Raw genomic sequence first — 57,671 nt, forward strand, 5'->3', positions numbered from 1 at the left:
ATCCTAGTGAATCATCACCCTCATTGCTGAGTTCGCGGATATGTCCACAACTAGCGCGCACAATCCAATCTGCACCGAGAATTTGACTCAGTTTTTTGACTTTACCAGGGGATTCGACGACTAGGAGGCGTTTGGGCATAGCACTTGTTTTCTAAATGCTCTATGTTGAGTGATTTGTAACAGTAAGCAATTCTATAGTACATTCTGCCTCCTTAATTTTATTTATTGCTTTAAAAATACAACTTTGTGATGACTGCACTCAGCATAATTTGAGTAAACAATGTCTACTGCACCAAACCCAACTTCCCAACAAATTAATGCTTCTGTTCCCCAAGAAACTAAGTAATCAGACAAAATTAATTACATAATTTTCTCCAAATTCTCTAAGAATTTTTTCAACAGATGTAACGAAAGTTTTCCAATCTTTGTAGGCATCTATAGGAATCCATTCATACTTAATAAACCGCCATAAAATTTCAATTAAGTTTAAGTGAGGAGAATAAGTTGGCAGTTCAAAAATGGTAATATTACGTTCTCGCCATTCCTCAAGTTTTTCAAAAATGGCATCACTAGTATGAATAGAAGCCTGATCTGCGACAATTACTGTTGGCTTATCTACTTGAGGAAAAAAAGCATCAATACAAGCAATAACTACATCCGAATTAATACTTTGCGAGGAAATATAAGTTTCAAGATGATTACGTTTATTCATAATTCCTAACACATTCAAACGCTGACTTCGACGACTAGAAATAGGTACGTATTCTCCGATATCTTGCCAAGCATATGGCACGGAAGGAATCAAACAAAATCCGGTTTCGTCTAAATAATATAAATCAATTTCTCCCTGTTCATCTAATCGTTGAAATTCTTCCAGTTGTGCCTTTTTTTCTTGATATATATGAGTTGGTGGTTCTCCTCCTATCCCTCGACGCATCCTATGCCAACTCATTTTTAGTGTTTTCAGTATTCTCTGAATTGTTTTTTTGCTTGATATAATTCCCCATTCTTCTTTCACTTTTTGTACTACCTGTTTCAGCTGCCTTGGTTCTTGTTTTACAAAGTCTTTAATTTTTTCTTCTTGCTCAGGATTAAATTTTGATTTACATCCTTTACCTGGTTTGTCATACAATCCAATCATACTATCTAGTTCCCATCTGTCGAACCAGTTATAAATTGTTTTATAACTTACTTGAAAAATTTTCATAAGTTCTTTGATTTTTAGTCCTTGATTTGCTAGTATTAGGCAATGCGCCCTTTGACGTACTTGATGATTTCGGCTTTGGCGATGAATTCGCTCTAGCAATTTGACTGAAAGAGGATTGATTTCTCGAATAAATATCATTTTAATTACAATTAAGATAATGACTCTTATACCTTAATATATTATGTTATTTATTTGTGTAATTAATTCTGTCCAGGTACTTATTACTGGAGTGGTAGAACGGCTCACTTTTCACAGCAAAACGGATTGTTGCCCACTTTGGAACAGAAACTCTGGAAATCATTGAAAACCAAATTGACCGTTTAATTGAAATTAACGGCATAGCCAAAAAACGCCTGGGAAACTCAAAAGACCATTAAAGAAGTGATGGTGTTTTTACAAGGACATGGCGTTTCTACTATCTATGCAGTCAAGATTTACAAACAGTATGGGGATAAAGCGATGCCTGCGGCGGGCGCTTTGCGCCATCGCCTACCAGGTATTCTTATCTTTGAATAATCCCATTAATTTACGTTTGCGACCATGCTCTGCTTCTAATTGTGAATGATAAGCAGACCATTCAGCTTGTTTTCCCATTTGATAATAAGCAGCTCTCGTTTTCTTTAACCAACGCACCGCAGATTCATAACGGTCAGCTTTTCCTTCATTCATAATTGGTTCTGCGCGTTTGCGGGAATTATTAATTACCCAATCAGGACGATGAGGAATTGCTGCATCCATAACTTTGTGAACTAATTCTGAATCATAGTAACTATCTCTTTCTACTGTTTTAATTGCATCATCAATTAATCCTTCATGGAGAAAAATATCAACTTTAGCTTCTTGTATTCCCCAATTTGGTTCTTTGCGGAGTGTTGCCAATAAATCTTGTTTAACTGTCGGCCAATTCTCTCCTGCTAAGTCTCGTATTTTTTGATAATGTCTAAATGATGCTCTGATTTTAAAGGCGATAATACTAGCATTTAAAGCTGTAGTATATTCTTCTAATCCTTGAGCTAAATCGCTTGTCCAATTTGCAAATTCATACAAACAATTGCCTGGTAATTTTATCCCTGCTTCCGATATTTCTAATGCTTCTACTAAATACCCATCTTCCCGTAAGATTTTGGCTAAAGCAAAAGCTGCTTCTACTGTATCCATAAGAACTTTAGCCGCAGATATGGCTTCTTTTATTCGACCCAAAGCTGCTAATTGAGTTAGATATTGCTGGATCATTCCTTCTGCTAAAGCTAAATTCAAATACTCTTGATAACGATTTTGAATTTCTAAAATTTCTAACCGAACAGCCGCTAAATGATTTGCAAAATCTGGTCTTTCATCTTCCCAAAGCTGTGCAGTATCATCTCCTTGTAAGATTCGTTGCAGTGGTTCATAATCCCAACTTTGACGCAATGCTTCTAAACTCATGGCAAAATCTGCATTAATTTCATCCTGCCATGATGACAACAACATTTGTAAATCTACCTTTTCTGGTTGTGATAATTCTGAACATAAAATTGCTTCTGTCCATGCGATATCAAGATTTTCTGCTATGGAAAAACAGTCTCCACCATAATCACATAACTCATTCCATTCTTCGGCGTAAGCTGTGGTGATAGCTTCTAGAATTAAAATGGCATTATTACCATCTCCATTTTTAGCAAATTCTTGTGCTTCCTCAACTACAGCTAGTAATTCATCTGTAAATGGATCATCTTCTGAACCATATTCTAATTCTTGTAATCCATCTCGTAAAATCCGCTTGACCTGAGAGCGAAATGGTTTGACATCAATGTTCCGTTGTTGGGTAGACAGTTGTTCTTTAGCTGGTTTTGGTAAATCTATTAAACTGACAAAGTTATCAATTTCATCAATTAGTTCTGGTCTATTTTCTACTAATTCTTGCAATAATCGCTGGGTTTGGACAATATCAAGACGATTTAATAACTGTTCTAATGTGGGACGTTCTGTAATTGTTTCTGATTTATGTAAACAATATAATAAAGTAGCGACAATATGTTTACACCACCCATCGTAATCGTAAGCACAGTTACAATAAGCTGAGGTAATTCCGGCTGCATCAAAATTGATACTGACTTGATAGGGTCTGATTTCGCTTCCTTCTACTGCTGCTTGAATTAGATTACCTCGTTTTTTCAGGTCTGCAACTGCATCTCTACGATAATAATCTTCACCACGACTGTAAGATGAGGAATTAGAGTTATGGCGAATTATTGCTTCAGAAATTGGTAGAATTTTCATAAGACTTAAGTTAATTATTTTCAGCCTGATACTTAAATAAAGTACATTATTTTACGTTTTAATAACCAGTTTACAGCAGGCGGTAGGAGTAAAACCGCTCATCCACAGGGGTCAAAAAGTGTTGAATTGCATTTTGTGATCCATGGGTCACATTTTCTGATCTAGAAACATTTGGAAATACTCATCTGATGTACTATTATCACCGTTCAGCTGACAAGTAGCCTTGACGATAGTTCTTTTTTTTCAAAAAAGCTGCCTGTTTCATTGACCATTGCTTGACAGGAGTTAGTGGGGCAATATCTGCGAACTGATAAATCCCACATTCCGCACCCACAACTGTCACACCCCAAAAAAACGGATATATTTAGTACAGAAGAACTAATAATTGGGAGAATTGACTAGAATTTATTGCAGAAAAAATACCCCTGGTAGCCAATTATTTAAATCTAGTTTAGCTCCAAAACTCTCCAGTAACCCAGTAGAAGGGAAAACAGAAGGAGCGAAAACCCATAAACTTGGTAAATTACCCTCTGGTAAAGAAGTATTTTCCCGTTTGGCTACTAACGCCTTGAGAATAATTAAATTTTTGGAACTATATTACAATAGTTATTATGTATAGCCAACTTAATCAAAATTTACTATGAGCATTAGTCTCACACCTAAGCAAGAACGCTTTATTGAAACAAAGCTGCAAACTGGGAAATACAATTCTGTAGAAGAAGTTCTAGAAATCGCTCTCAAGTTGCTAGATGAGTATGATCGTTCTGAGACAGAATGGGTTGAGGAAGTGCGTGAAAAAATTGATGCTGCTATTGCAATTTCAGAACACACAGCACCTATTGACGGTGAAACATTTGTCAATCAAATTTTAGATCGTTTTCAGCAACAGCGACAGGTACAAAAATGAATTGTTACGTTATTAATATTCTCGCTAGTCGTGATCTGAGCGAAATTGCTGAATACTTTTCACAAAATAACCTAGAAGCAGGTGAAAAATTTTTCCAGGAATTTAACCGTAAATGTCAACAATTAATTTCTTTTCCAAATAGTGGTAAAAGCTACTCAGAAATACATGCTGATTTGCGAGGATTACTCCTTGAAGACTATATAATTTTTTATAGAGTCTTGGATGTGGATGATGGAATTGAAATTTTGCGGGTAGTAAGTGGTCGTCGTAATCTTCCCTCTGTTTTTGATGATTCTCAATAGAATAAATAGGATAAATTTTACCAGACCGTGAGCTACACTAACACATTTCTGATGTAGAGTGCATAATTCAGCAACGCTAAATTTATTATATCAATTGATAGATGTTGTCATAAATTTTATACCAATGTTTTAGAAATAAGTGTTGAAAAAAAGAAGACAGAATCTTATATCTGCAATTACGAAATTTGATAGCTGACTCAGAGAAGCAGGATAGTAGAGAATGATGCTTATTCGTAAGTATTTATAAAGATTGAGACATGAGAATACACAATAGTCCTGATTGCAGTAATTACCAAATTCCCAAGCAACAGGCAATTGAGGTTTATCCAATAGTATCCCAGCGTCGCCCAGTTGATAAAAAAAGTTCAATTTTCTTATTGGTAGCAGCAGCAACAGCATTAGTGCTGGCAAATACATCCATTAATCACCTGCTGATGTCCGTTTTAATCTTGCTAACTGCCATCATCGCAGCATTTCCCAAATTAGCAAATAAATTGCTGACCAAATTTGAAAAATTGCAACGCCGTTGGGGAATCAACTTTTATGCCATTTTAGTTGGTATTATCTGTATAATTTTCACCTTTGATATTACCACAACATCAGCTAATGCCCAATTTTTTAATGGCGCACAAACATGGATGACAGGAGCTTTTGCAGGAATGCCTGCTGATGCTGTTGCACTATTTTTTAATGTCCTCAGAGCATTGTTTCTGCTGTATCTTGGTATTTCCTTAGTGAGAATTGTCAATGCTGCCAGAAATGATGAAGATTGGCAGAATTTAGCGAGAACTCCGCTGATCATCAGCGTTACGATTGTAGTTGGTGATATTCTCACAGGTTTGATTACTGGTAATGCAGTGTAAGTAATTCAAAAAAAGAGGCGTTTAACTCTCTTCTGAAAAAGCAGAGTGGTTTCTGGAGATTCATAACGAGCGCTCGTTTCTCAACGACTTCTATCACCCTTGGATGAATTCAGTATTTTTCGACAATACAACGAACAAAATTTCAGCTTTTCTCTCAGTCTGATAATAGCAGTTTAGGTTAAATTTACACCTTCAAAAACCTCAGATGATGAAACGCAAAGAATTTAGAACAGTCAATCGAATTTTGGGGGAACAGCCGAGAATTGGACCATTTCCAGCAGATCAAGTTTTTCCTTGGACAGCTATTGCATTGATTACATACTTAATCTGCAAGCTAACTTTTCAAGCTTCTTGGTTAGTGACTGGGTTAGTTATTGCTTGGGGGTGGGGAACTTGGTGGACTCTTACCAGTAATAAAACCTGGTTATCAAAGTTTCTCACAGTACCCAGAGTTACCAGAGGATACAAACGCTTTTATTCCCTGATTCAAGAACCAGAAATACTAACATCAACCGCAAAAAAGATGTCCGTGCCAAATTCAAAATAGTGCTGACCATAGGTTAGGTAAAAAAATCAAAACTCTTTGTATAAATGCGGGATAAATTAGAATATCAGACCATCTAAAGTTGGGTCAAAATTACACAAAATTATCGCATGATATAGCTAATACAAATTTTGTTTAATAGGTTGTTCAGCGTAGCCATAGAGCCATAGTTGATAGATGCCCTAAAAAATAATCTCATTTTCTTTTGGTTCAAACCTTACTTTATTTGAAGAATTTATTCAGCGCAGCCTGATAAATAAATGGTATAACGCCAAGCTGCGCTAACAGCAACACCATTGAAAATTTACATTCACCCCATAAATAAATTTCGAGGCTTGCATCCTTTTTTATTGGTCAAAGTCAGAAAAAATTACATCATTTGAGCAACGAAATTATGACAACGAATTCTTCAACGAAAGGGAAAATATCTAAAGATAAGGTAGGAAATAAAAATATCTCTGCCCAAGAGATTTCTGTAGCCAAACGCCTGACTCCTTTTGAGGATTTAACCCATATTGCAGCGATCGCTAATATCTCCATAGCCGGCAAAAAAGATGTTGGTGCAATTATCCTCAAGCGTAAAGACGATATCCAAATTAAATTCTGCTTTGACTGCCAAGGTATCCATTCTTCTCTCCCAGAAAGCCAAATTTTACCAATTTTTGCAGGCATAGAAGCCGGACTTAAAGAAATACCCTATGGTGAATCTTTAACCTTTCATCTGGGTTCATTTACCGATGACCATAACCGTCAACAGGAACTAAAAGCATTAGAAGAAAATTGTCGTAGTAATGAACTGATGCTGTTAATTCGGTCAGAACGGTTGCGAATTAGAGATTTAACAAATCAAGGCGATCGCAAAAACAAATTCTTGAGAATTTACTGTACCTATACTGTTGCTGAGAATAGTGAAACAGCGGACTTTGTAGAGAAATTTATTTTCCAAGCTAAAGAAAGTTGGCACAAGTTTACTGGACAAATTCACGAAATTAGACATCAACGGATTGAATCAATTCTCAAAAATAGCTTTACATCTGGCTTTCAGCTATGGGAACAAACCCTAAATAATAAAATGGGGTTGAACATCAAACCATTGGGTTCTCAGGAACTGTGGGGAGTAATTTGGGGACAATTTAATACCAGCAACCCTCCAAATATTCCGCACTTGCTGACTTTGGATAATGATGGATTGAGGGAACAACAAAACAGCGATTTCCACATCCGTCACTTAATTTTAGAACGAGAAGCATCAGTTCCTTTTTTGGATAGAGCTTGGGTAAATTTACAAGACCATTATATCGGGGCATTAACATTCACAGAAAAACCAATTGGCTGGGTGGATGAATATGCACAATTACGGTATTTGTGGGAACTAATTGCTAGAGATAAGGTTTCTGATACAGAAATCATTTGTCAACTGACGAGAGCTAACGAGGGATTAGCTAAAACCGCACTGCAACGTCTGACTAAACAATCTATCGTTTCCTCTGCCATGTCTGCTGATAAAAATAGCGTGGATGTAAAAGCTAATTTGAACATGGAAGAAGCGATCGCTGCACAAGAAACCATTTATAAAGGTGCAGTGCCAATTAATACCGCAGTAGTCTTTCTGGTACACCGTCCCTCACGTCAAAAACTAGACGAAGCTTGTCGTTATGTTTCTAGCTGCTTTCTCCGTCCGGCTGTTGTGGTACGAGAAATGGAATATGCCTGGAAAGTATGGTTACAATGTTTACCAATTGTTTGGCAAAACTTGCTGACTAAACCATTTAATCGCAGGTTGCCTTATTTTAGCAGTGAAGTCCCCGGACTAATGCCAGTAATTAAAACTGCAACTGGAGATAAAACCGGGTTTGAATTAATTGCTGATGAAGGTGGTACTCCTATTCATTTAGATTTATACAACCACCACAAGAATTTAGCAGTATTTGGGACAACTCGTGCTGGTAAATCGGTATTGGTGGCTGGTTTACTTACCCCGGCTTTAGCTCAAGATATTCCCGTCGTTGCTCTTGATTATCCTAAGCCAGATGGTAGTAGCACTTTTACTGATTATACTAATTTTATGGGGGAAGAAGATGGGGCATATTTTGATATTAGTCGTGAAACAAATAACCTGTTTGAATTACCAGATTTAAGAGGTTTAGAAGCAGAGTTAAGAAAAGAGCGATTAACAGATTTTAAGGATTTCCTTAAATCTACAATCATCACAATGGTGATAGGCACTAATCCTGTTGGTGTTGATGCTACAATGGTGAGTAATATTGAAAGTATCATCACCTTAGCAATTGAAACTTTTTTTGCAGATGATGACATCAAATTACGCTATAAACTAGCATTAGAAAAAGGTTTGGGGACAGAAGAATGGAATGATACTCCTACACTCAATGACTTCTATAACTATTGCTCTCCTGGTTATATTAAACTAGATTCAATTGCCAGTAATAGCGAGGAGCAATTAAAAGCACTAGACCAAATTAGGTTGCGATTAAAATTTTGGCTTAATAGTAGAGTTGGTCAATCTATTAGCAAACCTTCCAGTTTTCGTACTGATGCTAAATTATTAGTATTTGCATTGCGTTCTCTTTCTTCTGAGGCAGATGCAGCTATTTTATCATTAAGTGCTTATGCTGCCGCTTTGCGTCGCGCTCTGAGTTCTAAGGCTTCAATTTTCTTTTTAGATGAAGCACCAATATTGTTTCAATTTGAAGCAATTGCCGAATTAATTGGTAGATTATGTGCTAATGGTGCTAAAGCTGGAATTCGTGTAATTTTATCAGCACAAGAGCCAGATACTATCTATCAAAGTAAATCATCTGCCAAAATCTTTGCTAACCTGACAACTCGGCTGATTGGTCGGATTCAAAGTAGTGCGATAGAGTCATTTATCAAATATTTTCAATATCCAACAGAGATTATTTCTCGTAATAGTACAGAGTCATTCTTTCCCAAAAAGGAAGGTATTTATTCACAATGGTTATTAGATGATAATGGTAAATTTACATTCTGCCGTTATTATCCTGCTTATTGTCTTTTAGCTGCTGTTGCTAATAATCCCCAAGAACAGGAACTCAGAACATTGTATCTCAGGAAATATAAAGATGATCCTATTACGGGAATAGTCAGATTTTCTGAAGTGTACATCAAATTGATTAGGGGTGAAGAACTTAGTGAGGAGGCTAATGAAATTTTAGAAGAGGTGAAATTGAAATCAAAACAAATTCATGTTTCAGAAACTAAGTCTGATAAACCATTGAGAATAGTAGCATAAAGGAAATACAAATAAAAAAAATCCCATCTTTTTTAGTGCAGGGGAGCAGGGAGCAGGGGGAGAAAAAGTTGTTTTGATAGGAGTGAAATTAGACCATCTTTTTTGTGGAGTTTTCTAAATAAAACAGGCTCTATAAATCTGGAATCGAATAATAAAACTTCCTGTGGGACTGTATTTTTTTTCATAAACCAGATACCCAATAACGAAAGACTCACCTATCAAACTTATTTGTTGTTATCTAATGTTCTAAATTTACCTAGTCTTGAATTATTAAATAGGAAATATCTCATGAACAATAACAAGAAAAAGCTAGTTTCAACTGCTATTGCATCAGGTTTTATATTAGCAGCTATAAGTGTACCAAGTAATGCCTTTGCAATTGACTTGGGAGGACAAATTGACAACTTCTTCAATCAAACATTTGGATACATAAACGGCTATTTTAACGAAGTAGCGAATCAGCTAAAGGAAGAAGTAGATAAAAGTTGGGGAAATCTCCAAAAAGATGCTCAAGCAGCAATTGAAGAATCTAAGGGGAATATGGGAATACCAGACCCTACAGCAGCTAGTCAAAAATTAGCTGATAAATTGCAAGAAAAAGGAGGGATAGCAGCAGAAAGTAGCACCATTATTGGTGCGGTGGAAGCTGGGAAACAACTAGAAAGAGATAGTACCCGCGCTACAGTAGCTAGTGTTTTAGGGAAAGAAGGACAGCAGCGGACTCAATCGGAAATTGATGCTACCAACAAAACTGTTGGAGAAGCACAGCAGTTAGCTGAAGATGCTCAAAATATGGATGCTTCACAAGATGTCCTCAAAGCGATCGCTGCTCAAAATGCTCAAATTGTCTCCATGTTAGGACAGGTACGTACTGATGGCTTACAAGCACGACATGATGCCCAACAAACTAACCTCATGCTCAATCAAATTGCTGAAAGTCAATCAGAACAAAATCGAGCGAGAAGAGTTTTATCTACTGGTATGACTAGTCAATATTTAGAGTTAACTGGTTGGAGTAGATTAGACCCTGCTTATGTCAATAAGTAGCCATCATGAACTGCGTACACCAGGAGGGATGAAAATCTATTTTCAAATCAGGTTGAAATTGACACTCTCAGGTCTAAAGACACTTTGATTAACTCTCAATACGGTGCGGTTAACCAAAAATCCCAATTTTTGAAATCCTGAAAGATTGATTATTACATTCCTTTGTTGAGAACAATGTCAATTATTAACCTTATACAAACCGTATTGGATTAACTCTTTTTCACTTCTATTCTACCAGGAATAACATTATGCTTGGTCAAACAATACTAGCAGCAAATAACTTCGGTGCAGGAGATTTAATCGAAAATGCGTCTGCTGGTGCCAGCTTGGTAGCAGAAGGTTTTAATGATCTATGGCAACAAACTCTTACAGGTGGACTATATGCTTCACTGTGTAAAGTTGGAGTATTATTTGCAGTTGCTACCCTCGCATTATTCATGGTGCAATGGGGTAAGCAAATGATTAATGACGAAGAACAAAGAGCATTTAGTGAATTAATCTGGCCTTTAATTGTCACTGTTCTTCTTGCTAATAATGGTTCTCTACTAGCGAATAGCACTTTGGCATTGAGGGAATATATTAACAGTGTCAATAACTATATATTAGAGTACACCGCAGCCGATGCTGATTTGAGAGCCGCTTACCAACAAGCACTAGGACAAGCAGCATTAGAAACAGCCGTAGGTAATGCTATTCAAGAATGTCGTTCTTCTCAATTATCAAATGAAGAAGGAATACAATGTCTCAAACAAGCAAGAGCCGATTTAGAAGCCAAATTTCCTGACACTTTTAAAGATGCAGAAGGTGGTAGCTATTTGGGAGCAGCAGGTAGTTGGGTAACTCAAGGTTTGGACAAAATTAATCAAGCAGCTTCTGAAGCAGAAGGTGATGGTTTAGTGGGAAGTATTACCAGCAAATTGTCTGCGGCTTCTAGTGCTGCAATTGGTGCAGTTGTTACGACTTTTATTACCAGTTTATTATTAGCACTAAATAATGCTTACCAATGGGGGTTGGAACTAGCATTACTTCTAACTGCATTAATAGCTCCTTTAGCAGTTGGAGGTTCTTTAATGCCAATTGGTAATAAAGCAATTTTTGGTTGGTTAACAGGGTTTTTTACTGTTGGTCTTGCTAAACTTTCTTTCAACATTATTTTAGGTTTAGCTGGACAGTTAGTTGCTACAGCCAAAGCTAGTCAACCGATGATTTTTTTGGCATTTATTGGTTTAGTTGCCCCATTTTTAGCCACAGGAATTGCTGCTGGAGGTGGTCTAGCAGTGCTAACTCAGCTTAATAATGGCGCTCAATGGTTAGCTAGTGGTGCTATCTCAGCAGGTAATATTGCTCTTTCTGCCAGTGTGTCCCGAATAACAACCATGATTCGCAAATAAAAAGTTTATCAATCAGAACTTTATCAATTTTGAGAAATTATGCTAAATCACACTAAATCCAAAGTTCCTAAAAGGGAAGCATTACAGTTTCTAAGTTCTGGGCAATCGGTATCTAATCCCATTGCTATTGTTGCTATCATCTCGCTAATTTTTAGTTCTTTATCCTTCTTATTACAAATGCTCAATTATGGTGCAACTTCAACTTTAGCTCGTAAGGAACCACCATCTTTAGTCCAGATTGCTGATGGAAATACAATCAATGTGAAAGCACTCGAACCTGATGACCGTTCAGCAGAAGTGATTAAAAAATTTGTGGTTGATACGTTGGTAAAAATGTTCAATTGGGATGGATTAATCAAATCAACTAAAAATGGAGAAATTATTACTCAACAAGATAATGGCACTGCTATAAAAGTTACAAAAGGGACTGCAAGAGTTATGACAAAAGCTTGGGAAGCTGCTTTTGCATTAAGTGAAGAACAAGACTTTCGAGCCAGTTTTCTCAAAAGATTAGCAGAACTCACACCACCAAGTGTCTTTCAAGGTGGTTTACAAAGTTCTCTAGTACCAAGATATGTTAGTGAACCACGCAAGATAGGTAAAGGAAAATGGCAAGTAGATGTGATTGCTACTTTGGTGACTTTTAGTAAGGAGGATAATGCTGGTAATGGAATAGCTTTTAATAAAACTGTGACAGTTCAAGTAATACAAACTCCTCAAAAACCTCCAGAAACTACAGAGATTGCTCAGAAAATTTATTCAGTTCGCAAGTCAGGTTTAGAAATTATTGAAATCACAGATTTGAATTTAGGAAAGAACTGAGAGAATACAGTTCAATCAAGGTAAATTATCTGTTTAGATAAGTACAGGGAGAGACAAAGCTGTAAGTTCGTTTTATAAAATCCAAATATGTTGGATTTGGTAAAATGGCTAAAACTCAACAACAATAACGCATTGAATCAACTTTACATACCGTTAAATGATTGGAATTTTTCCAGCCAACTTACTTATTGAGAACTGAGAAATTAATCTCATACAACAGATATGTTTCTTTCGGATATTTTATAGTGGTTGAAAATTGATTATCACAAAAGCCTTACGGGGAAAGGATTATAAACAATTATGTCCATATTTTCAATGAAATGCCGACACAATAAGGTGTTTAATGATTTTGAACCGGGTTTTCCATAAAAAGAACTGAAGAACCACAAATATTTACTTTATTGATACATAAAAATTGAAAATTCTGGTTACTTACTGTACATACAATAGGGATATTTATGAAAACAAATTTAGAAAACCAAACTGAATCTAATAGAATAGATGATTTACTCAGTTTCGCAGAAGATAACTCTGAAAATAATTTTGCTGGTACTGAGAATCAAAATATTATTACTGAATCAGATGTAGAATTAGCAGATGAATTGGAATTAGTAGAAACACAACATTCACTTGTAAATTCTCCCTGGTCACGCACAATAGTAGTTGGGGGAGGATTTGGATTAGGATTTCTGCTAATTTTTATGTTCCTCAATCCCATGATGAATGGGAAGGTGACGAAGAAAGAACAAACACCAGAAGTTGCTACTACCTCTCCTCCTGAAGAAGAAGTTCCCAAAAAAGATGGTGATATTTATGCCAAGTTAGCATTACAAAAACAAGCAGAAGAACTGGAAGCGTTTAAAGAACAAAATAGAATTAAACAGGAATCACCAGTTGAAAAACAGGATAAGCAGACAGTTGAAAACCTGCCCAGAACTAAAACTATTCCTAATAAATCTGTCAGCAGGGAAACATCATCAACAGCCACTAGGGAACAACAACCTAGAAGATATATAAGAACGGAAAGACCTGTCAAAGAAGCGCCAATAGCACGCTCTTCACCCCCAGTACAAACTGTTGCAACTTCAACGATTTTACCCAAACAACAAACCATCTTTAAAGCTCTTACAAAACCTTCAGATCCATTAGCAGAATTAGCAAATTTACGTTCTCTTGGTTCTGGTGGTCAAATTTATTATGCAGCAGCAATCACAAACGAAAAACAGGAGGTAGCAAGCACTCAAACTCGAAATATTAGCACATCTGATTATACTCCCAGGCGTAGGTCGAGTTATAGCCGCAATTCTCAAATAGAACCACTAGAAACAGTTACTACTAATAATTCATCATCAGATTTAGATAGAACTGTTGATAATAATAATGGGGGAATTGAAGAACTAAAAGCCAAGTGGACTCCGGTAATTAATGCGAAAAGTTTAGCTAAAAGTGATAAGGTAACTAATTTCAGTGACAGCAAGAATTATTACCCAGAAGAAGCAGCTATTATTGAGGGCAGAGAAGAGCAGTATTTAAGAGTAGGAGAATATACTACTGGCATATTAGAAACACCCGTCGTTTGGTCGGCAAATGTTAATTCTAATAATTCTCACCTTCAAACTAAGTTTGTTGTGAAACTCACCCAACCTTTACTAAGCAATATTGGGGAAGAAGCGATTCCTGCTAATACACTTTTGAGTGCAGAAATTCAAGGAGTTGATTCATCTGGCAGAGTTACTGCTGTAGTTACTGCCATTCTCAAAGATGGCACTGAATATACATTACGACCAGGAACAATTGTCATACAGGGGAAAGGGGGAGAACCTTTAATTGCTAATCAGTATCGGGACAAAGGCAAAGAGATTTTAAGCCTGGATGCAGGATTAGGTTTGATGTCAGGACTGGCCAAGGTGGGGGAGGTAGTTAATCAACCTGATATTCAAAGTAGCATTTCTCAATCCAATGGTGGGTTTAGCAGTATCCAAACCAGTCGCAATGGAAATCGCTCATTACTGGGTGCATTTGCTCAAGGAGCGTTTGGTACAGTTTCCAAGCAGGTAGAGGAACGCAATCAAAAAGCGATCGCAGAAATTATCAAACGACCCAACATTTGGTTTATCCGCCAAAATACCCAAATCACTGTTCAAGTAAATCGCTCTTTGCGGCTTTAAACTACCGAGTACAAATTGGGTGAAGGTCTCCTGGAGGATGAAAATGGACAAGTTTTTCTGGTTATTTCTAGCTGTTACAACGTCTTGCTTGGTCAATATTCCATCTCAGGCACTACCGACACCAAGAACACAATCAACTAATACCAAAAGTTCTGTACGTATTATTCCCAGAAGCAAGTCCACCGGCACTCAAGCACAGCTGCAAACTGTAGAGGTATGGCCGGGACATGGTGTGTCTATCTCGTTTTATGAGACTGGTGAGGTTATTCAACGAGTGTGGTTAGATGATCCTTCCCGCATCCTCATGGATGTAGATGGTTGCTTGCAAGGCTTGTCTGATAGGTCGAATTGTAAAGACTCAGGAGCCGGTTTAATTCACCTTAGACAAATTAACCCGGTCAATATTCGCGGAATACCCCTTGCTACAAATGGCGCACACTTGACGGTAATTACGCAATCTTCAGCAGGAACGCGCCAAGTTTACAACTTTCGGGTGCTAACAGGCAAAGGCACTCCACGCTACAGTACCATCTCTATCACTCCTGATGTCACTCGGAAAGAAACACCACCCACAGATTCTATAATTGTTAAAACTATTACTAAGGGATTACAGGTAGCAGCAGAAAAACGCTGGATAACTCCCAGTAATCCTTTATGGCAGAAACTGCAAAATTTAATTCAAGAGTTACAGTCAGGTAAAAATTTGACCAATGCTGCTCAAAGTGTCAAAGTTTCTCCTCAGCTAATTGAGCGTTTATTGCAATTAGGGTCTGAATCAACTGCTCCTAATCAAGTTCCTAATCAAAAAGTCAAACCTACAATTCAGAGAAATCAATAATTTTCAGACGATTCTTCTAGTAATTAATTAGGATGTAAATATGTTGCTAAATCGTCATCATCAAAATAATCAACAACCCGTTAACAACAGGATAAGGAATAAATTTAATTCCAATTTTAAGCTTAAATGTTGGATGTTTTTGGGGTTATTTACCAGTTTGGTAGTGCATGGATTGATTATTTTTCGTCATCACGATTTACTCAGTTATATTTTGGGAGTTCAGCCAGCAACAGCGGCTTCAATACCAAAAGCAAACACTATCCCTAGTAAATATATAAATAATGCACCAGTTCCTGATTGGGAGAGTATTACATTTAAATCTTTTGTTTTCTCTAGTCCTGGTAGTGTTGAACTTCCCAATGTTGAATTTCCTGGATATAAATCAATCAGAAGTTGGCAAGCGGGACAAAGTTTAGATGAAGTGATGGAATTGGGAGATTTTGAAAATGTATTTAATTTAGAAAATTTCAGTTTACAATCAATTGGGCAACTAAGTGGTATTTCTCTGGTAAATACTAAATTATCAGATTTTGATACAATTAAATGGCAAACTGTGCCTGAATTAACTAAAGCGATTCCCAGTTTAGTTAATGAATATATAGAAAATGTACCACCTATTCGAGATTTAATCAAAAAGATATTGGGTGTTGCGAATATTAATGGACAAACAATAGGAGAAATTATCAATGATTACCCAAAGCTCAAAGATATAGAGTTAGGAGAAATTGATTTATCTCAATATAAACTAACTTCCATTCCTGGGATAGAAAAAACTGCTTTAAAACAATTTAGTAATTGGCAGAATACAAGCATATCAAAAATACCTGGACTAAATCAGGTAACATTCACTAATTTTCCCAATGCACCTGTACCCCAAGGAAGTATTGTTGGTAAATTAGATTTGCCATTAAAGGAAGTAGAATCAAACCGACAACGTTCGATTAGTGGTAGTGACCAAGTTGGATTTAATGTTCCATGTACTAACAACTGCGCTCACATAGAATTATCAGGTGCGGGTGGAATTACAGGTAGTCAATGGATGAGTGGTAAGTTTCAACAAGTAAAGGGTGGTTTTGGGATATTAGGCAATCTTAATGGTGGAAAAGAACCAACCGGAAGGCATCCTTTTGGTAAGGGTTTTAAACAAGCTGTGTGGGATATTAATGAAGGTGATGGAACTGCAACAACTGCTATTTTCTTCCGCATTTGTCGGCGAGGAGGTTGGTTTGATTTAGGTTGTTCACCTTATTTCATTGGACCGTTTCCTTTTTTCATTTATCAAGAAAAATCACCTATATTTCTCGGTACTCCTTTAACAATTCCCTAGATAATTTAATGTTTTTTGAAGTTGCATTTTAGTGGAGATAGGATGTTATGTGTGATGAGAGTTTATATATCGTGCTGATATTACAATTCTATCTAATTTGTGTTTTTAGAGGATGCGTGATATAGCATAAATAGATTTTTTATTTCACGCAGAGGCGCAGAGAACACAGAGAAGAGAATTGAAACAAAAGATAATTTTCCATAATCCTCTTACCTGCCTAAACAAACTATCAGCAATCTAGTCGTATTCCTATATATGTTTTAAAATATTCATCTACAACAACTTTCAAATTTTCAAACAACACTCTTGCGCTCCTCTCTGCGCCTCCGCGTCTCTGCGTGAGATAAAGAAAATGTAGTTATCTACTTGAAATGGCTTTAATACAAAATATCCCAATCTTAAGTCTATATCAATCATTTTGAAATTTATCTAATCACCATGAGTACAAACAACTTTATTTCCGAACTTCAAAATCCTCAAGCACCAATTGGTAAATACACTCATTACCTTTTTTCTGCTAATGGGTTAATGCTGACAGGATTATTGGTAGGATTTCTATTACTACAAATGTTATCTGGGAATAAAAAAGGCAGGTTAGCTACCAGTTATTTTGGCGGCAGCAAGGAGACAGCTAAAGCGAAAAAGAAAGCTATCAAACAAATTGCTAATCCTCAATGTGATAGTGCTACTCTCTACGTTGGTAGACATAAATTTACAGGTCGAAAAACTCAAGATAAAGAACCAGGAAGTCCCATACCGTTATACATACCAGATGTACAAAGAGGAACGGCAGTAATTGGCGCTCCTGGTAGTGGTAAGTCTTTTTCTGCTATTAACCCGATGATTTATAGTGCCATTGACCAAGGTTTTCCAATTGTTTTGTATGACTTTAAATACCCAACGCAAGCTAAAGTTGCCAGTTATGCCAAAAAGATGGGTTATAAAGTCCATATTTTCGCTCCTGGTTTCCCTGAAAGTGAGGTGTGCAATCCCCTTGATTTTCTCCGAGATTCTACGGACGCGGAAACGGCAAGGCAGTTAGCAACTGTAATCAACAAAAATTTTAAAATGATGGCTGCTAGTAATGAGGATGCTTTTTTTGGACCTGCTGGTGACCAGTTAACGGAAGCTATCCTGATGCTGACTAAACAAACTCAGTATCCAGATATTATGACAGCGGCGGCTATTCTCAGTAGCGATCGCATGGTAGAACGGTTAATGGCTGCTAACCTCAATCCCTGGATTAAGATTGCTTTTGGTCAGTTGTTTAGTTCGGCTGGTTCTGAGAAAACTATTGCAGGTATCGCCGGTACTGCCAGTTTGATGTTTACCCGGTTTATGAAAAAGAATACTTTGGGGTGTTTTGTGGGTAAGACGACTCTACCTCTGGAAATCAAGGGTAAACAAATGATTATCTTCGGATTGGATAGGGAACGACGGGATGCTGTGGGGCCACTATTATGCAGTATCTTACACATGACTGTGGCTAGAGCGATCGCTAAAAAACGGCAAGACCCATTAGTTGTTGTCCTCGATGAAGTGCCTTCTTTATACCTACCAGACCTGTTTAGATGGCTGAATGAATCTCGTAGTGAGGGTTTTTGCGGCATTCTGGGATGGCAGAACATGGGACAGTTAGAGAAATACTATGGTAAGGAAGTTGCTAAAACCATGCTGGGTGCTTGCGGTACGAAGTTCATTTTCAATCCAGGTGAAGAAGAATCAGCGCGGTTGTTTAGTGCTTACCTGGGAGATGAGGAAATTAAATACAAGCAGAAATCTAAAAGCACTGGGGGAGGTAAAAGCAGTACCTCAATTTCTGAACAAGATAAAACACGGAAGTTATTTGAACCAGCACAGTTTTTGAAGTTGCCACCGGGGAAGTGTATATTTATTAATCCGGCTTACTGTAATCAAAATGAAGCTTCTGTTCCTTTATTAAAAACCATTAAAATCCCCAAAGTTTTAATTAATATTGAGCAAGAAAATGACTCTAGGTGGACAAGTTTGATTGCTCAATTGACTGAGAAAAGCACTCAACAACGTCCTACACAAGAAGATTTAGATAAACGAGTGGCTGAGGTAAATAAATTATTTCCTGTTCCTCAGCAACCTGTACAAGCTGGTGCTGTACCATTACCTATTGATGCTTATAAAGGATTTTTCTAATTACCAATGTTAAAGTAATTTAGATATTAAGAAACAGTTAGCCAAGATTGATTTTTCTCTGGAGGAATAGAAATGATACAGGATAGTGAACGAAAAATTGTTTCAGAGTTTCGCTCCCAACTGGAAGCGATAATTCCCATTTTGGATTTACGGGTATTTGGTTCAAGAGTGCGGGGTGATGCTACAGAAGAATCAGATTTAAATGTATTTATTAAAGTTGCTGAATTAGATAGATTATGTCGAGAAAAAATTAGTGATTTAGCGTGGGAAGTAGGTTTTAAATATGATCTAGTTATTTCTACCTTTGTGGTTACAGAAGCACAAGTAGAAAGGGGATCTATAGGAGCTAGTCCCTTACTATCTAAGGTGTTACAAGAGGGTATTTCTATATGCTGAATCAGCAACTAAAGTTATTAAATGAATCCTATTAATTCTTAAATCCTGATCTAAAATGGATATATTAATATGTTTGATGAAAGAGTAACGCAACTAGCAACTGCTTATCAAAAAACTGTTGACCATATAATTGATGAGCTTCAAATTACTGCTTCAGTATTAGCAGAATTAGTCCAGGCTTTAATAGATAAAGTCAGAGAAAAACTTAAACAAGAACAAGAAAAGTTATTTGAGATTGAAGTACAAGTTGGTAGTGAGAAATATCGGCTTGTTCCAGATGAGGAATTTCCTGGTGCTTGGAAATGGGAAGCTGCCGAAATGTCTGATGTCCAAGTGCAGAATATCGCCAAGCAGTTAATGTTAACAGCAGCAGATAATTCTCAAGACATCACAGATATTGTTCTAGCTAATAATAATTCTTCTTTAGCTATCATTGCCACCATTGAATCAGGTGATAAATTAACTTTTTATCAGCAAGATAATGAAGGTAAATGTCGTCATAACTGGGTGACGGAAAATTTAGACACTGAGGAAATTATCGCTGTAGTCTATGAACCCATAATTCGTTATTTACCTCCTAGTCAAAATTCCACAGATAATACAAGAGAAATAAAGGAAGATTTAACAAAAATTGTTGATGAACTGCTAGGTCAACTTTTTGGAGTTCAAGATATTGAGAGTGAAGTTATTGATAATTCTACAGAATCTGAATCTCCAGCAACAGCAGTAAATTCTGGAGAAAACATTGAATTAAAAAATGAATTTACATCAGTTTTAAACTCACCATTTGAAGAGGAGAGTTTCATATTCTGGGATGAAAATACTCCATTACCAGAACCACCAGTAGATGATTCACCTGAGTGGGATGATGCCAGGGATATACCTATGGCTGAAACGATATATTCAGAAGAAGAACATCAGCCTAATTTTACTGATAAACAAGTTTCGACGAATGGGATAAAAGCTGAAGAAACAGTCGTAGAGACAATACCTGAAGTTGATGCTTTTAGGGAAGAAAAGTCAGCTAAATTTGTTGAAACAACAGAGGAAGAAACTGAAACACAAAAAAGAAAAGTCGCTTTTACAGAAAACTACAATGGTGTGGTTTCATCTCCAACAGTAACTGCTCAAAATCAGAAGTGGATACGGGAAGTGGAAGTTCCTATTAAGAAGGATGTTGCACCCATTTGGCAAAAGGTTATAGGTTTAAACTGGCTGAAAATGCGGCATAATCTCAAAGTTGAAAATGCCAAAATTGCTCAAACAGCAGTTGAACTTCTCAAAGCTTATGGAGAAACTTTAGCAGATGGTTCTAGACTTTATAGAAGTGATGCTTTTGTAATTAGAAAAGAAGGTGACAAGTATAGTATCCACCATCGGCGTGATGAATTATCTAACTTTTCTCATTCTCTGATGGAATTTACTGTTAATTCTCGTCATGATATAAAAGTTAAAGTTCCTTCTACACAAATGTTAGCAGTAGAAAGACAGGAATTTTTGATGGTAGCTGAGAAGATTTCGGGTGAGAAGAAATTACCACAGCTACAAAATGCAGATATCAGAGATATTGCTAACCAACTAGGTTCTTTAGCACCTGCTGGGACTTTTGCAACGTTGGAAAGTTTTAGAAAAACTGAGGTTTTGGGTTTGCTCAATTCTGCTTTACAACAAGCTAAGTCTGATAATTTAACTATAGGGGAATACACTATTTCTAGATCCAGGGACGTAGAAGCTGGGGTGGCACAATTGCAGCTACATAAAACTAATCATCGGGGTGAACAAGAAGAAATGGTATCTTTTACTCTTCATAAAACGGCGGAAGGTATTATTAAGCAGGTAGATTATCTTAATATTAGCGATTGGGATTTAACACAGTTGAAGTTTATATCCCGCAATGCTCATTTGTTTGATTTGGAGAAGTATGGTTTAGTTGATAAAGCCAGGGATGGTAGCAAGGAGGTTAAGAATATTGCTGATATACCAGTTCCTCTACATCCTGCTCTTAAAAAGGTATGGCAGCAAGTGGAAAGGGATAATTCTCATATTAATTCTTCTCTCGTTAATGTAGAAGAGGTTAAAGCTGGTATTCGTGATAAGCTTGAAAGGTCTCAGGAGATGCTTTCTGTGGGGAAACAGAGAGAATTGTATTTTCAACTCTTGGTTTTACAAAATTTAAAAGGTGATAATCTGCAAAATCAGATGCCTCCATTGAGAGAAATGAGCAATAATTTAGAACGATGGCGTAAGGAAATAGTTTCAAATAAATATACGCCAAAAACAAGTATATTAACACAGAATATGGATATAATGAAGAGATCAATGAAATCTAGAAATGTTACTGAATATTCACTTTAAACAAGAGTAAAAGGTAGGAGGAGGAAACCTAAAATATATTTCGTTTAATAAAATAGCTAAAACTTAATCAAAATAATTCATCAACGCAAATTCTTATATTATTACTACACATTGTTGTTATCTCACTTCTACCTACTTAACAGGATTTTGAATAATGCAGCAAAGCAGAACATATAAGGTGCAGAAAAAGTGGATGCAAAAGGTTTTAAACGCGGTGAAGGATTTAGTACAAGATCCTGATGACGAGGATACTCAGGCTGTGTTGCGTCACCAATTGAAAAAACTGCTAACTGAAGATGCAATCTTAGCTTCGGAAATAGCGCAGCTTTGGCAGGAGGCAAAGCCAACCCCTGTGTCTGTCATTGCTAGTGGCGATCGCTCCGTAGCTGCTAGTGGTAGCGTGAGCGGCATTATCAACACAGGTGATAGCAATACAAACGTTATGGGAGCGAAATGAGCAATTGATGTTTTTGGCTATTATACTACAATGATGTAAATATGGAGGCTACAATTGAGAAAATTTTAGTGATCGCCAAATAATTCCAAATCATGGTGATCGTGACAACATAAGAACCATCTGTAAGGCTTGAACCAAAAGGCAGACTCTGTGACAGATATTAATGATTTGAGGGGTATCCTCAACCGATTGGCAGCAAACACTTGTAATGATGATGATTTTGAGAGGCTATGCCAAATCCTTGGCAGTAAACAGATTATCCTCGCTCCTGGTAAAGGATCTGTAGCTGTGGGTGGCAGTATAAGTGATGCTGTCATTATCACTGGTGATAACAACGTGGTCTATAAAGGCCCCAATGCTGAAGCCGTTTACCAAATCGTTCAAGATGTTTTGAAATCATTTAAGGTTTCTGCCTTACTCACACACAGCGAATTTTCCGAATCAGCGGTAATAACAGCGAAAAAGCTAGCTGGCTATTGGGAAGTTTTAGTAGGACGGGACGAATTACTTGCTCAAATTAAATCCCTCCTTGCTGAGTCTCCAGATGTGATTGTACTGCATGGATCTGGGGGGATTGGCAAAACCCGTTTTTTGTTAGATCTTCCTAAAATTATTCCCAGTGAAACGTCTCTGCGGTACGTTCGGATTCGAGCCGAATCTATAGAGAATGACCTAGCTTCATTGGATGGTAACAGCCGTCATGTAATCGTTGTAGATGATGCTCACCGCTTTGGACTTTTACACCAATTGGGTGACATATTAGTAAATTCCAAACTAGCTGGTAAAGTCACACTTGTCCTAGTTACGCGTAGCGTTTTCAAAGATTCAGTCACCGAAAAATTAGGCTATTTGGCTGGAGATCAAGTCAGTGAAATTGAGGTTAAACCTTTAGAAAACATCGATATAGACCAACTCCTACAAACCCCACCCTATGAAATTACACACGATGATACACGCCATATTTTAGTTCGTATTGCCAAGGGAGATCCACTGATTGCTGGTGTCGCAGCTCGTTTAGTTCAGCGCGGTGAATCAGTGATAAATCTCAACCGTGAGCAAGTACTTACCCGCTATTTGAATGAAATCATCCACCAGTTAGCTGAAGCTGGGTATGACGATCACTATATCAACTACCTGGAGATTCTGGCAGCTTTAGGGACAATTGATCTAAATAATCAGGAGTTACGAGAGAAAGTTCAAAAAGTTGTGAATATCTCGCAATCTGATGAAGACCGAGTAATTTCTCGATTAGTAAGTGCTGGTATAGTGGAACGTTACTGGAAGACTATAAAGATTACCTCTGAAGTTCTGGCTGACCATATTTTGCTCCACCACTTCTTCCAGACTAAACAAGCAGACTACCAAAAGAAAATTATTGAGCCATTTTTTGAATTAAAACCTAAAGAAATTTTGACAACTTTAGCAGAAGCAGAAGTTAAAGGTGAGACTCAGGCAGGTCTGTTACTAGATCATAAATTATATGAATTGCATAAAATTATAAATAAGGGAGGCAACATTGCTCGACTGTCTGTATTGAAATGGCTACGAAATTTAGCTTATCTGCGTTCGGAAGATGTACTGTCGCTTGTGGCAGATATTGTGGATGAACCAGAACAGCTTCCTGAGTTTTATCAGCATAGTTTAATGGGTAACTGGCAAATTAAACATGAGTGGGTATTGAGCGAAGCTGTAGAAATTTTGCATTATACCTACATAGGTAGTCTGTCAGATTCTATAGTTTACCTACACAAACTTGCTAGATATCGACCATTAGCAACAGAGTATACTCAGGTTCGTGAAAAAGCAAGCAAAGCACTAATTGAAATTGCTGAGATTAAATTAAATAAGCCATACGATGTACAACTAACCCTTCTTAATAATATAGAACTTTGGCTAAAGGAAGATTTTATAAACAACTTAGACCTGAACCTTTCATTGATTAAACCCATGCTCAATATGGTGGTTGATAGTACGAAACAAGACCCCATTAAGTATATGCAAATAGTTATGCATCGGGGATGTTTACAACCATCTGAATCCTTACGCAAAATTCGTGAGCAAGCTTTAGGGATACTTTACCAAGCATATAGTCAAGCATCTAACTTACCAGAGCGATTAAAAATTATAAAATCTCTAGAATTAGCTATATTGTTACCTCATTCAATTGATGTTACAGAAGTCGATGCTGACACTTGGAGTTGGCTAAAACCAGACTGTCAAAACACAGCACAATTTTTATTAAATGTGGTGATTTCTAACACAGAATTACCTATTTTAGATGTTGTAAAAGAGTGGTTAAGGTATGCATCACGCTTCATCTGTTACCCATTAGATGAATTGGAACAGTTGAGGCAGCACTTAAAAAATAACGACCTCTATCAACTATATCGGGTCTTATTTAGAAATCAGTTGTGGGATGATTTAGAAGATGATTACCTCGATGCAAAAGCACTTGGAGAACGTCATCAGCAGGCAATTGAGCATTATCTTGAAGGTCTTTCTCCTACAACAATAGAAAAGGTAATCTGTGAATTAGAGATTATATTATCCCAATGCACAATTGCTAGTGAAAGTAGTACATTTTGGTTTGAAAATTTGTTTTACAAGCTGGGAGAAAAACATCCCGAACTTGCACAGCAAATGGTAGAGCAGGCGCTATCTGAGAATCTAACCATCAAACAGCAACTTGGCCGCGTAATTGGAGGATTATATCGGAGTAATTTAGAGGTAGCTTGGTCTTACATAAAGTCATGGGTTGATACTGATGATGTAGTTCTGTGGCTGGCTGTTGCAGGTAGTTACCATTTTCTAGATTGGAGTGTATTTCAGGATAAAGAGTGGGAAGTTTTATACTGCCTTATAACCAAGCAATCTTCACAAGTTGATTTGAAAATTCTTGAGCTTATATCGCAGTTTGCACCACATAATCCCCTGCGCTCAATCGAGTTTCTCAAAATAATTGCTAATCGTGGTGATGAAGGTGTGCTACTGCGTTTAGCAGAGGTGCTATCTTGGTCTTTTAAATATTCTCAAGATGGATGGGGAAAAAAGTTCATAACATCTGAGGATTTTTTAAACATTGTCCAAAACTTTGAACGCCTTTCACGCCTAGACTATGCGGCTGAAGAGTGTTTGGCTATTCTGGGGAAAATTGACCCCATGAAAGTTATAGATTTTATAGAACGCCGAATCATAATTCAAGGTGAACAGCATGGAATAAGTGAGTATTATGAGGCAATCCATTTACCTTATTCTCTTGTTGCAAAAAGCATACAGTCTAGTACAGAATACTCTAATGTACTGCGTCGAGTGCGTGACTGGATGCTGCGAAAAGATGTTTGGTTCTATAAGACTCCCAAAGTATTAAAAGAAATTGCTATTAGCTTATCAGAGCCTTTATACAGTGTTTTAATAGAGTGGGTAAAATCCGGTGACGTTCAGAAACTATATGCAGTAGCTAAAATTTTGCGTGTTTTTAATAGTGGTCAACTTTTCTACTCTTTGAGTCGAGAAATTATTTGTAATACAAATGATGAAATTATACTAAGTTATATTCGTACTTCTATTGGTTCAACACCAGGAGCGATTTTGGGGGGATTTTCAAATCACGCCAGACAGCGCCAAGAAGAAATATATTCTTGGTTAGAAGATGAAAATTTCCGGGTTCGGCGCTTTGCAAATAAAATGAAACAATCACTACAGCAAGACTTAGAACGTGAGTTGGAAATAGAAGAATTTGAGGAACGCAATTGGTAGCGACAATCAGCTTTCTGTGAAAACTTATTGCCGGATGAAATCTTAGAAAATTTGGAAAACACTAAGTTTGCAAACACGCGCTATGTTTCTTTGCAAGCAGTAAAATGCAGTTTTGGCTATTGTTAGCTATATTAGCAATTTGCTGTATTAATTATTTCTGATTACAGTTATGCACTCTACATTTACACATGGTTATGCTCTCCTCATTGGAGTGGGGGAGTCAGCAGAACGTCGCTTGTCCCTCCCCGTAACAGTGAAGGATATGCAAGCACTGCGGCAGATACTGGTAAATCCCAACTTATGTGCTTATCCAGACAATGACCAACATATTCGCCTGCTACACGACCAAAGTGCAACAAGACAAGCAATCTTAGACGGGCTGGTGTGGTTGAAACAACAAGCAACATCTGACCCGGAAGCAACAGTAGTCGTGTACTATTCCGGTCACGGTTGGCTGGACACCAAAAATAATCGTTACTACCTGTTACAGCATGATGTTAACGCCTTTGACTGGCAGGGTTCGGCCTTAGCATCTGAGGATTTTAACAATGTCCTACATGAGATTCCCGCAAAACGACTGCTGGTAATAATTGATAGTTGTCACGCCGCAGGCATGGCAACTACCAAGGATGGAGAACAGGAACTGATACTACCCCCTGGTGTAGTAGCAACTGCGGAACCAAAAGGTTTAATTGAAGACCTGAAGCAGGGTGAAGGACGGGTAGTGTTTACATCTTGTCGTGGTGAACAAAGTTCTTGGGTTCGTCCTGACAACTCCATGAGTGTTTACACTTATCACCTGATTGAGGCGTTAAAAGGATCTGCCAATAAACCCGGGGAAACAGAGGTGAAGGTGTCTAACCTGATGAACTACCTCGGTAAAGCAGTGCCTGAGAGTGTTAGAGCAATGGGCAAAGAGCAAACACCAAGATTTGAAATTAATACAGAAGATTTTGCAATTGCTCTCCTCCAAGGTGGCAAAGGACTGCCTGCGGAGGGATGGGATGCTGTACAGGATACTACCACCGAGCAAATACAAGCTTTAGTTCAGGCATCAGGCGATCGCAGTGTGGCAGCTGGTGGAGAAATGCGCGATAACCAGATAGTACAGGGTAATGGAAATACTGCAATGCAAGGCATCAACATTGGCAGCGCAAGAGATGTAAATTTGGGGAATAATAAATAGGAACCATAGCAATGCCGGAAAACCTGCAAGAAATAATCAATCGTATTGAAAATGGTATAGGGACTGAGGCAGACGTTCAGGCTTTAGTATCTGCTGTTGAGTCAAAACAGATTACCTTAGCTACTGGAGAGCGAGCAGTATCGTTTGGTGGCGATGTCTCTGATGTAGTTATAGTAACCGGAGATAAAAATATCGTAATTAAGGGTACGAGTGCTGAGGAAATTAAGCAGGTCTTTTGTAAAATCGAACAACTTGCAGCATTATTTGAAGACAGGTTATTGTCTGCAATAATTTCTCGTATCCCAGTTGATAGTTCTGCTGTTTTAGTGACCGAGCATCAAGCAGAGCTTAACCATGCAAAAGATTTAATCAATGGCTACAACTACAGACAAGCTTTGGAATATTTGGAAAAACTGAAGAAACGGATATGGGATAGCACGCAGCCTATTGTTAAATACAGGCTTTTAGGCAATATTGGCATGGCAAAACTCAACTTACATCAATATGTAGACGCTGGTAAATATTTGATTCAAGCCTTGCACTATAATTCAGAAGATGAAAATGCCCTTTACTTTGCTGCTGTTGGTAATTTGTTACTAGGACAGCCGAAGGAATCTGAACAATTAATCAATAAAGTTTTAAAAATAAATCCTACAAATGAAAGTGCTTATGCACTATTAATTCAAATTTACCCAGATGAAGACATAGAAATTATAATCAATAAAGTTCCAAAAGCTTATAGAAATTCAGCTAAAGTAGCTGGTGCTTTAGGGAATATAACAAGACAAAAATTAGATTTTGTTCAGGCTGAAAAGTGGTTACAAACTGCAATTGATAATGATACAGAAAATTTAATTGAAATTAAAGCTGATTTAGGAACACTCTTACTAGAGTCATTTAGTACAGATTCTCTATTAACTTACACCCAACAGCTTGATGATTCAGACAAAAGCAAGATACAGAAAGCTATTCTCCTTTTAACAGAAGCCTGGAATCAGGTAGCGAGTACCGACTTTGGTAAACTGCGTTCTGGATGGGTTTTTAATCGCGCTATAGCTAAAAGAATGCTTGGACTTTGGGAAGAAGCTATTAGGGATCTTGATATCGCATTACAAATTGAGCCAGAAAATCCTGTTTTTATCAGAGAAAAATCGCTACTACTTCATTTTTACAAAGGTGATAATAGCACAGCTATTAATTTACTCAAAGGTATTCAAGGAGCAAAGGAAGTTTCAGAAGCACCTCTCCTACTTGCTAATCTTTTAGCATTAACAAAAGACTATAATCAAGCTAGAGAAGTTATTACCACTTTCATTCATCAAAATCCCGAACAACCATTACTAGAATGGGCGCAAAGAATTTTAATTCAATTATATATAAATACTCAAGATGTAACTAATGCACTTAAAATATATAATTCAATTCAAGATAAAGAGCTAAAAAAAATTAATGATTTAATAAATTTAGCTTTATTGGCAAAATTTTTAGATGATAAAAATGATTCTTTAAAGTTTTTGCAAGAAGCCAGAGACAATATTAATATATCAACTCCAGCACAATGGGTTTTAGAATTAGCAAATGCTTTTTCATCCATTGGTGAATATACAGATGCAGTGAATTTATATGAAAAAATAGTCAACACAACCCTAGATACTCCTTTAAATCATAGTTTAATTGAACTCTACTATAATTCTGGACAGTTTCGCCAAGCTTTTAATATTTGTCAGTTACTTTACGAAAAGTATGGTGCTTCACAATTTGTCTGCCATATGCTTTCACTTATTCAAGAAGATATTGGAAACTTACCAGAAGCGAAAAGAATCTGTAATGAATATTTGCAATTTTCACCTGATGACTTACAGATGAAAATTCGTCTAGCTTTAATTAACTCCCGTATTGGCGCAGTAGATGAGCTAGATAATTTCTTGAATTTACCTATTGATATAAATAAGCTATCTTTTGACTTGGGTTTACAAATTGTATATTTATATGGTTTAAGAGGATTTAAAGAAAAATATTTTGAAACACTGTATCAACTAAGAAAGATATTTTTTAATCACGGGAAAGCCCATTTCAATTATTTCGTTGCATTTATTGAACGCGAAACTAATAGCAACAGTTTATTGGAACACACTGAAGTTCGTGCCAATTCAGCAGTTTGCTTGCAAGACCAATACGGAACACCTTCTTGGTTTATCTTAGTAGATGACGATAATGTAGAAGTTAAACAGAACGAAATTAATTTAAAAGATTCTTTAGCGCAAAAGCTACTTGGTAAAGTTATAGGGGATGAAGTCACATTAAAAGAAGATTACATTAGTAAAGATACTAGAAAAATAATTGATATCAAAAGTAAATATGTTTACGCCTTTCAAAAAAGTTTAGAATTACTTGCGAGTAGATTTCCAGATACTCCTGGTTTCTGGACGGTAAAAATAGATATTAACGAATCTCAAGATCAACTGCCTAAGAGTATTGAAAACGTACTTGATAAGAGTAGCGATAGTTCTCTAGAGCTTGAAAAATTATACAAGCAACGCGGGCTTCCCATAGGTGTATTTGCCAAACTTGCCCAACGAGATGTATTGTCAGTATGGGGTGGGTTAATAAGCAAAGAAGATTTAGGTATACACTGTTGTATTGGAACTGCTGAAGAGAGGAATCACGCTAACTCGTTACTCGTAACTAAGCCTATTAGATTAGTAATTGATATCGTTTCAATTCTAACATTACATGGATTAGATGCTGCTGATGTAGTAGTAAATGTATTTGGAAAGCTGGGAATAGCACAATCAACTATAGATATTTTACAAAAAGCTCTTAAAGATCACAGAATAAATGAATCAAAACAGTCCGCTTTTTTTGGGAAAGAAGGCAATAAGTATTTTATCCATGAAACTGCACCCGAAGCAGTAAAAACTTTTGCGGACTATCTAGAAAAAACGATTTCTTGGATTAAGACCAATTGTGAAATATTACCCTGTACCGCAGCTTTAGATGTAGGAAAAGACGAAAGGTTTGAATTACAAGAATTGATTGGTACTTCATTCTCTGACACAATATTAATTGCAAGTGAACCAGGAAACTTACTCTACTCAGATGATTGGATATTACGACAAATTGCAAAAGCAAAGTTTGATATTGATGGGGTGTGGACACAGTTAGTTTTAATGCACTGCCGAACCGCCAATGTTCTAGAAAAAGATAATTACAACGAAATGGTAATTAAGCTGGTTCTTTCTAATTACCATTATACAAGCATAGATGCACACGTTTTAATTGAAGCAGCTAAAAAATCTGATTGGTTGGTAAAAAGACCCTTTACAAACTTACTCAATCTTCTTAGAAATCGAAATGTTAGCTTACTAATACTAAATGAAAAAATTGACAGGATGTCACTAAATTCTATTGTTACTGTAACTGTTGATTTTATGTATGAATTATGGCGAGAACAGAAAATTCAGCAGATATCTAATGAAAGACGAGATAGTTTAGTGATGGAAATGCTAAATGCAATGGTTCATGGTAGACAAAATCGGAACACTATTATAAATAAATTGATTGCTGAAGTTCAGCGTAAATTTTATTTACTTCCGTTTGAGGAACAGCAAATCATTCAATTAATAAATACTTGGAAATATGTACATTTTATTTGAAGTAATGATGTCTGCTAACGCAGACATAATTTAAAGTTTCAACCATTACATTAGTGGTGTTCTATTGTTTTATATTTATGAGAATTTGAAAAAAACCATGCTGAAAAAAACCACAAACCCAAAAACTGATTGACACCTTAAAACTACTCCCCCCACACTGGCCTATCATCCCCACTCAGGGAAAAAAACCATTAGGGTATCAATGGGAACAACACCCCTGGTCTCCTCAAACATTGCTGAACCAACTCCAGCAATATGAAAAAGTACCAGTCAGAAACCGCCATCACGGTTTTTACACAGTAACCCCCACAGGTATAGGTCTACTTTGCGGTCAAAACTCCCAGGAATTTTTAATCGCCATAGACTGTGATGGATACAGCGCCCATGCAGCAATTATCGCACATCAACCACTACCCACCACAGTTGCATTTACATCAGGACGACCAGGAAGGGCGCAATATTTACTGAAATTGCCAGGTAACACTCATCCTCAACTCAAATCCCGCAAAATCACTACCGCCCCCGGTGAAGTTTTAGAATTTAGAGGTACTAAACTACCATCAATACTTCCCCCCAGTATTCATCCACAAACAGGTTATTATCGTTGGCTGAGTGGTTGTCGTCCTGACCAAATCGAAATAGCGATCGCACCATCTTGGATAATTGAACAGATGACCAAACGTGCGAAACCACCAAAAAGAGATTACCACAAAAACAGTCACTCCTTACCAACCAATCCAGAATTTACAGGTGAGGAGACAGAAACAGCACTGCTATTACTAGAAATTATTCATCCTCGCTTTGCAGATAAATATGATTCATGGATCAAGGTGGGAATGGCTTTGAAATCAGTCAATCCTACCCTATTTTCTGCTTGGGAAGAATGGAGTCAGCTATCAGCTAAATACACACCAGGGGAGTGTGAATACAAATGGCAATCATTCAAGAAATGGGGAATGAATATGCAGATTTTACACCGTTTAGCTAATCTTTCTTAACTACAAATTATGTCAAAAATTGAAAATCAACAAATTGTAGATGAAGATGTAGAAGCTGACGATAACGATGCTGATTTCACCACTTCATTCACAGAAACTGATGTTGTTAACGTGGCCTTTGAAAAAGAAGATAGATTTGATTTTGACAGCAACACTATCATCTTAGGCATCCAAATTTTACCAGCAAATCAACACGATTTACGACAAGTGTTAATCACGGCTGGAATCAAGGGAGAACCACCAATTATGCAAGTTAGTACACTGCATGAAATCGAACAATCTCCAGTAATAGCTGAAGTTCTCACAAAACTAAAAGCTATTTTACCACAAATAGCAGAACAAGCCCAACAAAAAGAAACTCAAAAACAGAAATTATCTGTCAACCAATCAGAAAATAGCAAAATTGTCAATCCTCCTGATTTACCACCAACTAATCCTCACAAAACTAAACCCTCTAATCAATTAACACTGTTTTAATATGTCTTACATTTTGATGATTGAAGGTCAAGAAATACCCATAGCTGATGAAATTGCAGCTACTGACGAAACTCTCCGCAATGCCCTGACACCATTCTACCCAGAAATTGCTCATGCAGAAATTACGCGAACGGATAAAGAGGGAATCACCCAAATTCGCATGGTCAAAAAAGCAGGTACTAAAGGTTTAGGTGATATCCTCCAAACTCTAATTACTAGCGAACATCAATTTAACCCAGCTTTACTATTAAGCTGGCAAATCAAAATGTTAGAAATTCAAGGTCATCTGAATATCGAAAATCTGCTGTTATTACAAGATGAATTGGAAACAGCAATTACCACTGGGAGAGAATGGCAAACTGAATTAGACAAGAGTTTAAATATTCTCAAAAAATCTCCTCCTATACCTTCACAAATACCAATTTCTGGCTTCTAATGCAGTGTCAATATCAATTGGCTGCTGAGTCTTTGAAGAAATACCAGATTCCCCAAACTGTGCAAGAGGGAATTTGGTATTTAGAAGAACTCAGCGAACAAATTAATTACCTCAGTCTCTACAAAGAACTGTTCCCCGGTGAATGGTTATCCTCAAAAACTCCCTTGAGACAACATTCACATCCCAGTGTTTACAGTGACTTAGAAATTGAGTTTTTGGAACTGGTAAATGAGTGGTTATTTCCCATAGATTACCACGAAGATTTTCGGGAATGCACAGAAAGATACACAGAAATTCCCGTTTACGCCCAAAACACAGATTGGTGGGAAATAAGTTTAGAAGAACTCAGTTTCACAGAACAATTCCTCTTATCACTGATAGGTTATGGACATTCTCAAGAAGATTGGAATTCTTGCTTTGGTTTCATTCCTCATAAATTGGTAACAGTGGATAAAATCAATTGGGATAAACTTTCATTACTTTGTCAACAAACAACATCACCTTTGTCTCTACTTTATGATGCAATATCCATCATTGACCACAGCACAGAATGTATTTGGTTAAATGTAACTCATGAAGAATATGTCTCCTTTGATTGGGAACAAGCAGTGCTGAAATATTTAGCCGAACAATGGCAATTATGCCAAACATATTGCCAGAAAATGACAGAGTTTTCAGAATGGATTGAATCTTCTATTGACCATAGAAAACAGGTAATCAAACTATGGAACAAAGCACGGTATTAACTAACATTTTACCTCAACTCAACATTGGTGATATCTCACATTCAATTATTAACCAAACTACTCATGCAGAAACACTAGCACATCTGTTATTTCTGCCAGGACAATACCTTCTAGTTTATAAAGAAGGAGAAACAACAAATTACAAATTTATCGCTCCTGCTGCGTTGAGAGAAGCTTTTGCTGCTGAACCCATTGACTCAGGTTATTTACCAACAAATACCGTGAGGTGGGGAAGATGCCATAAAGGAGAATGGTTAGTGCAGTTTTATCCACCACAATGTTATTGCATCTCCTTGGAAAATACAACTTTTAAAATACCTATGCCGGGGTTAATCTTTGCCGGATGTAATCGTCAATATTGGATTTGGGCTATTAAGAAATTCGAGCAAAATTCTCCCCTGTTTTATGCACCTTTACCAAACGTGATGGAGAACGGTTCTATCTGTTTTGGTGAAAATTCTGTTCCCAATTGTTCCCCTGAAAATATCATGCAGGTATGGCAATTGTTTTGGCATAGTGCTTTTAATCAAGATTCAGTGCAGGGTAAATCTAAATCATATCCTGAAGATGTGCGATCGCATTTACAACAACTACACAACAACAAGTCTAAAAGATACCCCACACGGGATTTAGTGCCTTGGGGTAACAAAACCATTACCACTGCAATTGAGCAGATTATCTCATGACTATACCTGCGCTCATCAATTATCAATTTGCCACCAGCACCGATTTACCACCAATAACAGGCAAAATGATGGAATACTGGGTAGCTGGGAACGGAGTGTTTATTCGTGCTGCACGTCAAGGACTATCTGCGTGCTTTCCTATCAACCAATGCAGTATTCGCGGTTTACCCCATCTCACACCCTACTTTCACCTGCAATATCCCTTGGTTTCCGCTAGGTTAACGTTGCAAATTTTACAGTTAGCTCAAAATGCGGGACACCAAGAAATACTTTTTTATCTCTGCTTTACGGACGGAAAATGGCATCTGCACACCCCAGAACAAACTGCTACATCTACCAGTGTAACTCCAGTAGAGGCAACGAGCTTATCATATCAGACTGCGATGATTGAGATACACAGTCACCACAGTATGAGCGCACAATTTTCTACTACTGACGACGAGGAAGAATCTGGAAAATTTAGAATCTTTGCTGTTTTGGGTGAGATTTTCACTAATCCCCATATCTGCGTTCGTTTGGGTACATACAGCCACTTTTGGTATATCCCTGCTAACTGGGTATTTGAGTTACCAAGCTGTTTAACATCCAATTCAGTAGCATCTATATGATTACAGCTATTTTCAGGTAAACCACAGTTTTTGTTTCGCGCAGAGACGCAGAGGAACAAAGACACAAAGGAATCAATGTGTGATTTAAATAGTTGAAAACGGCTGTAAATAACCACAGAGACGCAGAGAACGCAGAGGTGAAGATTCAAGAAATAATACCGCTACAAAACAAATTGGATGTCACAGATATTACACCATGATGAAATTAGACCTATCTTTTGCTCATTCTGTCCCGCTTATGCTACCCGCACATAATCACGTTGAGTTCATAATTGTGGGTGCTGGTGGGACGGGTGGTTTTTTGATTCCGTCCGTTGCTAGACTGATGCTAGAGATTGAAGCAAACAGCAATAAAACAGCTTCTTGTATAATTGTAGATCCAGATATCATTGAACCTAAAAACATCCCCCGACAGAATTTTCAACAGTCTGAGGTTGGGTTATACAAAGCCGAAGTTCTAGCAGCTAGATACAGTTTAGCATTGGGAGTGAAAATTGGTGCGTTGGCGAAGTCCGCCGAAGGCATCGCTAAACCATTCACTAAAAAGATTATATCAGTCAGATGGCGTAAATTAACAGTGATTATCGGTTGTGTAGATAATGCTGCTGCGCGTGCTGAAATTAGCAGTTGCTTAGACCAAAATTACTCAGATTCTCCACCACAAATTTGGTGGTTAGATTGTGGTAATCATGCTAATTCTAGTTCTGGACAGGTAGTACTTGGTTCTACTAACGAATTTACTTTAGAAAGTGCTTTTGATAATCTTCAAAAACCTAACTTTTGCATTAATCTTCCCAGTCCTTCTAGACAACATCCAGAACTACTAACACCATTACCTGAAGAATTAAATTCAACACCGTTGTCCTGTGCTGAAATTCAAGCACGAAACCGCCAAAGCTTATTTGTTAATCAACAAGTAGCTGTTATTGCTGCGGAGTATTTGCTGGCATTAACATTAACTGGAGGTTTGAGAAAATTTGCAACCTATTTCCATAATACTACAGGTTCTTGTCGTTCACTATATACCTGTGTAGATTCTCTGAAAAAGTTTACAGATGAGGAAATAGTTCCACAAAATCGTTCAGTTTTAGTTTAGCAATACAGCATCAAATTACTCTCGCTGACGCGCTTCTCTCTTGGATAAATCCAAGGGAGAAAATTATTTATAAGACTTACGCAAAAAATCTTTTAAAATCTCATTTTTTGTGTATTTTAGGTCTTTGTAACTAACCACAGAGGCACAGAGAACACAGAGAATGAAAGTTTTAGCAATTTTGTGTGAGGCTAAAAAGAATACTGAAATCCATTGATTTATCTGTGTACCCTGCGGGAAGCAAGCTACATCTGCGTTTATCTGCGTTTAATTATTCTTAATATTTGGCGTTGCTGATTGAAAATATGAATATACCTCACGCAAAGAATCAAAGTTCAAGATTTAGCTTTTTTGAAATTTATAGCAATCCTAAATAAGATATGAACACCTCTTTTTTTCTACCTCTGCGCTCTCTGCGTCTCTGCGGTATGGCTAACGCCACGCTCCGCGAACGTTTTAAAAACTCCGTGATGCCTCCAGCACACTACGTGAACATAAATCAAATAGGATTGCTATATATCCAAATTCAGCAACGCCTGATGCTTTATTCTATACAGCTTCATATTAATTTGGCATTAAAAGATATTTTTGTAAGTCTTGAGAAATATTTGCAAGGCGAAAAAGCAGCTACAAAATATCTAAAACCTGTTTCAAAAGTTGAAATTAAAATACCACAAATAAAATCAATGCTCAACATTACTAAAGTACAACTGAGTGCTAGTGGATGGACTCTAAATATGCTTTCACCCAGAGTTGCTACCATCACCAGTCCTTTGGGACAAAGAAAAGTCACATATTTCGGTTTTGAAACTGAAGAAAAGGCACTCCAATTTAAACAATGGCTAATTGAAAATACCACTAATTCCTCTACTTATGTAAGAAAAGCAGAGCGGTTAAGTCAAAACTGGGAATGTAAATGTTGGAATGTACCAACAGAGTTAATAATTCAAATTGCCGAACTTGATATCAACGAACAAACTCAGCTTCAAAATCAACAAAATTAGTCCAAACAATAAATTATTTGACACCAAAACGACTAATTTATTATGCGCTACGCGCTAAGTATTTGATGATTTTAATCAGAAGGCGTAATCTCTATTTTAGATTAGGTTTCTAATTTTATAGAGGTGTATATCAACATAATAATGTATACACAAAACGCCTTTATTGTCAATTAAATCATCATATTTTCTGGCTAAAAATTGTACAATCTCTATCAAACCATGAAACTATCCCATTCATTTACAGCCAATATTACGAAAGACACTTATGTCAGTTCATATAACAATGGTAATAACCAATCTTGTTCATTTTTTGAAAATGGAGAAACCGTAACATTAAATTTTAATACTGATTGTCTTCATCAAATACGAGAAACTATCAAAGTTCTTCAACAAATTTATCAATCTCTTTCTCAACAACGACAACAGCAAATTACAAATGAGATTGAACAGTTAAATACTCATAGTCTCATCCCAGTTTCTCCAAATAATAACGGCAAATCTCACACAGTAGAAATAGGTTGATAAACAGACCTTTTTTATTGATTTACACAATAATTTGTAATAAATTACCACTTCAACCCAAGCAAAGGATGAAAAGCCGTAAAAATTGAGAAGATTTCATCTGTAATAAAACGCTAACACCTTTTATGTTGGTGGTTTTTAGCGATTAATAATTGGAACTTACCAAACATGATTTCTAGAAAATAACTACTCTGTATACAAAATACAGGGTGAATTAAGGTGTTTAGTGACAAACTAAGCACCTCTTATTTCATGGCTTTATTGACATCAAATTGAACCAAAATTATGAAATTCACAATTTCTCAAAAAGACCTCGCTGATACCCTTAACTTGGTTAGTTACGCTGTACCTAACAAACCTCATCACCCCATTCTCAACAATATATTATTGGTTGCGGATAAGCACGAACAACAAATTTTAGTGACTGCTTTTGATTTGAGTTTAGGAATTCGCGTTCAATGCAAATCTAGAATAGAACTAGAAGGTAAAATTGCCTTACCTGCTAAATTATTCACCCAAGTAATTTCTAGTCTTCCTAAACAAGATATTACTCTAGAAATTGTAGATAATGCAGCAATTATTACTCACTCTTGCGGTAAATGTCGAATTCAAACAGTTAGTCCTCAAGAGTTTCCATCTTTACCAGAAAATGAAGGTAAGAATATTATATTACCAGCAATTAAGTTGTTACAAGCATTAGAAGGAACATTATTTGCTGCTAGTCATGATGAAAATAAACAAGTTTTAGCTGGAGTTCATTTTCAATTTACTGATAGTAGTTGGGAAGCAGCAGCAACAGATGGACATCGGTTAGCAGTTGTTTCTGGTACAATAGAAATAGATGAAGAATTGACAGAAACTGCACAAAAAGAAGCTGATTCAAATACAGTAGAAATCACAATTCCTCAACCTACATTAATAGAATTACAAAAGATTTTGGGTACTGTAGGAGATAACAGCGAATGTACTATTAACATCGACAATGGAATTGCGGTATTTACATTACCCAATATCCAAATTACCACCAGATTATTAGAAGGAGATTATCCCAAATATTCATCTCTAATTCCCCAACAATTTCAACATCAAGTTATTGTTGATAGGAAATTATTAGATCATGCTCTAAAAAGAGTGGGAATTGTAGCTGACCAAAAGAATAAGATTGTCAAAATTATCTGTGACTACCAGCATCAACAAGCTACTTTATCTACTGAATCTTCAGATATTGCTGGTGCTGTGGAATCTTTAAATATTAAACCTCAAGATGGTTATCAGCAACAATTAGTCATGGGTTTTAATATCAAATATATGGAACAAGCTCTCAAATTCCTACCTACAAATGAGGTGTTGATTAATATCAACCAAACTACAACTCCTGTGGTTATTACTCCTGTTGATGGTATTCTCAATCAATTAATTTTGGTAATGCCAGTTCAACTTATTAATAATAACAGCACAACAATGGAAGAAGATACTTCAGATGATGAAGAAGTTATCGTCACAGAAAATATTTGCTCTGGAACTGAAGTAAATGAGGAAATAAATGTAGCTGCTGAAAGTGGGAATACGGAAGAAGTTGTTAAGGAGAAAAATAATCTGATGAACACAGATTCTTCTCCACAGAAAAACACAGCAAACACTAAAACTAATTCTCAAACTTCTGCAAATTCTACTTCTAAACCTAGAGGAAGAAAAAAGAAAGTTGCTGCTGCATAGGGTCAAAAGAGGCAGGGGAGCAGGGTGCGGGGGGCAGGGGGGAAGAATGGAAGACTGAGACAGAGCTTTTAGAGAACTCCACAAAAAAGATGATCCAAATTTCTGCAACTAAAATGACCTTTCCTCCCCCTGCTCCCCGCTCCCTGCCCCCCTGCTCTCAAAACAACGGGATATTTTTTTATTTGGAAGTCTCTTACTCCACCCCAGTCCAATCGCCCTGGAAGGGCAGCTTCGTACCGATGTTTCGCTTTGCTGCACACAGAGAGGGAAAGCTTCCCCTGCGAGAAAGCCCCGTTCCCCTCTGCCTCTTCGGTGACTGAATCAAAAATTGCAGTGGTTGAGATTTAGCTAATACTAATTCTGTATAAAGATGAGCCACATTTGTCTTTCCCCCTACCCCCTGCTCCCTGCTCCCCTGCCTATTTTCACACCCCAAGTTTATTACTAATACATAAGCTTGGGGAAATTCAACATATCTGCATTTGAAAAACATGACATATCAACCACTTCACCTGAAATATCGCCCTCAGTCCTTTGCTGAACTTGTTGGTCAAAGAGCGATCGCAACTACTCTCACCAATGCTATCACATCCCAACGAATTGCCCCGGCGTACTTATTCACTGGACCCAGAGGTACAGGTAAGACTTCCAGCGCCCGCATTTTTGCCAAATCTCTCAATTGTCAACATGGTAATTCTCCCACTCCCTGCGGCCAGTGCAATTCATGTACCAGCATCTCCAAAGGCTTATCTCTGGATGTGGTAGAAATAGATGCTGCTAGTAACTCTGGTGTTGAAAATATCAGACAAATTATTGACCGCACCCACATTATACCTATCAACAGCCGCTACAAGGTGTTTGTTTTAGATGAAGTGCATAGCCTCAGTTCACAAGGATTTCAGGCTTTACTCAAAACCTTGGAAGAACCACCAAAAAATGTAGTGTTTATCCTCTGCACCACAGAAATTCACAAAGTTCCTGCAACAATAATTTCTCGTTGTCAAAGGTTCGATTTTAAAAGAATTGGTGTTGGGGATATGATACAACACCTCAACCAAATTGTAAATGAGGAATTAATTGATATTACTCCAGAAGCATTACGTCTCGTTGCACAAATTTCTTCTGGTTGTTTGCGGGATAGTCAATGTTTATTGGATCAATTGAGTTTACTAAATATGACTATTGACCAAAATTGGGTGTGGGAAATGGTGGGAAATGTGCCTGAATATGAATTGCTAACAATGGTGGAAAGAATTGCTGAAAATGATAGTAATTCAATCATTACCATTATTCGGAATTTGTTGGAATGGGGTAAAGAACCTTTAGTAATTCTGCAAAATCTCACCAGCTTTTATCGAGATATGTTGATTGCTAAAACATCTCCTAGCAGTAAGGAAATGGTAATGTTAACTGAAGATACTTGGCAACAATTGTGTCAAATAGCTAAAACTTGGGAAACTACAACTATTTTAGCAGGACAGCAGCACTTGAGACAATGTGAAGTGCAAATCAAATTATCTACTCAACCACAGTTATGGTTAGAGGTTGCTATTTTAGGTTTACTACCTGCTGCTAATTCTACAGATTCGAGTCAATTTATTCCCATTGCTGAAAATCCACCTTGGACGAATTGGAAAACACCTGCTGATGCGATCGCTTGGGGACAACAGAAGTTACCAAATATGAGTCTTGAATCCCTGCAAGAACATTGGAATTCTTTGATTCCAGTCAATGGTAAAAAAGCTCCTATTTGGGTAGAAACGGTACAACAGTTATCCTCTTCTCGATAAAAGATTATCAATAAAAATTGAAAATTCAAAATTAGCTATTCAACTAGATACAGCACTTTTGGAGTAAATGAGGTACACCAATTTTAGAACGTAGTTTTAAAACTTAAAGTTCAATCGGTTACTGTACCTCATAAACCTCGAATCTGCTGTAATTACTACTTCCTTCTTGCTATCAGTTTACCTATCTCCTTGCTTTTCTCTTTTCTTATCTTCTTCCTTCGTGTTCTTCGTACCTATGCCTACGGAAAGCTTCGCAAACGTGGTTCATTCAATCAGTATTTTCTGGAAGAAAAGGAGTAATTAGTCATTCGTAATAGCTCAGTCTATCTATTTCAAATTATTTGTTACCATTGGAGTAATAATCATGCAAATATCTTGTCAATTTAAAAGTGGAGAATCATGTACACAAAGTTTAAATACTTTAGAGGAATTATGTGAATTTGTCAAAAATCACCCGGTATCCTCTTACAATTTCCACGTTAATTCTGTGATTTACCAACTGTTGAAAATAACAACCTGTGAATGGCGTGAACATCCGAAAATTCTCCTGAATGTTCAAGGAAAAGTCTTACCTCAAGAACTGACGATTACACATTTAGACGACTTTCACTATTTCTTATATCAGTATCCGTCACCACAATATTTACTGGAAATCAATTCTGCACTTTTCAAAATGCAAAAGATAGGAACTATTGGTAAGTAACCAACACCAAAAATGAACATTAATTACAATCATCGTCATTTTATCAGCAAAAGCGATAATCAAATTACTGTTGCTGAAGATAAATTAAACATCTTCTACACAGATGATACAGTTTATCAATCCTGGCAACCTTTACAGACTATTAAACCTTACAATGCCCTGAAGCAAATGGTTATTGACATTGAAACTTCAGGGCTGATTCCCAGTAAAGATAGAATTTTCGCTATTGGTTGTATGAATGAATTGGGCGAGTATTTTGTATTTATGGATGAAAATGAATCAAAATTACTCTGCCAATTTATTTCCTATTTTCAGTCTATATCTCCTGATCTAGTTCTCACATACAATGGTACAGATTTTGATTTTCCATTTATCATTACTAGATGCCTAATCAATAACATATCTCATCCATTTACTATTTCTCAGCAATCGAGAATTATCAAGACAGCACAGGTATTTGGTAAACCTATGAATATTTCCGAAATATTCATCAGCAACAGCCAACATATTGATGTGTATATTTGTGTCCTGAGATGGGATTTTGTTAATAAAGCTTTATATCAACATTCCCTCAAAAGTGCAGTTATAGAAATGGGATTGCGAGAATCTGCTAGGTTGGTTTTAACTCTCCAAGAAATTCAACATTGTTGGGGTGAAGGTGCAGGTTCTCAAGGATGGGAAAAAATCAGAAAATACCTAATTTATGACTTGGAAGATACGAAATTAATTGCTGATAAATTAGTGCCTTCCTATTACTATGAATCGCTGATAGTACCAGGTATGAATTTACAACAACTATCGCTCACTGGTAATGGTACTAAATGGCAGCGAGTTTTAGAAAGACAATATCCAGGTTACAAACCAACTGCTGATCTGAAGTTGAAATTTGAGGGAGGACTGGTAATTTCTGTACCAGGTTTACACAAACACATTGCCAAAATTGATGTTTCCAGTCTATATCCCAGCATTATGCTTAAATATGGTATTTGCTCCCGCAAGGATACGCAACGAGTGGGTTTAAGTATTCTCAATTATCTCACCAGAGAACGACTCAGACTCAAAGAATTAGGAAAAGCTGGAGATTTAGCTGCTAAACAAGCTGAAGCGGCTCTCAAAGTGTTAATCAACTCGTTGTTTGGCTTTTATGGGACTTCTGGTGTTGGTTTTAACGATATGGAAGCTGCTGCACTGGTTACAGCTTATGGTAGACGGATTTTGCGATTCATGATTGATGTGATTGAAAAAGCGGGAGGTATCCAGGTTGAAAGTGATACTGATGGTGTGTTCTTCTCCCACTCTGAACCTCTGCTGATATTTGAAAAGCTTCAAAATGCTTTACCTACTGGTATCAAAATTGAGTTGGAAATTCTTGCTAAAGCGATGTTTGTTCCCTCTAGAGGAGCTAAGAATTATATTATCTGGCATGAAGATGGTAAAATAACTACTAAGGGTTCATGGCGGAAAAGAGACCGTTCTCGTCTAGAAAAGGAGTTTCCTTTGAACTACTTGACACAATATCTTCTGTCAAAGGCTAAGGCAGAACAATATTACCAGGAATTAACCAAGGTTATTCGTTCTGGTGATTTTCCTGTGGAACAGTTACAGGTTACTCGGAAAATTAAGAAAGGTGAAAAGGCTCTTTTGGTTCTGGGTAATACTGGGGATGTTGTGACTTTTTATCAAGGAATTACGGGGTTGACTAATTCTGAAGCCTATTCCAGTGGGTATTATTTGGAGTTGCTCGCTAAAAAACGAGATGAGTTACTTTCGGTTGTTGAGCCTCAAGGTGATGTGGGAAAGCAGTTGAGTCTGTTTTGAGTGGGGGATTATACTAATGATGAGAGCGATCGTCTATGGGATTTGAGGGGGCGATCGCTTGTCTACCGTTATATCTCAGGGGCTTTGGATTGAGTGTCAAAAGTTTGTTTCTAGGGGCGATCAGTGGTATAGTTCAAAACCAAGAGCAGTTTAATGTTGACGGGCGATAACCATTGGACAGGAAAAAGCGTTTTATACATAAGGAGTGCCGTGAGTTCTGACAGATTTCCCGAATCTGGTTATGCAAACAGGTTTGTTATTAACGCCTTGGTAGTATTTTCAATCTTAGTAGGACTCTCGCCCTATTTTATATTAGTTAAGCGTAATGAATTATTAATTAATCTCACGTTGAGTGTACTGATTGTTCCTATCTTATCAGTTAAAGTTAAATCATTTCAAACTCTTCGTGAAAGGGTGCCTAGACCCATCGAGTTTCTACTGGGTGGCATCAGTTCTACTTTTTGGTCAGCCGTTGCAAGTTTCATGGGAGGCATGATATACTGGCTGATTATTGATGTAATTATTGTTGCAAAATACACATTTACCCAGTTTGGCTTAGACGTTCAAGTTGAGCTAGAATTGCTTGCTTTCTACCTTAGCCTTTTATTTGTGATTGTCTATGAATATAGAACAATCCACTTCGTTACTGACTTACTTGTGAAGCAACTATATCTGTATCCTCAAATAGCTGATAATAGATCCGGTTCTGAGCAGGTAGCCCAGTTATGCATAGTAGGTATTTTTGTTTTTTTAATTTTTGCTTATGTTAGGCTCATAGGCATATATTCAACAAGTTCGTGGCTTACTTTTTGCTCATTGCTAGCTCTTATAAAGATAAGTTATCAATTAGCAAGATACAACTTGCTAATACCAAAAATATTACAAGAAAGAGCTATGGCTGCTGTCGAAAAACTCTTTGAGGTGAGTGGGTACGATGTGAATTCGTCGTTTAGAACGAACGATATAGGAATTGACCCTCTTCTGACTGACGTTAAATTTCTTGCCCAAGAAAGAAAGCGTTCATTTGCTGTTGAGGTAATCATAGCTAGTACCGCTAAAGTTACATCTGAGGCAGCAATATTTTCCCTTCTTACTGCCTCTTGGACTTTAACCAGATTTTTCCAGAACGAAGAAGAGAAGGACAAATATTCTTCTTATGTTAAACCTTTATTTGTTTTTGTTGCTTCAAAGCAATTTCCATCACTTAAAAATCTTGACAAGATTATTTGGCTTGAAGAAGAAACAGACCTACAGGTCATCACGATTGACAGTTGGAATAAGATTAAGCGGATATTGGAATTGAAGAATCTCGAGGAACTGCAATTAAAAGCAGACGAAGATTTCAAAATTCCAAGAGCCTCCAATTATAATAAACGAGGCTCCTCCAAATCTGTAAAACGAAAAATAAGTATAAACATGATTGAAGCAATAACTGAGCCATTTATTGAGAGATTTGAGAGCAAGGAAGTCGGGACGGATAGAAAAGAGGGAAGCAAAAAAACAGGGAAAAACATGAAATGAGCAAAGATGTGTCTCTTCGCACAAAATACAATAAACTACAAAATTTAGGTCTGCCCGATTTACACTTTAAAGTGAAAGACTATGAATTCACCAATGACAAGGATAAGTTTATTTGCACTCAATTATATCATGAGAATGATAAGGATAAGGAGCGCTTATTGCTTAGATTGCCTTCCAATGATCTTAAGAAAGCCAAGGAAATAATCTCTCTCGAATTGTTTGAAATGATGCAAAAAAAAACAATTATGATATATCTTCACCCTCCTGAACCTCTTCTTCCTTCTATTCAAAGTTTACTTGATTCAGGATTAAGGTTTGGAATCAATTTTAAGAAAAGAGCCTTTAGTTCGATTGACGAGCTAGAAAAATTTCGACTTACTTTAATGAAAGTTGTTGCTAAGGACAATTCCTTTAAGGAAAGTTTAGATATCATTATACTAAAAAAATTAAAGTATTGTTTGGGTTTGGAAGAACCGCCTAGCCTCTGTGGAGAACTAATAACTCTTCAAAACATTGTTGAAAAAATATTTGTTGATGTGAAAGATCCGGAACTGAAACTGAAAGCGCTCATAACATACGTAAATCCATCTTTACTGGAGTACTTTAAAGGTATCAATAATAAGGAAATCTACAATTCTGAAAGAATAGCTTCCGTAATAACTATTAATTTATTTGATAGAGATGAGAAATACGGTGGAATAAGACCTTTTCTTGAGGCGCTACCAGGTATTCCTCCACTAAATTCTACAGAAGAAGATTCAATAGAAAAGGACAAAAATAATGTAAAAAGAATGATCAATGAATACTTCTCTGATTCTGCGTCAGGTTCCTCAGTAGAGGAGAGTAAACCCCAATCGTATCAAGATGGGTTTTTGTCTATAAAAGAGCGACGTGAGTTGATAGCAATTCTTCATAAGAATAGATTTTTTCAAACCCGTAAAGATATAGAATCTTTCCTTTTGAATGAAATTTATATTGATCCTCCAGATGTAACTAATATTCTGCTTCCCCTTACTGAAAACTATTTACACCCCTTCGTTATAGCAACCCTTATGGTTGATGAATTTGAAAAAAAGAGAACTAATTTGTTAGGTAATATCCTGAAAGCTCTGCTCGATCAATATCGCACTGATTTTAATAAGAATGAGGAAAGATTTATGTATGATTTAATGGAGAAGAAAAAATGGCACGTTGATTGGCTCAAAACTTTCTGTAATAATCATTTACGAGTCATAGAATAAGTTAGCCATACTCCGTAAATGAAGAATTTTCCAATTGATTAGAGGGTAGGTTCCTCACCGCTCTGCGGTAAAAAGGACAAGCTGTAATCCAAAACTTTAGGTTCGACAGTAGATCCTATTCCATACCTTGTTAGTGTAAATTAGAGTTCATTGATTCTTCACCTTATTATATATGACGCGTTTATTATCCAATCCAGACAGAGATAGGTTGAAATCCATCATCTCTGAGTTACCGGACTTTAGTATAGTAACTAGCAGAATAACATTTATCGAGCAGGCAGGCCTAAGTGAGTTTAAGAAGAACAATCCAGATTTTTATCTTCCAAATCCCGGGCTTGCAGCAGGTAGTTTTATTCTACGCCTTGAAAACTTCGGCTACGAGTGGAATGGACGAGAAAATCAAACTCACCATCCTCTAGGTTCACTGTTGGAATTTTTACTAGATGACTTTTCTAACGCAATAAACCCCAAGAATGCCCGCTTTATCTCAGATTTAATTATTAAACATAAATTAATTAAGGAAACCTATGTCAAAGATAATGTGGGACATATTGCATTTTTGAAGAAAACACATGGTGATCCTGGCGAGCTAATTCCTATATCTCTTCATGAAGGAACACCGCCTTCTACTGAATCAGGTGTTTTGGATAGCAAAAATCGGAGTACTGAGGATTTTGAATTAAAGAGCGTGACTAATACAACAACATTACTAAGTAATGCTGAAGAGAACATCAAGAAAAACAAGGACACTTTAGATGAAATCATCCGTATTGTTTTCAGTATAGATGAACTTGAAAGATTTATTACCTTTTACATGAATACTAAGCCCCAAGACATCAGGGCTTCCAATGCTGGACTTGAGTTTATTCAGGCTACATTGGCTTACTTTGAGCGACATAAAAAACTAGCTAATGTGGTTATGGGGATGCGCCAATGGCGTCCTAATGATCAAGAACTTTATTCGTATTCGATGAAAGTTGGGCTGGCTGCAAAAGTCATTCCCCCAGAAATACCAAATTTTGATCTCGAATCAATCATCCATCAAGAGACGGGAATCCGCAATTTAATGCAGTGGCGGTCAAAGCTTGGAAAAATAGAGAACCAAGTTTGTTTAATTAAATTGAAGAAAGATGAAAATTCCAAATCCATTCCAAATGGTACCGGATTCCTGATTGGCGACAATCTTGTTTTGACCAACTGGCATGTAGTCAACCATTTTATTGACACAAACGGAAAGCCAAAAGCAATAAAATCAGATTCGATTTCCGCTCATTTTGGTTTTTTTGCTGAGTTAGATACAAATCAAGACCAGGCTGGCATCACATATTTGTTAGATCAAGCTTCCTGGCTGGTAGCTCACAGTCCTCAAGAAGAACTTGATTACGCATTATTGAGACTAGAAAGAAACGCAGCAGAAGCAGGTGGTCTGGAAAACCGACCTCAAGATAGCAACATGGCAAAACGAGGGCATATCGCTATGTTAGATGAAATTTCGGTAAGAGAGCAAATGCCACTATTTATAATCCAACATCCAGGTGGTAAACCAATGGGAATTGCAGTCGATCGCGTCTCGAAAATAGAAAATGAGAGGAACCGAATTCAATATGTTACCAATACAGACCGAGGATCTTCAGGTTCTCCTTGTTTTGACGCAAATTGGAATTTAGTTGCCTTACATCATGCTGGTGGGTTGCAAAGATTAACTGGAGAGGTGAACCAGGGAATTCCAGTCGACAAAATATTTGCATCTCTTAAAAGTAAGAATATCGACTTGAGCTAATTATTGATATCAACACATAGTGAAATACTGGGAGATGCAATGACAAGTTTAAACTTGGAGAGAGTTATCGAGGCAATGTTCGCCATTTGGCACGAGTTGCCTGAACTACTTAATGAACGATGGGAATCATTTGAAACAGATTTATTTGAGTTTTTAAAGACAGATGCAGCCAACAAAACCAATGATCAGGTTGCACAGGAAATTCTTGAGAAATTTGGAAAGTACGAACAAGCATTGAAACTTCTTGATTCCAAATATGAGGAATTATCACCTAAACTTTATGAGGGAGTAGAATCAATATCAGCCAAATACGAAATTATCCCAGTATATTTCGCCACTCCTCGTCACTACGATAGCTCCAAAAAGTTAGACCAACAGTTTACTGAACGCCGTGGTGATGGCTCTCTTAATTATGGAGTAGCTGAAGTATCTATTCCTCCTGATCGCCGCATGGGAAGTCTTAATCAACCACCATTTTGGAGATCCGAGGATATAGATAAGGATATGACAATCTATTCACTCACTAAACTATCTCAGTCAGAGTTTTCAGCACAAGCCAATAACGCATTCAGCGACGCACAACAGCGAGAGGGAATGGTGTTCGTACATGGTTATAATGTAACGTTCAAGGCAGCGCTACTACGGACAGGTCAACTTGCCTATGATCTTGCTTTCAAAGGACTACCTTTGTTATTTAGTTGGACATCCACTGGGCGTTTTCTGGGTTATCCAGCCGACGAAGAAAATGTCAAATGGTCACAGCAACTTCGACATTTTGAGAGTTTTCTAGAGTTCTGCCTTAATGAACTGAAGTTGGATACGATACATCTCGTCGCTCATAGCATGGGTAATCGCATCTTGACGGAGACTTTGACGCAAATTATTAACGTCCAAACCAAAAGTAAGCTTGGTCAAGTTATCTTTGCAGCCCCAGATGTCGATGCTGATACCTTTAAAAATCAAGCAGCATCCTTTCCATCTAATGCTGCTCGATACACACTATACACATCCAAACATGATCTTGCAGTGAGACTTTCTGAGTTGTTGCATGGTAGTTATCCTCGAGCAGGAAAGTTTGAGGATGAAAATGATGTCGTTATCGTTAACCCTGTCGAAACTCTTGATGCTTCAAATCGTCGTACCGATTTCGTGGGTCACAGCTACTTTAGCGATAACACATCAATTGTTTCCGACATATTCCAACTATTTCAACATAACTCTAGTCCAGATGACAGATTTGGTTTAAGAAGTAAAACTCTACAGGATGGTAAGATGTGGATTTTCAGTAAGTTATAGTGGGCTAGACTGTGGTCGGGTAGCAGGACTATATCGCTATAATCCCGCCCCTTCAGAACCGGACGTATTTAACGGGATCAGTCAATGAAATGGCACTTTCGTTGACTGCTCTCCCGTGCAGACAAAATCATACTGAGTTTAGAGCTAACGCTCATGTACGACAATACAATTGCCGTACTACCATGCCAACATACCTGTACTTTGGTGAAAACGAATTCTTTCTAAATCGCGCCATCAAACGACTAAAAACCCACACTCTAGATCAACAATGGGCAAACTTTAACTATACAGAATACCCCCCAGAATCTAAAGAAACAATTCCTCAAGCATTATCCGATCTCATGACACCACCAGTTGGGAGTGGAGGAAGATTAGTACATTTACCCAACAGCACATTACTGGGAGTTTGTTCAAAAGAAATTTTGTTGCAGTTGGAGTCCATTCTCCCCAAAATTCCCTCAACAAATACCCTCCTGATCACCAACACTCACAAACCTGACGCGAGAAATAAATCAGTCAAACTCCTACTGGAGTACGCACAGGTAAAAGAATTTCCTCTCATTCCCCAATGGCAAACCCAAGCATTGATACAGCAAGCTCACACTTTAGCTGATGAAGTAGGTGTAACACTCACTACTGATGCCTACAAAGTATTGATAGATTACACAGGCAATCATACACGACTGATATTCACCGAACTAGAAAAACTCAAAACCTATGCTTTGGGTAAAACAGTCAATGGGGATATGGTGAAAGAATTAGTGTCAGAAAGTGCTGCTAATAGCTTACAACTAGCCAACGCCATTCGCTTGGGTAACATTGCTCAAGCATTAGAATTTGTTGAACACTTAATTAACTGTAACGAACCAGCTTTAAAGATTACCGCTACCCTGACTACTACCTTTCGCACTTGGCTAACAGTCAAACAGATGATCATCACCGGATGTCAAGACGACAATACAATAGCCCAACTCGCAGACGTGAAAAATCCCAAACGCTTGTATTACATACGCCAAGAGGTTGCTAATTGTTGTGTAAACAAGCTGAAAAATAGTTTGAAAATGCTGTTGGAACTAGAGCTAATGCTGAAATCTGGTGTAGATGAAAAACTCGCCTTGCAAACTCAAATTATCAAACTTTGCTCGTAGGTACTTCTTGCAAATGCAATAGACACCTCGGAAATTTAACCTAAAATGCTCCGGTTGTTGGAAGGATATTAAATTTCTGGAGATGTCTAATCAACAATTTCCAAAACTCAAAAAATGAAGCAACTTGATCTACTTCATCTCACAACAGACCTTTCTGTTTCTGAACCTTCTCAAAGTATAGATTCCGAATTTACACAGCCAATTGCAGAAAAATGGCAATTATCAAAAATCATTGGTCAAAATTTAGCAGTATCTTTACTCAAAGGTGCAATTACACATAACCGAATTGTCCCTGCTTATTTGTTTGCTGGAGCAGACGGAGTAGGAAAATCCTTAGCGGCTAAATGCTTTATCGCTGAAATTTTCAACATCCAAAACCTAGCTAACTGTCCTGATATTTTATGGGTTGAACCAACATACCTACACCAAAAACAGTTATTAAGTGAGAGTGAAATAGCAACTTCTGGGGTACGGCGAAAAACTCCATCCCAAATTAGAATTGAGCAGATTCGAGAAATCACCCAATTTCTGGCTACCTCCCCTCTAATTGCACCTTACAAAATTGTGGTAGTAGAAAATGCTGAAAGAATTCCACCCACTACTGCTAATGCACTCCTGAAAACTTTGGAAGAGCCAATATCCGGCACAATTATCCTCATTTCATCCCAACCCCAAAGGTTACTTGCTACAATTACCAGCCGTTGCCAACTGATTCCTTTCCAGCGACTAAACAACGCCCAAATCACCACAGTTTTAGAAAATGTGGGACGTTCTGAAATTCTCAATCACCCAAATATTATACAGTTTGCGGGTGGTTCTCCTGGAATAGCGATTGCCTGCGGCACTGCGCTCGGCGCAATCGCTTACCATGATCAACTCCAATCTATCCCACAATCAATTTTGCAACAACTAATTCAACCACCTAGCAATCTGTTAACGGCGTTAAGTATTGCCAAAGATATTGAAGTGCAATTAGATTTTCATCAACAACTATGGCTGATAGATTACCTGCAATATTGCTGGAAGGCATTTCTCAGTGATCAAAATTGGCTGTTGAAATTGGAAGATGCCAAAAACTCTCTGTTAAAAATGGCCTCTCCCCGATTAGTATGGGAAGTTTTACTATTTCCTGACTAATACCAAAAACTACATTTTCAACGCAGTCTGTCTAAACATCATCAAAGATACCAAAAACGTTTTTGGATAAAAGGATTGCGCTATGCGCTCTTGTGGTGAACTAAATCAAACAAAAAACCATGAGTGCCATTATCAATAATTACCGTCAATTGGATGTAGCATTTCTCCTACTCAATGACTTGACCACAAAACTCCGCACGGCTGGGGCAAGAATCTCAGTTAGGAAAGTGGGAAATTTCCACAGAATCACTGTTTTGAAAGAACCCACTGTAGCCAGTATTGAGCAAATTCTTGGTGACACAAGCAGGGATACAGAAACGCCTAACCTCAGTAGTAATGATGCAATTACTTCACCCTCTGAAAGCACTCCGTTACCAGATGATGCTTTTAGTGAAGATGGTGCTAATACAGTACCTACCGTAAACGAAGAGATTGAGGATAATTCAGTAGTGGATACGTTCGCTCAAACATCACCTGAATTTATTACACCACCAGATGATACTCCTGGTGAAGATAGTGGTAATAAAGTACCTACCGTAAACGAAGAGATTGAGGATAATTTAGTAGTTGAGGCGATCACACAAAAGACACTGCCAGAAGCGATCGCTCTACCAGAATCATCTGAATCTATTACACCACCAGATGAAACTCCTAGTGAAGCTAGTAGCGATACTGTAACTGTGGTGAGTGAAGATATTGATCATAGCAGTGACAGTAATGATATTATTCCCTGCGACACAGCAGAACTAATCACCGATTCAACTGATTCTCCTACACCTGATGACTTTTCCTCAGAAATAACAAATATTCCCGATTCTCCAGAATTAGCAAGTTTGGAAGATTTGCAATCACTAACTCTAAAAAGACTAAAGGAGTTAGCCAAATTGCACAAAGTCCCTGGTTTCTCTCGCATGAAAGAAGAGAAATTAGTAACCAAATTGCATGGTTTAGCAACCAAAGAACAAATTTTGTAATAGTCATCAACCTCAAATCTCTAGTAGATTTGGGGTTATTTTTTACGCAGTTTTCCCCAATACAACCAGTAATAAATGCGCTAGGCGCAATCAGGTTTGATACTGGGCTGTATCCAATAAAGCCTCAAATCAGCCTGTAGCAAATCATTCGTTTAGTTGCATAACCGAGAATGCGCTATCGCGCTAATACAGTGAAAAAATAGATTATCCAAGGAAAATAATATGACTCAGCAATACGTCAATAAAGTTGATTTAGTTGGTCGCGTTGGTCAAACACCTGATGTTCGATACTTCGAGTCAGGTGCAATGAAAACATCCTTGACTCTTGCTGTCAAACCTCCCTACAGAAGTGAAAATCCCCTCTGGTTTGATTTAGAACTTTGGGGAAATATTGCTCAAGTTGCAGCAGACTGGGTTCAAAAAGGTTCGACTATTGGGATCACCGGTGAAATAGTCTTTGACAGATGGATAGATAAAAACACCAACGAATCCAGACAAAAGCCCATCATTCGTGTCAGCAATCTAGAACTGATCAGTTCTGCTCAACGTAAGGACTCGAATGAAACCAGTGAAGACCAAGATTCCATAATTAACGCCAACTTCTAGAAAACTAACCACATCCCGCAGCATAACTTTTGTCTGTGGGATGTTGTGGTTAAAAAGCGCAAAGCGCAATTTTTATGAACAATTGACAATTTCATCACAAGGAATAGACCATGATTAACTCAACTCAAACTATTCGACTGCTCAGTATTGATGAAGCTTTTGACAGTCAAGGTGTCAAGATTGTCTATGGTGAATGTGTTTTCTCCTACTATTCAAAAGATGGCGTAGTGGAAGACACAATTCCCTACAGAACCAAGGGAGCAGCAGCAGTTTCCATTGCTGAATCAGGAATTAATGCTACTGGTATCGCTATGGGCTATTTAGATATTAACGTAGTGGATAGCGGTAAGGGATATAAGGAAAAGAAAACTGCTTTGGTTATCCGCACTTTCATCTGCACTACCACTGGTAATCGGAATCCTCTACCAACTGCTACACCTGTTATTCAACCAACTCCACAGGAAAATACTCAACAGCTAGTTGGTGCTGGTGTAGCTACAGCATCTAACAACGGACATTCTCGGAATACTAATATTTCTCACATTCCCTTTTAATGATCTTACTTCTGGCTTGCTGCCAGAGGTATTTTTTTTCTGTGGGCAGATATTTTTTTTTGAAAAAGTGGTTTAATATTTCCAGAAATTGCTGAAAAATCAAATACCACTGGATATCTCTATCAAGACAACAATTAAAAAACTTGATTGGGACATTCTCAATCCACAAGTCCCCAGTACCACTTTGCGGAGGTCAACTCCACCCTTATACCCCCAAGGGAGAAAGTCAAAACCAATACAAAACAATCTTTTCATAGATTGGGAATCGTTTTTTATGCCTGACTGTACTAGCACCAACAAGATTCTGCAAAATTTACGGTAAACTAAAGTGCGAACGATGATTGACTTCGCCAATGCTGTAGGCAATCAAAATCTCTTTTTGATTGTAATTTTTGATAAAAACTCTATTGTAAGGAGACACCGCATGAGTCGCATTATTGCGCTATTTAACCAGTCTGGCGGTGTGGGGAAAAGCACTTTAACAATGAACTTGGGGTATCATTTAGCGCAGCGTCATCCTAACCGTGTGTTGTTAATTGATATGGACCCACAAGCCAGCTTGACCACATTTATGGGACTGGAACCAGAGAATCTCACAAAAACTGTGTACGAAGCTGCTGTAGGGGAAGAACCATTAACCATACATCCTGAACTAATTCATGGAATGTCGTTAGTCCCGTCAAATATTAATTTAAGTGCTGCTGAACTAGAATTGGTATCTGCCCTAATGCGAGAAATGCGCCTCAAAAATGCGATCGCTCCTATACTGGACAAATATGATTTTATTTTGATAGATTGTCCTCCGAGTTTGGGTATTTTGAGTGTGATCAGCTTAGTGGCAGCAACTCACGTTTTAGTTCCCATTCAATGTCAATTCAAATCTTTTCAAGGAACAGACTTGCTATTAAATACAGTAGCGAGACTCCGCAAAGCTGCAAATCGTTCTTTGGCGATCGCTGGCTTTATCCCGACAATGTATGATGCTCGCACTGCTCAAGAAAGCAGAACTTTCAAAGCCATCTCAGAACAACTGTCACCACTGGCCACAGTCTACGACCCAATTTCCAAAGCTATTGCTTTTGCCGATGCGAGTGAGGCACGATTGCCTTTAGCATTATTCAATCGCAAACATCCTGCTGTTGATGTATTAGAAAAAATATCTTTAGGTTTAGAAAAATTGAAGTGAATACCAATAAAAAAGACCAACCTTATACCAGCCAATTAAAAGGCGTAGCTGCCTTACTTGGAGATAGTGTTTACCCAACTGAAGATACTACTACCACTCCGCATACAATTTCTATTGACTCTATCAAACTGCCTAATTCTCAGCCCCGGCGCTACTTTGATCCAGAAAAGCTAGAACAACTGGTAATATCAGTTAAAGAACACGGTATTTTAGAGCCTCTATTAGTCCGTCCTTTAGAAGCAGGGCAATATGAGTTAGTTGCAGGAGAGCGACGCTACCGAGCTGCTCTGAAAGTAGAACTAAAAGAAATACCTGTTGTTGTTAGAGAACTCAACGATAGAGAAGCCTTGCAGTTATCCCTTGTTGAAAACCTGATTCGAGAAGATTTGAACCCAATCGAAGAAACTGAAGGTATACTTCAGCTTTTAAGTTTGAGGTTAAATCAGGATACTGATAACGTGGTTTCACTTCTCTACCGAATGCAAAATGAGGCTAAAGGTAAAGTTACCCAAAACGTTTTGGGTAGTGATGATTCCGAAGCAATAGAAGCTGTATTTGATGCCTTGGGAATGATAAGTTGGGAATCTTTTGTCAGCAGTCGTCTACCGTTACTGAAACTGCCAGAAGATGTTCTAGATGCTTTGCGAAAAGGTGAAATTGAATATACCAAAGCTACTGCGATCGCTCGCGTCAAAGATTTAGCACAACGAACTGCACTCCTGGAGGAGACGATAGCAGACAGTCTATCACTAACTCAGATCAACGAAAGAATTAAAGCAAGTCGTCAGGTAAACCCAGAACCACCTTCACTCAAAAACCGTTATAAGGAAGCATCAAGTCAATTACAAAAAGCGAAAGTTTGGGAAAATCCTAAAAAGCAAAAAGCTTTGGAAAAATTGCTGGCTCAAATAGAAGCACTGTTGGTGGAAGAATAGACAGAAGAAATAAGAAAACGCAGAAATACCATTTGTGAATGAAACCAAAATACACGGCTTCTGCTCATTGTGGGTAGGAGCTACATCTTTTGGACTTGACTGAGGCGATCGCTTCGGCGTTGTTAGCAACAGACACAAGATTTTTGGCTTTGCTTGTTGGAGTATCCTTGAGAAAAGGATACTGATTAATCCCGACTACCAGCGCGTCTCGACTCATGGGGATGATTTAACACAGTTGAGTTAAGGAAAATCATGGGTTGGATTGTAGCAAGATCCGGAAGGGTATGAAACTAAACCCAACAAATCGTGAAAATATTGCGTTAGTCTACTACCAAGAGCGAACTGCAATCAATAAGTTGTTATAATTCGCGATCGCCTGACCAATACGCTTGAGACGTTGCAAAATAGCAGACTGATCTCTTTTCGATTCTGTAATTTCTACTGCCTGTGTTATCGCATCTTCACTTTCCAGTTTCTTCTTTTCTGTTACTTTAGTATTGTCCAGCTTTGTTGAGTAGTTCCTCCATTCCGCGCATATCCAACTTCAAAAAACCGTCTTGTAAGTTGATAGCACGCTGGATTAGTTTTGGATCGTCAGTTTCATCAGCTTCTCGTAAAATTTCGTTTAATGCTGCAATTAATGGTTCTGTTCGCCACAAGAGATTTACATTCATCCTCCTTTCAAATTTTGCTGCCAGTGTTTCAGTTAATTCCAGTGCTGATAAAGGGTTTCGTCGCGATTCGTAGCCTAGCCATTCAAGAAACCCATCAAAGTCAATATCTCTTGCAGATACTGGAAGTGCTTCAAGAAATGCAAGTGCAAACTCTCGCCTGATGCGGTCTCTTTTGGTTTCTTCTTCAAAACATCTATCAATCTTGCCAAGAATATCCTGTGATATATTTTTATAACCTAAAACATTAATAAGTCCAGTAATGCAGTTTTCTGTATGTTCTTTTAATTCTAAATTCGCTATAAATACTTCAGTTACTCCTTGCCACGCTGCATTACTGTTAATTTTTACTAAAGTGGCAAATAATTGTTCCTGGCTGATGTGTCCAGCCAAGCTTGCTAATGTAGAAAGTCGTCCCCAAATATCACCAGCTTCTTCCATACCTTCATACAAAAGACGATTTAGGTAGGGGACAACTCTATCAAAATTGTTGTGATATTGGTAATAAAAGCATAACTCTGTATATTTCCATAAACGAGGTTGAGGTTCTTTGAAAACATCAGCCAATAATTGCCATCCCAAATCAGGGTTTTTGTGAATCAAAAATGGTAGATGTTGGAGAATAGGAATCCGCACATAAATCGCTGCATCCCGTGCAGCATGACGCAGCAGCAACAATAAAAGGTCGGGGACAGGTTGTTCTTTTTCTAACAATCTGTTGCACAATTTAATAGCACTTTCAGCTGCAACTCCATGTATCGAATTTATTGCTGTAGTCAGAATATCGTGACTGTCTACCCTGATTTTTCTATCATCAGGGTATTTATTATAAAGCCAGAAAAGTAATAATGATAAGCGTTCAGCTGATTCACCGTCGGCTAAAACATCACAACAAGCTTCCAATGCGTAGCAAACCGTCTGACCATCTTCCCAAATTATAGAGTAGCGTTCCAACCAATTGAGTAAAATAGATGCGATCGCTTCTCCTTCTGGAAGGGGTTCGATGGGTTCCCATTGCTCTGCTGATCTGACATTTCCAAAACGATAGCGTAGGTGAAATGTAATTCCTTCTACTAAAGTACATACATAATCTTGATGCAGGTT

47 protein-coding genes and 1 pseudogene (1 of these 48 running past the window's edge) are annotated in these 57,671 nt (G+C 37.5%); 44 read left to right on the forward strand and 4 right to left on the reverse strand.

What is annotated here, in order from left to right:
• Positions 1-346: 346 nt before the first annotated feature.
• Positions 347-1,345, reverse strand: coding sequence for an IS630 family transposase (locus VB713_RS07595; protein WP_323310958.1), 999 nt, complete (start codon positions 1,343-1,345; stop codon positions 347-349).
• 113 nt (positions 1,346-1,458) lie between these two features.
• Here VB713_RS07595 and VB713_RS07600 point away from each other — a divergent pair.
• Positions 1,459-1,669 (forward strand): annotated as a pseudogene (locus VB713_RS07600) (helix-hairpin-helix domain-containing protein); the annotation flags it as partial.
• Positions 1,670-1,696: 27 nt separating this feature from the next.
• Here VB713_RS07600 and VB713_RS07605 read toward each other — a convergent pair.
• Positions 1,697-3,466, reverse strand: coding sequence for an SWIM zinc finger family protein (locus tag VB713_RS07605; RefSeq protein ID WP_323310959.1), 1,770 nt, complete (start codon positions 3,464-3,466; stop codon positions 1,697-1,699).
• A 394-nt stretch (positions 3,467-3,860) separates the two neighbouring features.
• Between VB713_RS07605 and VB713_RS07610 the strand changes: the two genes are divergently transcribed.
• The 43 genes from VB713_RS07610 (at position 3,861) to VB713_RS07820 (ending at position 55,896) form a co-directional block, all read left to right on the forward strand.
• Positions 3,861-4,085 carry a hypothetical protein gene (locus VB713_RS07610; RefSeq protein ID WP_323310960.1) on the forward strand — a complete coding sequence of 75 codons (225 nt, stop codon included), beginning with the start codon at positions 3,861-3,863 and terminating at the stop codon, positions 4,083-4,085.
• Positions 4,086-4,106: 21 nt separating this feature from the next.
• Entirely contained in the window at positions 4,107-4,373 is a 267-nt protein-coding gene (locus VB713_RS07615) for a ribbon-helix-helix domain-containing protein (RefSeq protein WP_323310961.1), read from the forward strand.
• Positions 4,370-4,675, forward strand: coding sequence for a type II toxin-antitoxin system RelE/ParE family toxin (locus VB713_RS07620; RefSeq protein ID WP_323310962.1), 306 nt, complete (start codon positions 4,370-4,372; stop codon positions 4,673-4,675). The genes VB713_RS07615 and VB713_RS07620 overlap by 4 nt, the downstream gene beginning before the upstream one ends.
• 257 nt (positions 4,676-4,932) lie before the next feature.
• Positions 4,933-5,538 (forward strand): hypothetical protein, encoded by a 606-nt coding sequence (locus tag VB713_RS07625; RefSeq protein WP_323310963.1) that lies wholly within the window; start codon positions 4,933-4,935, stop codon positions 5,536-5,538.
• 205 nt (positions 5,539-5,743) lie between these two features.
• The gene (locus tag VB713_RS07630) at positions 5,744-6,085 is read left to right on the forward strand and encodes a hypothetical protein (protein ID WP_323310964.1); all 342 of its coding nucleotides are present in this window, start codon (positions 5,744-5,746) and stop codon (positions 6,083-6,085) included.
• Between the two features lie 391 nt (positions 6,086-6,476).
• Complete coding sequence (locus VB713_RS07635; protein WP_323310965.1) at positions 6,477-9,353, forward strand: hypothetical protein; 2,877 nt, start codon at positions 6,477-6,479, stop codon at positions 9,351-9,353.
• A 288-nt stretch (positions 9,354-9,641) separates the two neighbouring features.
• Entirely contained in the window at positions 9,642-10,400 is a 759-nt protein-coding gene (locus VB713_RS07640) for a hypothetical protein (RefSeq protein ID WP_323310966.1), read from the forward strand.
• Between the two features lie 248 nt (positions 10,401-10,648).
• Positions 10,649-11,791, forward strand: a complete 1,143-nt coding sequence (locus VB713_RS07645; RefSeq protein WP_323310967.1) for a hypothetical protein — start codon at positions 10,649-10,651, stop codon at positions 11,789-11,791.
• A 39-nt stretch (positions 11,792-11,830) separates the two neighbouring features.
• Positions 11,831-12,613 carry a hypothetical protein gene (locus VB713_RS07650; RefSeq protein ID WP_190908469.1) on the forward strand — a complete coding sequence of 261 codons (783 nt, stop codon included), beginning with the start codon at positions 11,831-11,833 and terminating at the stop codon, positions 12,611-12,613.
• A 458-nt stretch (positions 12,614-13,071) separates the two neighbouring features.
• Positions 13,072-14,781 (forward strand): TrbI/VirB10 family protein, encoded by a 1,710-nt coding sequence (locus VB713_RS07655; RefSeq protein ID WP_323310968.1) that lies wholly within the window; start codon positions 13,072-13,074, stop codon positions 14,779-14,781.
• Positions 14,782-14,824: 43 nt separating this feature from the next.
• Positions 14,825-15,619 (forward strand): hypothetical protein, encoded by a 795-nt coding sequence (locus VB713_RS07660; RefSeq protein WP_323310969.1) that lies wholly within the window; start codon positions 14,825-14,827, stop codon positions 15,617-15,619.
• 40 nt (positions 15,620-15,659) lie between these two features.
• On the forward strand, positions 15,660-16,946 hold the full coding sequence (locus VB713_RS07665) for a hypothetical protein (protein ID WP_323310970.1): 1,287 nt from the start codon (positions 15,660-15,662) through the stop codon (positions 16,944-16,946).
• Between the two features lie 438 nt (positions 16,947-17,384).
• Positions 17,385-19,115 (forward strand): type IV secretory system conjugative DNA transfer family protein, encoded by a 1,731-nt coding sequence (locus VB713_RS07670; protein WP_323310971.1) that lies wholly within the window; start codon positions 17,385-17,387, stop codon positions 19,113-19,115.
• A gap of 72 nt (positions 19,116-19,187) precedes the next feature.
• A complete protein-coding gene (locus VB713_RS07675) occupies positions 19,188-19,511 on the forward strand; it encodes a nucleotidyltransferase domain-containing protein (RefSeq protein ID WP_323310972.1) in 324 nt (107 codons plus the stop codon).
• 69 nt (positions 19,512-19,580) lie between these two features.
• Positions 19,581-21,866: a hypothetical protein gene (locus tag VB713_RS07680; protein ID WP_323310973.1), complete on the forward strand. Its 2,286-nt coding sequence runs from the start codon at positions 19,581-19,583 to the stop codon at positions 21,864-21,866.
• Between the two features lie 193 nt (positions 21,867-22,059).
• Entirely contained in the window at positions 22,060-22,323 is a 264-nt protein-coding gene (locus VB713_RS07685) for a hypothetical protein (protein ID WP_323310974.1), read from the forward strand.
• A gap of 150 nt (positions 22,324-22,473) precedes the next feature.
• Positions 22,474-26,079 carry an ATP-binding protein gene (locus tag VB713_RS07690; RefSeq protein ID WP_323310975.1) on the forward strand — a complete coding sequence of 1,202 codons (3,606 nt, stop codon included), beginning with the start codon at positions 22,474-22,476 and terminating at the stop codon, positions 26,077-26,079.
• Between the two features lie 169 nt (positions 26,080-26,248).
• On the forward strand, positions 26,249-27,265 hold the full coding sequence (locus VB713_RS07695) for a caspase family protein (RefSeq protein ID WP_323310976.1): 1,017 nt from the start codon (positions 26,249-26,251) through the stop codon (positions 27,263-27,265).
• A gap of 11 nt (positions 27,266-27,276) precedes the next feature.
• Entirely contained in the window at positions 27,277-30,921 is a 3,645-nt protein-coding gene (locus VB713_RS07700; protein ID WP_323310977.1) for a tetratricopeptide repeat protein, read from the forward strand.
• Between the two features lie 164 nt (positions 30,922-31,085).
• Positions 31,086-31,919, forward strand: a complete 834-nt coding sequence (locus tag VB713_RS07705) for a bifunctional DNA primase/polymerase (RefSeq protein WP_323311002.1) — start codon at positions 31,086-31,088, stop codon at positions 31,917-31,919.
• 9 nt (positions 31,920-31,928) lie between these two features.
• A complete protein-coding gene (locus VB713_RS07710; RefSeq protein ID WP_323310978.1) occupies positions 31,929-32,396 on the forward strand; it encodes a hypothetical protein in 468 nt (155 codons plus the stop codon).
• A gap of 1 nt (position 32,397) precedes the next feature.
• On the forward strand, positions 32,398-32,832 hold the full coding sequence (locus VB713_RS07715; RefSeq protein WP_323310979.1) for a hypothetical protein: 435 nt from the start codon (positions 32,398-32,400) through the stop codon (positions 32,830-32,832).
• Positions 32,832-33,578, forward strand: coding sequence for a hypothetical protein (locus VB713_RS07720; RefSeq protein ID WP_323310980.1), 747 nt, complete (start codon positions 32,832-32,834; stop codon positions 33,576-33,578). The genes VB713_RS07715 and VB713_RS07720 overlap by 1 nt, the downstream gene beginning before the upstream one ends.
• Positions 33,557-34,264: a hypothetical protein gene (locus tag VB713_RS07725; protein WP_323310981.1), complete on the forward strand. Its 708-nt coding sequence runs from the start codon at positions 33,557-33,559 to the stop codon at positions 34,262-34,264. The genes VB713_RS07720 and VB713_RS07725 overlap by 22 nt, the downstream gene beginning before the upstream one ends.
• Positions 34,261-34,872 carry a hypothetical protein gene (locus tag VB713_RS07730; protein WP_323310982.1) on the forward strand — a complete coding sequence of 204 codons (612 nt, stop codon included), beginning with the start codon at positions 34,261-34,263 and terminating at the stop codon, positions 34,870-34,872. Before VB713_RS07725 ends, VB713_RS07730 begins: the two co-directional genes overlap by 4 nt.
• A gap of 196 nt (positions 34,873-35,068) precedes the next feature.
• Positions 35,069-35,968 (forward strand): ThiF family adenylyltransferase, encoded by a 900-nt coding sequence (locus VB713_RS07735; protein ID WP_323310983.1) that lies wholly within the window; start codon positions 35,069-35,071, stop codon positions 35,966-35,968.
• Between the two features lie 377 nt (positions 35,969-36,345).
• Positions 36,346-36,969 carry a hypothetical protein gene (locus VB713_RS07740; protein ID WP_323310984.1) on the forward strand — a complete coding sequence of 208 codons (624 nt, stop codon included), beginning with the start codon at positions 36,346-36,348 and terminating at the stop codon, positions 36,967-36,969.
• Positions 36,970-37,188: 219 nt separating this feature from the next.
• Entirely contained in the window at positions 37,189-37,491 is a 303-nt protein-coding gene (locus tag VB713_RS07745) for a hypothetical protein (protein ID WP_323310985.1), read from the forward strand.
• Positions 37,492-37,776: 285 nt separating this feature from the next.
• Positions 37,777-39,207 carry a DNA polymerase III subunit beta gene (gene dnaN, locus VB713_RS07750; RefSeq protein WP_323310986.1) on the forward strand — a complete coding sequence of 477 codons (1,431 nt, stop codon included), beginning with the start codon at positions 37,777-37,779 and terminating at the stop codon, positions 39,205-39,207.
• 491 nt (positions 39,208-39,698) lie between these two features.
• Positions 39,699-40,997, forward strand: a complete 1,299-nt coding sequence (locus VB713_RS07755; protein ID WP_323310987.1) for a DNA polymerase III subunit gamma/tau — start codon at positions 39,699-39,701, stop codon at positions 40,995-40,997.
• A 364-nt stretch (positions 40,998-41,361) separates the two neighbouring features.
• Positions 41,362-41,700, forward strand: a complete 339-nt coding sequence (locus VB713_RS07760) for a hypothetical protein (RefSeq protein WP_323310988.1) — start codon at positions 41,362-41,364, stop codon at positions 41,698-41,700.
• A 12-nt stretch (positions 41,701-41,712) separates the two neighbouring features.
• A complete protein-coding gene (locus VB713_RS07765; protein ID WP_323310989.1) occupies positions 41,713-43,518 on the forward strand; it encodes a DNA polymerase domain-containing protein in 1,806 nt (601 codons plus the stop codon).
• A 153-nt stretch (positions 43,519-43,671) separates the two neighbouring features.
• The gene (locus VB713_RS07770; protein ID WP_323310990.1) at positions 43,672-45,039 is read left to right on the forward strand and encodes a hypothetical protein; all 1,368 of its coding nucleotides are present in this window, start codon (positions 43,672-43,674) and stop codon (positions 45,037-45,039) included.
• Entirely contained in the window at positions 45,036-46,280 is a 1,245-nt protein-coding gene (locus VB713_RS07775) for a hypothetical protein (RefSeq protein WP_323310991.1), read from the forward strand. The genes VB713_RS07770 and VB713_RS07775 overlap by 4 nt, the downstream gene beginning before the upstream one ends.
• A 172-nt stretch (positions 46,281-46,452) precedes the next feature.
• Complete coding sequence (locus tag VB713_RS07780) at positions 46,453-48,060, forward strand: trypsin-like peptidase domain-containing protein (protein ID WP_323310992.1); 1,608 nt, start codon at positions 46,453-46,455, stop codon at positions 48,058-48,060.
• A 39-nt stretch (positions 48,061-48,099) separates the two neighbouring features.
• Positions 48,100-49,356: an alpha/beta hydrolase gene (locus VB713_RS07785; RefSeq protein ID WP_323310993.1), complete on the forward strand. Its 1,257-nt coding sequence runs from the start codon at positions 48,100-48,102 to the stop codon at positions 49,354-49,356.
• Positions 49,357-49,538: 182 nt separating this feature from the next.
• Positions 49,539-50,504 carry a DNA polymerase III subunit delta gene (gene holA, locus VB713_RS07790; protein WP_323310994.1) on the forward strand — a complete coding sequence of 322 codons (966 nt, stop codon included), beginning with the start codon at positions 49,539-49,541 and terminating at the stop codon, positions 50,502-50,504.
• A 114-nt stretch (positions 50,505-50,618) separates the two neighbouring features.
• Positions 50,619-51,641, forward strand: a complete 1,023-nt coding sequence (locus VB713_RS07795; protein ID WP_323310995.1) for a DNA polymerase III subunit delta' — start codon at positions 50,619-50,621, stop codon at positions 51,639-51,641.
• Positions 51,642-51,760: 119 nt separating this feature from the next.
• Positions 51,761-52,615 carry a hypothetical protein gene (locus VB713_RS07800; protein ID WP_323310996.1) on the forward strand — a complete coding sequence of 285 codons (855 nt, stop codon included), beginning with the start codon at positions 51,761-51,763 and terminating at the stop codon, positions 52,613-52,615.
• Between the two features lie 222 nt (positions 52,616-52,837).
• Positions 52,838-53,221 (forward strand): single-stranded DNA-binding protein, encoded by a 384-nt coding sequence (ssb, locus tag VB713_RS07805; RefSeq protein WP_006196492.1) that lies wholly within the window; start codon positions 52,838-52,840, stop codon positions 53,219-53,221.
• 110 nt (positions 53,222-53,331) lie between these two features.
• Positions 53,332-53,775, forward strand: a complete 444-nt coding sequence (locus tag VB713_RS07810) for a hypothetical protein (RefSeq protein WP_323310997.1) — start codon at positions 53,332-53,334, stop codon at positions 53,773-53,775.
• Between the two features lie 424 nt (positions 53,776-54,199).
• Complete coding sequence (locus tag VB713_RS07815) at positions 54,200-54,961, forward strand: ParA family protein (RefSeq protein WP_323310998.1); 762 nt, start codon at positions 54,200-54,202, stop codon at positions 54,959-54,961.
• Positions 54,958-55,896: a ParB/RepB/Spo0J family partition protein gene (locus VB713_RS07820; RefSeq protein WP_323310999.1), complete on the forward strand. Its 939-nt coding sequence runs from the start codon at positions 54,958-54,960 to the stop codon at positions 55,894-55,896. The genes VB713_RS07815 and VB713_RS07820 overlap by 4 nt, the downstream gene beginning before the upstream one ends.
• Before the next feature lie 64 nt (positions 55,897-55,960).
• Here VB713_RS07820 and VB713_RS07825 read toward each other — a convergent pair whose 3' ends face one another.
• Positions 55,961-56,113 (reverse strand): hypothetical protein, encoded by a 153-nt coding sequence (locus VB713_RS07825; RefSeq protein ID WP_323311000.1) that lies wholly within the window; start codon positions 56,111-56,113, stop codon positions 55,961-55,963.
• 274 nt (positions 56,114-56,387) lie between these two features.
• Positions 56,388-57,671 carry the 3' end of a caspase family protein gene (locus VB713_RS07830; RefSeq protein WP_323311001.1) on the reverse strand. Its footprint extends 3,732 nt past the window's final position, so 1,284 of the gene's 5,016 nt are visible here — the last part of the coding sequence; its start codon lies beyond the right edge, outside the window; the stop codon is at positions 56,388-56,390.

Origin of the sequence: Anabaena cylindrica UHCC 0172 (assembly GCF_034931625.1) — a bacterium.
Taxonomy (GTDB): Bacteria; Cyanobacteriota; Cyanobacteriia; order Cyanobacteriales; family Nostocaceae; genus Anabaena; species Anabaena cylindrica_A.

Coding starts and splice junctions, on each gene's coding strand:
- VB713_RS07700 (WP_323310977.1), top strand. CDS start 27,277: ATGCCGGAAAACCTGCAAGAAATAATCAATCGTATTGAAAATGGTATA.
- VB713_RS07800 (WP_323310996.1), top strand. CDS start 51,761: ATGAGTGCCATTATCAATAATTACCGTCAATTGGATGTAGCATTTCTC.
- VB713_RS07740 (WP_323310984.1), top strand. CDS start 36,346: ATGAACACCTCTTTTTTTCTACCTCTGCGCTCTCTGCGTCTCTGCGGT.
- VB713_RS07660 (WP_323310969.1), top strand. CDS start 14,825: ATGGACAAGTTTTTCTGGTTATTTCTAGCTGTTACAACGTCTTGCTTG.
- VB713_RS07625 (WP_323310963.1), top strand. CDS start 4,933: ATGAGAATACACAATAGTCCTGATTGCAGTAATTACCAAATTCCCAAG.
- VB713_RS07745 (WP_323310985.1), top strand. CDS start 37,189: ATGAAACTATCCCATTCATTTACAGCCAATATTACGAAAGACACTTAT.
- VB713_RS07730 (WP_323310982.1), top strand. CDS start 34,261: ATGACTATACCTGCGCTCATCAATTATCAATTTGCCACCAGCACCGAT.
- dnaN (WP_323310986.1), top strand. CDS start 37,777: ATGAAATTCACAATTTCTCAAAAAGACCTCGCTGATACCCTTAACTTG.
- VB713_RS07670 (WP_323310971.1), top strand. CDS start 17,385: ATGAGTACAAACAACTTTATTTCCGAACTTCAAAATCCTCAAGCACCA.
- VB713_RS07605 (WP_323310959.1), bottom strand. CDS start 3,466: ATGAAAATTCTACCAATTTCTGAAGCAATAATTCGCCATAACTCTAAT.
- VB713_RS07650 (WP_190908469.1), top strand. CDS start 11,831: ATGCTAAATCACACTAAATCCAAAGTTCCTAAAAGGGAAGCATTACAG.
- VB713_RS07725 (WP_323310981.1), top strand. CDS start 33,557: ATGGAACAAAGCACGGTATTAACTAACATTTTACCTCAACTCAACATT.
- VB713_RS07695 (WP_323310976.1), top strand. CDS start 26,249: ATGCACTCTACATTTACACATGGTTATGCTCTCCTCATTGGAGTGGGG.
- VB713_RS07630 (WP_323310964.1), top strand. CDS start 5,744: ATGATGAAACGCAAAGAATTTAGAACAGTCAATCGAATTTTGGGGGAA.
- VB713_RS07655 (WP_323310968.1), top strand. CDS start 13,072: ATGAAAACAAATTTAGAAAACCAAACTGAATCTAATAGAATAGATGAT.
- VB713_RS07685 (WP_323310974.1), top strand. CDS start 22,060: ATGCAAAAGGTTTTAAACGCGGTGAAGGATTTAGTACAAGATCCTGAT.
- VB713_RS07815 (WP_323310998.1), top strand. CDS start 54,200: ATGAGTCGCATTATTGCGCTATTTAACCAGTCTGGCGGTGTGGGGAAA.
- VB713_RS07795 (WP_323310995.1), top strand. CDS start 50,619: ATGAAGCAACTTGATCTACTTCATCTCACAACAGACCTTTCTGTTTCT.
- VB713_RS07720 (WP_323310980.1), top strand. CDS start 32,832: ATGCAGTGTCAATATCAATTGGCTGCTGAGTCTTTGAAGAAATACCAG.
- VB713_RS07760 (WP_323310988.1), top strand. CDS start 41,362: ATGCAAATATCTTGTCAATTTAAAAGTGGAGAATCATGTACACAAAGT.
- VB713_RS07615 (WP_323310961.1), top strand. CDS start 4,107: ATGAGCATTAGTCTCACACCTAAGCAAGAACGCTTTATTGAAACAAAG.
- VB713_RS07735 (WP_323310983.1), top strand. CDS start 35,069: ATGATGAAATTAGACCTATCTTTTGCTCATTCTGTCCCGCTTATGCTA.
- VB713_RS07665 (WP_323310970.1), top strand. CDS start 15,660: ATGTTGCTAAATCGTCATCATCAAAATAATCAACAACCCGTTAACAAC.
- VB713_RS07810 (WP_323310997.1), top strand. CDS start 53,332: ATGATTAACTCAACTCAAACTATTCGACTGCTCAGTATTGATGAAGCT.
- VB713_RS07680 (WP_323310973.1), top strand. CDS start 19,581: ATGTTTGATGAAAGAGTAACGCAACTAGCAACTGCTTATCAAAAAACT.
- VB713_RS07770 (WP_323310990.1), top strand. CDS start 43,672: ATGTTGACGGGCGATAACCATTGGACAGGAAAAAGCGTTTTATACATA.
- VB713_RS07675 (WP_323310972.1), top strand. CDS start 19,188: ATGATACAGGATAGTGAACGAAAAATTGTTTCAGAGTTTCGCTCCCAA.
- VB713_RS07640 (WP_323310966.1), top strand. CDS start 9,642: ATGAACAATAACAAGAAAAAGCTAGTTTCAACTGCTATTGCATCAGGT.
- VB713_RS07645 (WP_323310967.1), top strand. CDS start 10,649: ATGCTTGGTCAAACAATACTAGCAGCAAATAACTTCGGTGCAGGAGAT.
- VB713_RS07775 (WP_323310991.1), top strand. CDS start 45,036: ATGAGCAAAGATGTGTCTCTTCGCACAAAATACAATAAACTACAAAAT.
- VB713_RS07825 (WP_323311000.1), bottom strand. CDS start 56,113: ATGAGTCGAGACGCGCTGGTAGTCGGGATTAATCAGTATCCTTTTCTC.
- VB713_RS07765 (WP_323310989.1), top strand. CDS start 41,713: ATGAACATTAATTACAATCATCGTCATTTTATCAGCAAAAGCGATAAT.
- VB713_RS07785 (WP_323310993.1), top strand. CDS start 48,100: ATGACAAGTTTAAACTTGGAGAGAGTTATCGAGGCAATGTTCGCCATT.
- VB713_RS07595 (WP_323310958.1), bottom strand. CDS start 1,345: ATGATATTTATTCGAGAAATCAATCCTCTTTCAGTCAAATTGCTAGAG.
- ssb (WP_006196492.1), top strand. CDS start 52,838: ATGACTCAGCAATACGTCAATAAAGTTGATTTAGTTGGTCGCGTTGGT.
- holA (WP_323310994.1), top strand. CDS start 49,539: ATGCCAACATACCTGTACTTTGGTGAAAACGAATTCTTTCTAAATCGC.
- VB713_RS07755 (WP_323310987.1), top strand. CDS start 39,699: ATGACATATCAACCACTTCACCTGAAATATCGCCCTCAGTCCTTTGCT.
- VB713_RS07620 (WP_323310962.1), top strand. CDS start 4,370: ATGAATTGTTACGTTATTAATATTCTCGCTAGTCGTGATCTGAGCGAA.
- VB713_RS07635 (WP_323310965.1), top strand. CDS start 6,477: ATGACAACGAATTCTTCAACGAAAGGGAAAATATCTAAAGATAAGGTA.
- VB713_RS07710 (WP_323310978.1), top strand. CDS start 31,929: ATGTCAAAAATTGAAAATCAACAAATTGTAGATGAAGATGTAGAAGCT.
- VB713_RS07780 (WP_323310992.1), top strand. CDS start 46,453: ATGACGCGTTTATTATCCAATCCAGACAGAGATAGGTTGAAATCCATC.
- VB713_RS07715 (WP_323310979.1), top strand. CDS start 32,398: ATGTCTTACATTTTGATGATTGAAGGTCAAGAAATACCCATAGCTGAT.